Annotated in this window: 46 protein-coding genes and 2 tRNA genes (1 of these 48 only partly in view); 26 read left to right on the plus strand and 22 right to left on the minus strand. The window is 71.5% G+C overall.

Annotated elements, in window-relative coordinates:
• From H180DRAFT_RS06975 to H180DRAFT_RS07000, 6 genes are all read right to left on the minus strand, one after another.
• On the minus strand, window positions 1–425 hold the 5' end (the start) of the coding sequence (locus H180DRAFT_RS06975; RefSeq protein ID WP_055485101.1) for a carbohydrate ABC transporter permease. Its footprint begins 442 nt before the window's first position; 425 of the gene's 867 nt are visible here — the first part of the coding sequence; the start codon lies at window positions 423–425; its stop codon lies beyond the left edge, outside the window.
• On the minus strand, window positions 425–1,453 hold the full coding sequence (locus H180DRAFT_RS06980) for a carbohydrate ABC transporter permease (protein ID WP_079099905.1): 1,029 nt from the start codon (window positions 1,451–1,453) through the stop codon (window positions 425–427). The genes H180DRAFT_RS06975 and H180DRAFT_RS06980 overlap by 1 nt, the downstream gene beginning before the upstream one ends.
• Window positions 1,453–2,736 carry an ABC transporter substrate-binding protein gene (locus H180DRAFT_RS06985; RefSeq protein WP_055485102.1) on the minus strand — a complete coding sequence of 428 codons (1,284 nt, stop codon included), beginning with the start codon at window positions 2,734–2,736 and terminating at the stop codon, window positions 1,453–1,455. The genes H180DRAFT_RS06980 and H180DRAFT_RS06985 overlap by 1 nt, the downstream gene beginning before the upstream one ends.
• Window positions 2,737–2,840: 104 nt before the next feature.
• Window positions 2,841–3,584: a hypothetical protein gene (locus H180DRAFT_RS06990; RefSeq protein WP_055485103.1), complete on the minus strand. Its 744-nt coding sequence runs from the start codon at window positions 3,582–3,584 to the stop codon at window positions 2,841–2,843.
• A gap of 153 nt (window positions 3,585–3,737) precedes the next feature.
• Window positions 3,738–4,688, minus strand: a complete 951-nt coding sequence (locus H180DRAFT_RS06995; protein WP_055485104.1) for a DUF6807 domain-containing protein — start codon at window positions 4,686–4,688, stop codon at window positions 3,738–3,740.
• A gap of 7 nt (window positions 4,689–4,695) precedes the next feature.
• A complete protein-coding gene (locus H180DRAFT_RS07000; protein ID WP_055485105.1) occupies window positions 4,696–5,874 on the minus strand; it encodes a Gfo/Idh/MocA family protein in 1,179 nt (392 codons plus the stop codon).
• A gap of 324 nt (window positions 5,875–6,198) precedes the next feature.
• On the opposite strand from H180DRAFT_RS07000, the gene H180DRAFT_RS07005 reads away from it, so the two are divergent.
• Both H180DRAFT_RS07005 and H180DRAFT_RS07010 read left to right on the plus strand, forming a co-directional pair.
• Window positions 6,199–7,368 (plus strand): LacI family DNA-binding transcriptional regulator, encoded by a 1,170-nt coding sequence (locus H180DRAFT_RS07005; RefSeq protein WP_055485106.1) that lies wholly within the window; start codon window positions 6,199–6,201, stop codon window positions 7,366–7,368.
• 98 nt (window positions 7,369–7,466) lie between these two features.
• A complete protein-coding gene (locus H180DRAFT_RS07010; RefSeq protein WP_055485281.1) occupies window positions 7,467–8,342 on the plus strand; it encodes a sugar phosphate isomerase/epimerase family protein in 876 nt (291 codons plus the stop codon).
• A 250-nt stretch (window positions 8,343–8,592) separates the two neighbouring features.
• Here H180DRAFT_RS07010 and H180DRAFT_RS07015 read toward each other — a convergent pair whose 3' ends face one another.
• Window positions 8,593–10,002, minus strand: a complete 1,410-nt coding sequence (locus H180DRAFT_RS07015; RefSeq protein ID WP_055485107.1) for a S28 family serine protease — start codon at window positions 10,000–10,002, stop codon at window positions 8,593–8,595.
• Between the two features lie 152 nt (window positions 10,003–10,154).
• On the opposite strand from H180DRAFT_RS07015, the gene H180DRAFT_RS07020 reads away from it, so the two are divergent.
• On the plus strand, window positions 10,155–10,658 hold the full coding sequence (locus H180DRAFT_RS07020; protein WP_055485108.1) for an NUDIX hydrolase: 504 nt from the start codon (window positions 10,155–10,157) through the stop codon (window positions 10,656–10,658).
• A gap of 150 nt (window positions 10,659–10,808) precedes the next feature.
• On the opposite strand, the gene H180DRAFT_RS07025 is transcribed toward H180DRAFT_RS07020, so the two are convergent.
• Both H180DRAFT_RS07025 and speB read right to left on the minus strand, forming a co-directional pair.
• Window positions 10,809–14,783 (minus strand): ABC transporter ATP-binding protein, encoded by a 3,975-nt coding sequence (locus H180DRAFT_RS07025; RefSeq protein WP_055485282.1) that lies wholly within the window; start codon window positions 14,781–14,783, stop codon window positions 10,809–10,811.
• An 839-nt stretch (window positions 14,784–15,622) separates the two neighbouring features.
• Window positions 15,623–16,651, minus strand: a complete 1,029-nt coding sequence (gene speB, locus H180DRAFT_RS07030) for an agmatinase (RefSeq protein WP_254665912.1) — start codon at window positions 16,649–16,651, stop codon at window positions 15,623–15,625.
• Window positions 16,652–16,815: 164 nt separating this feature from the next.
• On the opposite strand from speB, the gene H180DRAFT_RS07035 reads away from it, so the two are divergent.
• From H180DRAFT_RS07035 to erm, 3 genes are all read left to right on the plus strand, one after another.
• A complete protein-coding gene (locus H180DRAFT_RS07035; RefSeq protein WP_055485109.1) occupies window positions 16,816–17,619 on the plus strand; it encodes a phosphatase in 804 nt (267 codons plus the stop codon).
• Window positions 17,620–17,716: 97 nt separating this feature from the next.
• A complete protein-coding gene (locus tag H180DRAFT_RS29740; RefSeq protein WP_159033564.1) occupies window positions 17,717–17,878 on the plus strand; it encodes a hypothetical protein in 162 nt (53 codons plus the stop codon).
• A gap of 312 nt (window positions 17,879–18,190) precedes the next feature.
• Entirely contained in the window at window positions 18,191–18,958 is a 768-nt protein-coding gene (gene erm, locus H180DRAFT_RS07045) for an ErmE/ErmH/ErmO/ErmR family 23S rRNA (adenine(2058)-N(6))-methyltransferase (protein WP_055485284.1), read from the plus strand.
• A gap of 87 nt (window positions 18,959–19,045) precedes the next feature.
• Here the strand turns inward: erm and tesB are convergent, their stop codons facing one another.
• The 3 genes from tesB to H180DRAFT_RS07060 all read right to left on the minus strand — a co-directional run bounded on the left by tesB (window position 19,046) and on the right by H180DRAFT_RS07060 (window position 22,015).
• Entirely contained in the window at window positions 19,046–19,936 is an 891-nt protein-coding gene (gene tesB / locus H180DRAFT_RS07050; RefSeq protein WP_055485111.1) for an acyl-CoA thioesterase II, read from the minus strand.
• 106 nt (window positions 19,937–20,042) lie between these two features.
• The gene (locus H180DRAFT_RS07055; protein WP_055485112.1) at window positions 20,043–21,200 is read right to left on the minus strand and encodes an acyl-CoA dehydrogenase family protein; all 1,158 of its coding nucleotides are present in this window, start codon (window positions 21,198–21,200) and stop codon (window positions 20,043–20,045) included.
• Between the two features lie 140 nt (window positions 21,201–21,340).
• Window positions 21,341–22,015 carry an SACE_7040 family transcriptional regulator gene (locus H180DRAFT_RS07060; protein ID WP_079099906.1) on the minus strand — a complete coding sequence of 225 codons (675 nt, stop codon included), beginning with the start codon at window positions 22,013–22,015 and terminating at the stop codon, window positions 21,341–21,343.
• A gap of 377 nt (window positions 22,016–22,392) precedes the next feature.
• Here H180DRAFT_RS07060 and H180DRAFT_RS07065 point away from each other — a divergent pair, with 377 nt between their 5' ends.
• The 5 genes from H180DRAFT_RS07065 to H180DRAFT_RS07085 are packed head-to-tail and all read left to right on the plus strand — an operon-like array spanning window position 22,393 to window position 29,259.
• Window positions 22,393–24,006 carry a carboxyl transferase domain-containing protein gene (locus H180DRAFT_RS07065; protein ID WP_055485285.1) on the plus strand — a complete coding sequence of 538 codons (1,614 nt, stop codon included), beginning with the start codon at window positions 22,393–22,395 and terminating at the stop codon, window positions 24,004–24,006.
• Window positions 24,007–24,037: 31 nt separating this feature from the next.
• Window positions 24,038–26,149: an acetyl/propionyl/methylcrotonyl-CoA carboxylase subunit alpha gene (locus H180DRAFT_RS07070; RefSeq protein WP_055485286.1), complete on the plus strand. Its 2,112-nt coding sequence runs from the start codon at window positions 24,038–24,040 to the stop codon at window positions 26,147–26,149.
• A 14-nt stretch (window positions 26,150–26,163) separates the two neighbouring features.
• A complete protein-coding gene (locus H180DRAFT_RS07075) occupies window positions 26,164–27,123 on the plus strand; it encodes a hydroxymethylglutaryl-CoA lyase (RefSeq protein ID WP_074466683.1) in 960 nt (319 codons plus the stop codon).
• A gap of 5 nt (window positions 27,124–27,128) precedes the next feature.
• The gene (locus tag H180DRAFT_RS07080) at window positions 27,129–28,292 is read left to right on the plus strand and encodes an acyl-CoA dehydrogenase family protein (RefSeq protein WP_055485287.1); all 1,164 of its coding nucleotides are present in this window, start codon (window positions 27,129–27,131) and stop codon (window positions 28,290–28,292) included.
• A 7-nt stretch (window positions 28,293–28,299) separates the two neighbouring features.
• Window positions 28,300–29,259 (plus strand): DUF4429 domain-containing protein, encoded by a 960-nt coding sequence (locus tag H180DRAFT_RS07085; RefSeq protein ID WP_055485114.1) that lies wholly within the window; start codon window positions 28,300–28,302, stop codon window positions 29,257–29,259.
• A 207-nt stretch (window positions 29,260–29,466) separates the two neighbouring features.
• Here the strand turns inward: H180DRAFT_RS07085 and H180DRAFT_RS07090 are convergent, their stop codons facing one another.
• Window positions 29,467–31,083 carry a beta-N-acetylhexosaminidase gene (locus tag H180DRAFT_RS07090; RefSeq protein ID WP_055485115.1) on the minus strand — a complete coding sequence of 539 codons (1,617 nt, stop codon included), beginning with the start codon at window positions 31,081–31,083 and terminating at the stop codon, window positions 29,467–29,469.
• 303 nt (window positions 31,084–31,386) lie between these two features.
• On the opposite strand from H180DRAFT_RS07090, the gene H180DRAFT_RS07095 reads away from it, so the two are divergent.
• Both H180DRAFT_RS07095 and glmS read left to right on the plus strand, forming a co-directional pair.
• Complete coding sequence (locus H180DRAFT_RS07095; protein ID WP_028436244.1) at window positions 31,387–31,665, plus strand: hypothetical protein; 279 nt, start codon at window positions 31,387–31,389, stop codon at window positions 31,663–31,665.
• Between the two features lie 137 nt (window positions 31,666–31,802).
• The gene (glmS, locus tag H180DRAFT_RS07100; protein ID WP_055485116.1) at window positions 31,803–33,629 is read left to right on the plus strand and encodes a glutamine--fructose-6-phosphate transaminase (isomerizing); all 1,827 of its coding nucleotides are present in this window, start codon (window positions 31,803–31,805) and stop codon (window positions 33,627–33,629) included.
• A 453-nt stretch (window positions 33,630–34,082) separates the two neighbouring features.
• Here the strand turns inward: glmS and H180DRAFT_RS07105 are convergent, their stop codons facing one another.
• A complete protein-coding gene (locus H180DRAFT_RS07105; protein ID WP_055485117.1) occupies window positions 34,083–34,604 on the minus strand; it encodes a universal stress protein in 522 nt (173 codons plus the stop codon).
• 332 nt (window positions 34,605–34,936) lie between these two features.
• On the opposite strand from H180DRAFT_RS07105, the gene H180DRAFT_RS07110 reads away from it, so the two are divergent.
• The 4 genes from H180DRAFT_RS07110 to H180DRAFT_RS07125 all read left to right on the plus strand — a co-directional run bounded on the left by H180DRAFT_RS07110 (window position 34,937) and on the right by H180DRAFT_RS07125 (window position 37,933).
• A complete protein-coding gene (locus H180DRAFT_RS07110; protein WP_175437731.1) occupies window positions 34,937–35,356 on the plus strand; it encodes a hypothetical protein in 420 nt (139 codons plus the stop codon).
• A 402-nt stretch (window positions 35,357–35,758) separates the two neighbouring features.
• Window positions 35,759–37,099: a helix-turn-helix domain-containing protein gene (locus H180DRAFT_RS07115; protein WP_055485118.1), complete on the plus strand. Its 1,341-nt coding sequence runs from the start codon at window positions 35,759–35,761 to the stop codon at window positions 37,097–37,099.
• Between the two features lie 24 nt (window positions 37,100–37,123).
• Window positions 37,124–37,726: an oligoribonuclease gene (gene orn / locus H180DRAFT_RS07120; RefSeq protein ID WP_055485119.1), complete on the plus strand. Its 603-nt coding sequence runs from the start codon at window positions 37,124–37,126 to the stop codon at window positions 37,724–37,726.
• Between the two features lie 134 nt (window positions 37,727–37,860).
• Window positions 37,861–37,933: transfer RNA gene (locus tag H180DRAFT_RS07125), tRNA-His, on the plus strand.
• 332 nt (window positions 37,934–38,265) lie between these two features.
• Here the strand turns inward: H180DRAFT_RS07125 and H180DRAFT_RS07130 are convergent.
• A complete protein-coding gene (locus tag H180DRAFT_RS07130; RefSeq protein WP_055485120.1) occupies window positions 38,266–38,697 on the minus strand; it encodes an excalibur calcium-binding domain-containing protein in 432 nt (143 codons plus the stop codon).
• A gap of 545 nt (window positions 38,698–39,242) precedes the next feature.
• Here H180DRAFT_RS07130 and H180DRAFT_RS30055 point away from each other — a divergent pair.
• The gene (locus tag H180DRAFT_RS30055) at window positions 39,243–40,031 is read left to right on the plus strand and encodes a DUF6069 family protein (protein WP_199822474.1); all 789 of its coding nucleotides are present in this window, start codon (window positions 39,243–39,245) and stop codon (window positions 40,029–40,031) included.
• A gap of 142 nt (window positions 40,032–40,173) precedes the next feature.
• Here the strand turns inward: H180DRAFT_RS30055 and H180DRAFT_RS07140 are convergent, their stop codons facing one another.
• The 4 genes from H180DRAFT_RS07140 to H180DRAFT_RS07155 all read right to left on the minus strand — a co-directional run bounded on the left by H180DRAFT_RS07140 (window position 40,174) and on the right by H180DRAFT_RS07155 (window position 44,958).
• On the minus strand, window positions 40,174–40,782 hold the full coding sequence (locus H180DRAFT_RS07140; protein WP_079099909.1) for a M23 family metallopeptidase: 609 nt from the start codon (window positions 40,780–40,782) through the stop codon (window positions 40,174–40,176).
• A gap of 402 nt (window positions 40,783–41,184) precedes the next feature.
• Window positions 41,185–42,240 (minus strand): chitinase, encoded by a 1,056-nt coding sequence (locus tag H180DRAFT_RS07145; protein WP_055485122.1) that lies wholly within the window; start codon window positions 42,238–42,240, stop codon window positions 41,185–41,187.
• Between the two features lie 506 nt (window positions 42,241–42,746).
• Window positions 42,747–44,225, minus strand: a complete 1,479-nt coding sequence (locus tag H180DRAFT_RS07150) for a sensor histidine kinase (RefSeq protein WP_055485123.1) — start codon at window positions 44,223–44,225, stop codon at window positions 42,747–42,749.
• Window positions 44,226–44,241: 16 nt separating this feature from the next.
• Window positions 44,242–44,958: a response regulator transcription factor gene (locus H180DRAFT_RS07155; RefSeq protein ID WP_055485124.1), complete on the minus strand. Its 717-nt coding sequence runs from the start codon at window positions 44,956–44,958 to the stop codon at window positions 44,242–44,244.
• A 59-nt stretch (window positions 44,959–45,017) separates the two neighbouring features.
• On the opposite strand from H180DRAFT_RS07155, the gene H180DRAFT_RS07160 reads away from it, so the two are divergent.
• Entirely contained in the window at window positions 45,018–45,566 is a 549-nt protein-coding gene (locus tag H180DRAFT_RS07160) for a hypothetical protein (protein ID WP_055485125.1), read from the plus strand.
• A 175-nt stretch (window positions 45,567–45,741) separates the two neighbouring features.
• Here the strand turns inward: H180DRAFT_RS07160 and H180DRAFT_RS07165 are convergent, their stop codons facing one another.
• Together H180DRAFT_RS07165 and H180DRAFT_RS07170 are read right to left on the minus strand one after the other, a co-directional pair.
• Window positions 45,742–46,743 (minus strand): spermidine synthase, encoded by a 1,002-nt coding sequence (locus tag H180DRAFT_RS07165; protein ID WP_055485126.1) that lies wholly within the window; start codon window positions 46,741–46,743, stop codon window positions 45,742–45,744.
• Between the two features lie 51 nt (window positions 46,744–46,794).
• Window positions 46,795–47,178, minus strand: a complete 384-nt coding sequence (locus H180DRAFT_RS07170) for a hypothetical protein (RefSeq protein WP_079099910.1) — start codon at window positions 47,176–47,178, stop codon at window positions 46,795–46,797.
• Between the two features lie 179 nt (window positions 47,179–47,357).
• Here H180DRAFT_RS07170 and H180DRAFT_RS07175 point away from each other — a divergent pair, with 179 nt between their 5' ends.
• Window positions 47,358–48,938, plus strand: a complete 1,581-nt coding sequence (locus tag H180DRAFT_RS07175) for an NsdA family TPR-like regulatory protein (RefSeq protein WP_055485128.1) — start codon at window positions 47,358–47,360, stop codon at window positions 48,936–48,938.
• Window positions 48,939–49,172: 234 nt separating this feature from the next.
• Here H180DRAFT_RS07175 and H180DRAFT_RS07180 read toward each other — a convergent pair whose 3' ends face one another.
• Window positions 49,173–49,769 (minus strand): histidine phosphatase family protein, encoded by a 597-nt coding sequence (locus tag H180DRAFT_RS07180; RefSeq protein WP_055485129.1) that lies wholly within the window; start codon window positions 49,767–49,769, stop codon window positions 49,173–49,175.
• Between the two features lie 249 nt (window positions 49,770–50,018).
• Between H180DRAFT_RS07180 and H180DRAFT_RS07185 the strand changes: the two genes are divergently transcribed.
• The 6 genes from H180DRAFT_RS07185 (at window position 50,019) to H180DRAFT_RS07210 (ending at window position 56,123) form a co-directional block, all read left to right on the plus strand.
• Window positions 50,019–51,281 carry a hypothetical protein gene (locus H180DRAFT_RS07185; RefSeq protein WP_055485130.1) on the plus strand — a complete coding sequence of 421 codons (1,263 nt, stop codon included), beginning with the start codon at window positions 50,019–50,021 and terminating at the stop codon, window positions 51,279–51,281.
• A gap of 49 nt (window positions 51,282–51,330) precedes the next feature.
• The gene (locus tag H180DRAFT_RS28980; RefSeq protein WP_175437732.1) at window positions 51,331–53,163 is read left to right on the plus strand and encodes a hypothetical protein; all 1,833 of its coding nucleotides are present in this window, start codon (window positions 51,331–51,333) and stop codon (window positions 53,161–53,163) included.
• A gap of 35 nt (window positions 53,164–53,198) precedes the next feature.
• The gene (locus H180DRAFT_RS07195; RefSeq protein WP_055485289.1) at window positions 53,199–54,566 is read left to right on the plus strand and encodes an AAA family ATPase; all 1,368 of its coding nucleotides are present in this window, start codon (window positions 53,199–53,201) and stop codon (window positions 54,564–54,566) included.
• A 132-nt stretch (window positions 54,567–54,698) separates the two neighbouring features.
• Window positions 54,699–55,061 (plus strand): hypothetical protein, encoded by a 363-nt coding sequence (locus H180DRAFT_RS07200; protein WP_055485131.1) that lies wholly within the window; start codon window positions 54,699–54,701, stop codon window positions 55,059–55,061.
• Window positions 55,062–55,264: 203 nt separating this feature from the next.
• Entirely contained in the window at window positions 55,265–56,059 is a 795-nt protein-coding gene (locus H180DRAFT_RS07205) for a bifunctional DNA primase/polymerase (protein WP_074466669.1), read from the plus strand.
• Window positions 56,050–56,123 (plus strand) — tRNA-Lys (locus H180DRAFT_RS07210). Before H180DRAFT_RS07205 ends, H180DRAFT_RS07210 begins: the two co-directional genes overlap by 10 nt.
• Window positions 56,124–56,191: the final 68 nt, after the last annotated feature.

A 56,191-nucleotide genomic window follows, 5' to 3' on the forward strand; every position in this document is an offset into this window, starting at 1 on the left:
TGGTTGAAGACGATGTACTGCGGGATCAGCACGGCGTGGTGCGGCAGCATGATCGTGGCGATCATGAAGGCGAACAGCGGCCCGCGCATGGTGAACCGCAGCCGCGCGAAGGCGTACGCGGCCAGGGAGCAGCTGAGCACGTTGCCCACGACGGCACCGAGCGAGATCGTCAGCGAGTTCCCGAACAGCTGAAGCAGGGTGACGCCTTCGATGCCCTCGGCCGCGGTGCCGTAGTTCTCCGTGGCCAGCCGGGAGGGCAGCAGGGCGAGGCTGGCGAGGACTTCGTCCGCCGGTTTGAACGAGGTGGCGACCAGCCAGGCCAGCGGGTAGAGCAGCACGACGAGCACGGCCAGGGCACCTCCGTGGAGCGCGACGCGCCGCCAGTCGGTGCGGCGGTGCTGCCCGTGGACAGCGGTGACGGACATCAGGCCGCCTCCTCGTTCGCGTAGAAGACCCAGGACCGGGAGGTGCGGAAGAGCACCGCCGTGACGATGCCGATGGCGAGCAGCAGCATCCAGGCCATCGCCGAGGCGTAGCCCATGTGCGAGGCGGTGAAGCCCCGTTCGTACAGGTAGAGCGTGTAGAAGAGCGTGGAGTCCGCGGGGCCGCCCCGGCCGCTGCTGATCGCGAAGGCGGGAGTGAAGACCTGGAAGGCCTGGATGGTCTGGAGCACCAGGTTGAAGAACAGCACGGGAGAGAGCATCGGCAGGGTGATCGAGGCGAACTGGCGCCACCTGCCCGCCCCGTCCACGGAGGCGGCCTCGTACAGGTCCCGCGGAATCTGCTGGAGCCCGGCGAGGAAGATGACCATGGGCGCGCCGAACTGCCACACGGTCAGCAGCGCCACGGCCAGCAGCGCCCAGCCCGGCCGGTTGACCCAGCCGCCGATGTGGAGGCCGAGGCCGCTCAGCAGGTTGTCGACGGTGCCGCCGTCGTTGAACATCGCCCGCCACACCAGCGCGACGCTCATGGAGGCGCCGAGCAGAGAAGGCGCGTAGAAGGCGGAGCGGTAGAAGTTCCGTCCGCGCCTCATCGACTTCAGCGCGACGGCGACGGCGAGCGCCAGGGCGAGTTGCAGCGGCACGGCGACGAGGACGTAGAGCAGCGTGTTGCCGACGGAGCGGAGCAGCCGCGGGTCCTCGGTGAACATCTGGACGTAGTTGCGCAGGCCGACCCACGACGGAGCATCGAAGAGGTTGTAGTCGGTGAACGACAGGTAGAGCGAGACGGCCATCGGCAGCAGGGTGAGCACGGACGCACCCAGCACCCACGGGGAGAGGAACACCCAGGCCGGGCCCTGCCGTTCGCGCCTGGGCGGGCGGCCGGGGCGGCGCCCGCGCGCACCGGGTGCAGCGGTGGCGGGCGTGCGGGCCCCGGGGAGCGGGGAGCTGCTGCCGGGCGCAGCCGCGGGAGGAGCCGCCCGGGTGCGCGAAGTCGTCGACGGTTCCGCCATCAGTGCCTCAGCTCCGCTCGTGCCTCGGTGAGGAAGTTCTCGGCGGCCTCGCGCGGTGAGAGCTTCTCGAAGGAGACCTGGTCGTAGTCCCGCTGGAAGGTGGACTGGAGTCCGTTGTCACCGCGCGGCGGAGCTGCGGGCGGCGCCTTCAGCTTGCCCTGCAACGACAACTGGAGTTGCGCCACCTGCTTCTGGAAGCCCGTCACCGTGGAGAGCACCCTGCGGCGCTGTGTGCTGTTGACCGGCGTGCCCCGGTCGACGCCGAGAATGTCGGCGGCCTTGTCGGAGTTGAGGAAGAAGTCGATGAACTGGGCGGCCTCGCGGGGGTGTTCGCTGCGGGAGGCGATGCCGAGCAGCATGGAGGGCTTGTAGTACTGCCCGAAGGTGCCGTCCTCGCCGGTGGGCGTCGGGGCGATGGCGAGCCGGTCGCCGTACATCGCCTCGTAACCAGCGGAGGGCGCGTCCCAGTTGAACTCCGCGACGGCCTTCTTGCGTCCCATCGGTGCGTCCTCCACCGAGCCGGACATCTGCGTGGTGTCCGTGGCGGGGCTGACCAGGCCCTCCTTGCGCAGCGCCGAGGTGAAGGTCCACCAGCGTGCCAGGTCGCCCGCGCTGAAGGCGATCCGTCCGTCGTCGGTGTAGAGCTTCTTCCCCCGGCCGCGCAGCCAGATCTCGAACTGGTCCTCCGCGGCGCCCGGGTCCGTCATGGCGTAGGAGCCGCGGTGCTCCTTCACCTTGCGCAGCGCCCGCACCCAGTCCTGCCAACTCCAGCCCGCCTCGGGCGGTTCGGCCCCGGCGTCACGCCAGGCCTTCTTGTCGTATGCGACCGTCTGCGTGCCCACTCCCATCGGCAGGGCGAACTGCGTGCCGCGGACCTGCCCGGTGCGCAGCAGCGCCGGGTCCATCTTGTCCGTGGACAGGTGCCGGCGCTGCCGGGACAGGTCGAGCATCACGTCGGAATCCGCGTACTGGCTGATCTGCCGGTAGTCGAGCTGGATGAGGTCGGGCACGTCGCCGCCCGCCGCCTGGGTGGCGAGCTTCTGCTTGTACGACTCGTACGTGGAGTAGGAGGTCTGGATGTCGACGGACGGATGGGCCCGTTCGAAGGCCGCAACGGCCTTCTCGGTGCGGGCGGCGCGGTCGGCGTTGCCCCACCACGTGAAGCGGAGCGTGACCTTTCCGTCGGCGGCGGCCGAGGGTCCGCCCCCGCAGCCGGCGAGCGTCGCGCACAGGGCGATCGCCACGGCTGCCGCGCAGGACGCCCTCGTCCTGGATGCGGGCATGCGATGAACCTTTCCGGTACGTGCGGGCGGGGGTGGTCGGAGGCGGGCGGTCAGGAGGCAGGGGTGCCTGGATGTCTCGTCACGCGGTGGCCGGGGGCTCCCGGCTATTCGCCGTAGTACGGCAGCGTGGTCCCGGGCAGTTCGTACTCGTCGCGGCGTCCGCACATCCCGTAGCCGCCGCGCCGCGTGGGCCCCGTCGAGCGGGCGCGGGCGCCGGAGAGGTGGGAGGCGTCGCCGCAGGCGAGGGCGGCGAGGTGCTGCCCGGTGAGTTCCGCGGCGGCGAGCGCGCCGTCCCGCCAACGCGGCTGCCAGGCAGCCACCTTGGGGGCGACGAGGCGTGCGGCGGCGCGGTGGAACGCGTGCAGCGGCTCGCTGTCGCCGCTCTTCACCGCGTCCCTGAGGAGGAGGTAGCCGGCGACGGCGAGATCGCGCCGCTCGCGTGCCGCGCGGTCGGCCTCGGGGCCCTCCTTGGCGGGCAGCGCCGCCGCGGCGGCGTACGCCCCGGGATCGGCCAGCACCTCCTGCGGAAAGGTGAACACCGCGTCTCCCGACTCGGGCAGGCCGCTGTTCTGCATCAGCACGGTCACCCGCAGCCCGTCGCCGCCCACCATCCGGTGCACGGTCCCCGGCGTGAACCAGGCGATCACACCGGGCTCCAGCGGGGTCTCGGTGAAGCCGTCCCCGGGCGTGAGCGTCTGCACGGCGCCCTCTCCCCCGGTGACGACGTACGCCTCCGTGCAGGCGAGGTGGATGTGGGGGCTGCCGCCGCACACTCCGTCTGCGGCCTCCCAGTCGTAGGCGGTGATGTGCGACAGGCCGATCCCGCCGGGCAGCGGCGCGTCAAGCACGTTCTCTCTCCTTCAACTCGGCTTTCAGGGTGGGTGGTTCACGGGGCGGTTCACGGGGTGGTTCACGGGGCGGTGCACGGCTCCGTGGGCCCGGGGCGGTCACGGGACCGGGGGTTCACGGCCGGTGGTGCGGCGGCCCCTGGGCCTCGCCCTTCACCAGGGAATCGACTTCAGGTGGCGCTCGATCCCGTCCGCGTCCAGGGCTCCGTCGGCGACGAGCACCCGGTAGCGGTACGCGAAGGAGCCGCCCGGCGGCAGGACGAACTCGTCGAAGAAGGCCCAGGAGAAGGCCACGCTCGGAATGGGTTCGGAGCGTACGAACCAGTGCGAGGCGTGCACGGACTCCTCGTTGCCGGGCGCGTGCGCGAAGACCAGCGTCGAGTGCGCGTCCACGTCGTCGTGTTCGCCGACGAATCCGATCCACGGGTGCTCGGTGGCCGGCTGCCCCATCATCTCCTCGTCGGTGCTCGGCCCGGCGGGTGAGAGGACCTGGCCGCCGGTGAAGTCCCGGGGACCGCGCCACTGAAGTCCGGTGTAGCCGGCCATGTCGCGGCCATGCGTCGTCGGCGAGCCGAACTCCAGTGGTTTGTCACGGGTGTTGGTCAGCTCGATGGCCCAGTCGATCGCGTACGTGCCGCTCCGCGCGTCCACGGAGTGCAGCGCGACACGGCGCCGTTCGCGCGCCCACTCGTCGCCGCCGTTCTCGACCCAGGTCAGCAGCTCGGTAAAGTCCAGCCTGTCGTCGGCCACTTCGAACGCGTCGAAGCCGTCGTGCCGCATGGACCCGACGAGTTCGGGACGCGGCAGATAACCCTCCCCGTGCACATAGCAGTTGCCGCCCCAGAAGTTCTGGCCCGACAGGTGGCTGGCCGTCATCTGCAGGCCCTTGTGCCAGCGGTGGTCGTTGGGCCGGTAGCCCGTGACGGTGCTTCCGGCGAGGGTGCGCAGCGGATGCGCGTACGGCTTGCGCGATTCGAAGGCCACCGGATCGGGGGCGTAGACGTAGGACATCAGTTCCGTGCCGGCGGCTTCGACGCCTATGCGCTCGCCGTGGGTGTGAGTGACGGTGACGGGGAGGTGGTCGCGGGGGACATCTGCGCTCATCGTGCTGTCAGTGCTCCTTCGGGGCCCAGTCCGGGTGTTCGCCGTGCATGGCGCGGTAGAAGGGGTCCTGCGGTGTGATTTCACCTTGCTGCACGGGCTGTGCCGTGAACGCCGACTTGTAGAGCGCGGCGAGGAATTCGAGTGTGCGGCGGGCGTCGGGCCCGCTGCCCGGGGGCCGTTCGCCCTTCTCCATGGCGTCGAGGAAGCCGCCGAGCTGGGCCGCGTGCGAACTGGGCACGTCGGCGGCGGGGGTGCGCCAGTGCGAGGTGCGTTCCGTCCGGCTGCGGGCGTGCGGGGCGGGGGTGTAGGCCCAGTCGTCGTTGCCGTACCCGTACAGGTGCGTCAACTCGACCGTGGCGTCCGCGCAGTCGATGCGTATGCGGCTGACCTCGTCCGGGCTCAGGACGCTGTTGACGACGGTCGCCATGGCGCCGTTCTCGAAGCGGACGAGGGCCGTCGAGACGTCCTCGCTCTCGACGTCGTGCACGAGACGCCCCGCCATGGCCCGTATCTCGCTCCATTCGCCGAGGAGATGCAGCAGCAGGTCCATCTGGTGGATGCCGTGGCCCATTGTCGGACCGCCGCCCTCCGTGGCCCAACGTCCGCGCCAGGGAACGGAGTAGTACTCCGCGTCGCGGTGCCAGGTGGTCTGGCAGTGGGCCACCAGCGGCGCCCCGAGGTCTCCGGAGCGCAGCAGGCCACGGGCGTGCGCCGCTCCGGAGCCGTAGCGGTGCTGGAAGACGACGGAGGCGAACGGGCCCCCGCAGGCGGCCGGTTCGCCGGTGCCCGGCGGGACTCCGGCCTCACCGGCACCCCCGGCCGGCGTCCCCTCTTCCGCCGCGATGGCGTCGTACTCGGCGAGCGAGAGGCACAGCGGCTTCTCGCACAGCACCCACGCCCCGGCGCGCAGCGCCGCGCGCGCCTGCTCGGCGTGGAGGGAGGGCGGCGTCCCGACGAGCACGAGGTCCGGCTCCTCGGCCGCGAGCATCTCCGTCATGCCCGGGTATCCGCTCACACCGTCCCCGGCCTCGCCGAGGAAGTCCGCGAGACGGCTCTCGTCGACGTCGACCGCGCCCACCAGACGCACACGGTCCGCGTGCGCCCGCAGCGCCGGCAGGTGAGCTCCGGTGATGATGCCGCCGGTGCCGACGACCGCGGCGCGTACCGGAGTCTTCTCGAACGCCATACAGCAGTGGCCTCCCCAAGAGTGCAAGCGCTTACTGTGCGAGGACACTAAGGGTGCTTGATATGACAGGACAAGACCCCGTGCACGAGGGGGCCGGAATGTCCCGGCCGGAACCGGCCGGTGATCCGGTTGCAGTCACCAAGGGACACGCGGAGTGAGAACATGGGCGCGCCCGGCCACCGACGAACCCGACTGTGCCGTGTGCGCTGCACCGATGCACATTCGCGCGTCGACCCGCCGCCGCGTCGGAGCACGAGTGCGGGGCCGCCCGGTGAAGGCGCTCCCCGAAGACATGTACGTGGACTGTGGACAACGGAGGACTGGATGGCAGTGACTCTGGCCGATGTGGCGACGCGCGCAGGGGTCTCGGCAGCGACCGTCTCGCGCGTGCTGAGCGGCAACTACCCCGTCGCGGGCGCCACCCGCACACGGGTCATGCGCGCGGTCGAGGAGCTCCAGTACGTCGTCAACGGCCCCGCCAGCGCACTCGCCGCGTCCACATCCGACCTGGTCGGCGTCCTGGTCAACGACATCGCCGACCCGTTCTTCGGCATCATCGCCAGCGCCGTGCAGAGCGAGATGGGCACCGTCGGGCAGAGCGGTGCCGGCGGCCAGAAGCTCGCAGTCGTCTGCAACACCGGCGGATCCACCGAGAGTGAGCTGAGCTATCTCACGCACCTTCAGCGCCAGCGCGCGGCCGCCGTCGTCCTGACCGGCAGCGGCGTGGAGGACGAGAAGCACGGCGCCGCACTCGCGACCCGGCTGCGCCGCCTCGCCTCCGGAGGCACCCGCATCGTGCTGTGCGGCCGGCCCCCTCTCGCCCCCGAGCACCAGGAGCCGGAAGGCGCGGCACGGGAGAAGGCACGAGCGCCGAAGGAGGACGGACAGGGCGGGGAGTCCGTGGGCTCCGGCGCGGACAGCGGGCACGGCATAGTCACGATCGCCTTCGACAACCGCGGCGGCAGCCGAAGGCTCACCGAACACCTCCTCTCCCTCGGGCACCGCAGCATCGGTTACGTGACCGGGCCCTCCGACCGCACCACCACCCGCGACCGCCTGGAGGGCCACCGGCTCGCGCTCCGCGCCGCAGCCCCCGAACTCCTCGCCGACGCCGATCAGTTCACCGTGCACGGCGGCGCCTACGACCGCTCCTCCGGCTACGACGGTGCCCTCGAACTGCTGCGCCGCGTGCCCCGTCTGACCGCCGTCCTCGCCGCGAACGACACCGTGGCCCTCGGCGTCTGCGCCGCGCTGCGCGACCAGGGGCTGCGCATCCCCGAGGACGTCTCCGTCGCGGGCTTCGACGACCTTCCCTTCAGCGCCGACGCCTCGCCGACGCTCACCACCGTCCGCATTCCGCTGCACGACGCGGGCGCCCGCGCCGGGCGGCTCGCCCTCGGCCGCGAGACTCCGCCACCCGGCGGTGTCGCCACCGTCCGCACCGAACTGCTGGCGCGCGGCTCCACCGCCCCGCCGCCCGGGCCCCGCGGCTGAGCTGGGACGCCGCCTCTCACACCCCGGTGCGGGGGCACACGCGATCAGTTGACGCCCGGAGCTTGTACGAGGCCATGGCCATCTGATCCGCTGTGCCCATGCGACTCGCCTTCTCCACCCTCGGCATTCCTTCCGTACCTGTCCCCGAAGCCGTACGCCTCGCGGCCGACTCCGGCTTCGAGGGCCTGGAGCTGCGGGCACACGCGGAGGAGCCCGTCCATCCGGGCCTGACCCTGGCCGAACGTGTCGACGTGGTCGAGGAGTTCAAGCAGGCAGGAGTGGAGGTCCTCTCGCTCGCCGGCTACGCCAAGGTCGCCGCCCCCGGCGACGACGACGCCGTACTGACGGACGTGCAGGAACTCATGGAGCTCGCGAGGGACTTGGGCGCTCCGTTCGTACGGGTCTTCCCCGGCGGCGGCGACAGCAGCCGCGAGGAGAGCGACGCGACCGCCGCCCGGCGGCTCGCGGCGCTGGCGCCGCTCGCCGCGGACCTCGGAGTGCGGCTGCTGCTGGAGACGCACGACTCCCACAGCACCGGCGAGGACGCCGCCCGCGTCCTCGCCGCCGTGGGTCACGCCTCGGCCGGAGCGCTGTGGGACGTCATGCACACCTGGCGCGCGGGCGAGGACCCGGGCGCCAGTCAGCGCCTCCTCGCGCCGTTCCTGGGCTATGTGCAGGTGAAGGACATCGCCTCCGCGGAGGACACCACGCCACTGCCGCCCGGCCGGGGCGTGCTGCCGCTGCGCGAGGTGGTCGGGCTCCTCACGCACGCCGGCGACGCGAAGGACCCCATCGGCGCCGTCGGGACGGACGGAAGCGTGGCCACCGGGCCGCACTCCGACTCGGCCCGCGGCTGGCTGTGCTGGGAGTACGAGAAGCGCTGGTACCCGCAGGTGCCGGACCTGCCCGAGCTCCTGCCGTCGGTACGCGACCACCTGCGGAGCCTGATGACGGGGGACGACGCAGGGAAGTGAAGGCACCCGCGACGCCGGGGGCCCGTGCCGGCGCCCTGCCACGCCCCTGTCGCTGACCTGCCACCGACGCTGACCTGCCGCCGCCCCAGCCGCACGGACGCGGACATGCCTCACGGACGCGGACATGCCTCACGGACGCGGACATGCCGGTGCCCGGCCGGGCCGAACAGGCCCCGGCCGGGCACCGGTTGTCGTGCGTGAACGGGGACGCCCGTCGGACGCCGGCAGGTGCCGGAAGCCGCCGGAAGCCTTACGGCCGCAGCATCCGCTCCTGCTTGACGGGACGGTCCAGGTCCGCGTCGGGCTTCGTCAGACGCTTCGGCGTCGCACCGCTCGCGGGCTCCACCCCGGCCCACTCCAGCAGGGCGGCCGTCGCCGTCTCCTTGTCCTTCTCACTCAGCTTCGCGATGTTCGCACCGTGGTTGGCTCCGGGCGCCTCCAGGACGTACGAGTCCTCGGTGCCCTTGCCGACGCTGAACGCCTCCGCGCTCCACGGGTCGTTCTCACCGTTGACGAAGAGCATCCGGGACGCCTTCGTGCGCACCCACTTGTCGATGTCCTTCATTGCGTTGCGCTCGAACTTCATCGGGATGTCCCGCGGCACGTAGGTGCGGGGCTTGTTGAGACCCGGGTACTTGCGCACGTCGTCCAGGAGCGGCGACTCGTAGTCGGGCGAGCCCAGCTGCGTACCGGCCTGGTAGTAGTACGGCGTGTAGTACTCGATGCCCTGGTCGGTGCCGGCCTCCCAGCCGCCGATCTCGTTGCCCCAGTCCCACAGTTCGTCGCTCGAGGCCTTGGTGGAGGGCACGGCGTCGCACTCCTCCTTCTCGAGGTGGTACTGCCAGAAGCCCCACACGATGTCCTGGGCGACGAGTTCGAAGGCCTTGTCCGCGCTGCCGACCACCTTGAAGGTGTAGCCCTGCTCCTTGGCGAGCTTCTTCAGCCGCTTCACCATCTCGCCCCGGCGGTCGAAGATCTCGTGCTGCGCGGCGTTGAGCCGGTCCCGGCACTCCTTGGAGCCGACCTTCTCGAAGAAGCTGTAGTAGGCCGAATCCTCGTCGTTGTTCACGTCGTTGGGCGCGACGTAGGCGACGGTGCCGTCCATGTCCTTGGGGTAGAAGCGGCGGTAGTACGTCGCCGTCATTCCGCCCTTGCTGCCGCCGGTGGAGATCCAGCGCTCGCCGTAGATCTTGTTCAGCGCCTTGAAGATGCGGTGCTGGTCGCTGGCCGCCTGCCAGATGTCCAGCTTCGACCAGTCGGCGGGGTCGGGCCGGGACGGCGTGAAGAACCGGTACTCCATGGAGACCTGGTTGCCGTCGGTCAGCTGCGTCGGCTCGCTGCGCCTGGGCTCCTCGCTCAGCCCGTAGCCGGAGGTGAAGTAGACGGTGGGCCGGTCCTCGCCCTTGTGCAGCAGGGAGATCCGCTGCTTGAAGGTCCCCTTCCCGGGGTTCCTGTGGTCCACCGGCTGTTCGTAGTTGAGGAGGAAGAAGCGGTAGCCCTCGACCTTCTTCTCCTCGATGAAGCTCATCCCCTTGATCGCGAGGATGCGGTCCTTGATGTCGTTGCCGGCCGCTGTGGCGGCCGTCGCCGACGCTCCCCCGGCGCCGGCGGTGCCTATGAGCACCGCAAGCGACAGCGTCCATCTGAGCGTTCTTCGCATGCGCTCTCCCCTGGATCCCGTCAAAGTTCGCAGTGAACTTACCGGCACGGATGACGTACCGCCAGATCTGTCGCGCCCTGCACGAGATGTCGCATGAGTCACAGCCTCCCGGCGGGGAGGCCCCGGCGAGGGAACCCTCTAGGCTGCGTGGCATGACCGACCACCCGTGTCAGCCGCAGCCCCTGGTGACCGGGCCGCGCAACATGGCGCTGCTCGCCTTCCACGACGCGCGGGAACGGCCGGAGGACGCCGCCTTCGACGACGCACCCATGGGGTACGCGCTGGTCGTGCTCTGGCACGGGGCGAAAGTGCTGATGGTGTACGAGCGGGAACGTGAGTGCTGGGAGCTGCCGGGCGGCGGGATCGAACCCGGGGAGTCCCCGAGGGCGGCGGCCGTACGGGAGTTGCGGGAGGAGACGGGTCAGCTGCTGGAGCCCGGCGAGCTGCGGTTCGTCGGCCACACGCGGACGGCGCTGGGCGCGAGCGGACGGGTCCTGTACGGCGGGGTCTTCACGGCGCGCATCGAGCGGCCGCGCACGTTCGTCCCCAACAACGAGGTGTCGGCGGTGCACTGGCGCGCGGAGGGCGAAGCGCTGCCGGGCGGCGGCATGGTGCAGACGGTGGACGAGTACATCGTGGAGCTGTGCCGGGACTGAGCGGTCTCCGGACGCGGAACAGACCGGGAAGGACACCGCGCAGGACCCCGGGCAGGACACCGCGCAGGACACCGGACAGGACGCGGCGCAGGACCGCGGGCGGCGCGTCCCCGTGAACGCGCCGCCCGTGATCCGGGAGTGCTGCAGCCGTCAGACCTGGGACCGCGAAGGCTCCGCCGCCGGCATCCCGGCCGGTTCCGTGCCCCCGGCGAAGGTGCGCCACAGCCTCGCGTACTTGCCGTCCCGCTCCAGCAGTTCGCCGTGCGTGCCGTCCTCCACGACCCTTCCGTGGTCGAGGACCACGACCCGGTCGGCGCGCGCGGCCGTCGTCAGACGGTGGGCGACGACGAGAGTGGTGCGCCGCCCGGCGAGACGGTCCGTCGCCTGGTTCACCAGCGACTCCGTCGCCAGGTCCAGCGCGGCGGTCGCCTCGTCGAGCAGCAGGATGTCGGGGTCGACCAGCTCGGCCCGCGCCAGCGCGATCAGCTGCCGCTGTCCGGCGGAGAGGTTGCGTCCGCGTTCGGAGACCGGATGCAGATAGCCGCCGGTCAGGGTGGCGATCATGTCGTGGGCCCCCACCGCCCTTGCCGCCGCCTCGACTTGGGCGTCGTCGGCGTCGCTGCGCCCGTACGCGATCGCGTCGCGCACCGTCCCCGGGAAGAGGTACGGCTCCTGCGGGACGACGCCGAGACGGTGCCGGTAGGCGGGCAGGTCGAGAGTGCGCAGGTCCTTGCCGTCGACCAGCACCGCTCCCGTCGTCGGGTCGTAGAAGCGGGCGACCAGCTTGACGAGGGTCGACTTGCCGGCGCCCGTCTCACCGACGAACGCGACGGTCTGCCCTGCCGGAACGGTCAGTTCGACACCGGAGAGCGCCTCTTCCTCGTGCTTGCCGCCCTCGGCCGTCGCGTAGCGGAAGTGCACGTTCTCGAAAGTGATCTCGCCGCGCAGCGAGCCCGGGTCGACCGGCTCCGGGTGGGCCGGGGTCGTGGTCTCCTCACGCAGCAGCTGCTGGATGCGGCCGAGCGCCACCGACGCCTGCTGGTAGCCGTCGAAGACCTGGGAGAGCTGCTGCACCGGCGAGAAGAACAACTCGATGTAGAGGAGGTAGGCGACGAGGGCGCCCGCGGTGAGCGTCCCCTCCTCGATGCGTCCGGCGCCGACGACGAGGACACCGGCCGTCGCGAACGCGGCCAGGAGCTGCACGAACGGGAAGTACACCGAGATCAGCCACTGCCCGCGCACCCGCGCCCGCCGGTACCCGTCGCTGCGCTCGGTGAAGCGGGCCGTGCCGCGCCGCTCGCGGCGGAACGCCTGCACCATGCGCAGCCCCGCGACGGACTCCTGGAGGTCGGCGTTGACGACGCTGACGCGCTCACGCGCCAGTTCGTACGCCTTGACACTGTGACGGCGGAAGTAGACCGTCCCGACGATCAGGAACGGCAGCGTCGCGAAGACCACCAGCGCCAGCTGCACGTCGAGCACGAACAGCGCGACGAGGATGCCGAGGAAGGTGAAGACGGAGACGACGGCGGTGACGAGGCCGGTCTGGAGGAACGTCGAGAGCGCATCCACGTCGGTGGTCATGCGCGTCATGACCGCGCCGGCGAGGTGGCGCTCGTAGTAGTCGAGGCCGAGACGCTGAAGCTGCGCGAAGATCTTCACCCGCAGCGCGTACAGGACGCGTTCACCGGTACGGCCCGTCAGCCGCATCGCGGCGTACTGCGCCACCCACTGCCCGGCCACGACCGCCAGCGCCAGCGCGGAGGCCGTCCAGACCGCGCCGAGCGCCGCCTTCTGGACTCCGTCGTCGATGCCGTTGCGGATCAGCACGGGCAGCGCCAGTCCGAACCCGGCGTCGAAGGCCGCGAAGAGCAGCGCCACCGCGAGGGCGGCGCCGAAGCCGCGCAGCAGGCGGCGCAGCCCGTAGGACTCCTCGGGCCGTTCCGCGTCGGCCTCGTCGACGTCGGGCACGTCCTCGGCGGGCGGCAACGCGGCCACGCGGGCGAGGAGTTCGGGACTGCCCGGTGAGGCGGCCAGCTCGGAGGCGAAGCCTCCGGGGCGGCCGGCCTGGGCTCCGCTCACGTCGGTGCGCCCCGGGCCGGAGTCGCCGTCGGGCGACGAGCCGTCGGCGCGCACCCACAGCTGGGGCGTGATGCCGCCCTCGGCCGGGACGGCGTCCGTTCCGGCCGGTGCGGCACCGGCCGGCACCGCGCCGGGGCCCGCCAGGCCCGCGGGGTCGCGCTCGACCTCGCCCAGCTCGTCGGGGTCGGTCAGCAGCCTGCGGTAGAGCGCGCAGCGCTCCGTCAGCTCCTCGTGCGTTCCGACGTCGGCGAGGCGCCCGCGGTCCAGTACGGCGATCCTGTCGGCGAGGGCGAGCGTGGACTGCCGGTGTGCGATGAGCAGCGTCGTACGGCCCGCCATCACGCTCCGGAGCGCTTCGTGGATCTCGTACTCGACGTGCGCGTCGACGGCGGACGTCGCGTCGTCGAGGAGCAGCAGCCGCGGGTCGGTCAGCACGGCCCGGGCGAGGGCGATGCGCTGGCGCTGGCCGCCGGAGAGAGTCAGCCCCTGCTCGCCGACGGTGGTGTCGTAACCGTCGGGCAGTTCGGCGATGAAACCGTCGGCCTGTGCGATGCGGGCAGCGGCGTGAATCTCCTCGTCGGTCGCATCGGGAGCGCCGTAGGCGATGTTCTCGCGGATGGTGTCGGAGAAGAGAAAGCTGTTCTCCGGGACGAGCCCGATCGCGGACCGCAGCGAGCCGATCGTCAGATCGCGCACGTCGTGCCCGCCGACCCGTACGGCGCCGCTCGTCACGTCGTAGTAGCGGGGCAGCAACATGGCCAGGGTCGACTTGCCGCTGCCGCTGGAGCCGACGACGGCGACGGTCTCCCCGGGCTTCACCCGCAGCCGGAAGCCGTCCAGGACGCGCCCGCGCGGGGCGGGGCCGTGCCCGTCCCGCGCTCCGTGGCCGCCGTCGGCGCCGGTGCCGTGGCCGTCGCCGGTTCCGTTGACGTGACTGTCGCCGGTTCCGGTGCCGTGACTGTCGCCGGTTCCGTCGGCACCGTCCTGCGCAGCGTTGTCCTGGCGCTCGTATCCGAAGGCGACGTCGTCGAACTCCACGGACGCCTCGGCGTCGGCGGGCAGCTCGTGCGCGCCGGGCCGCTCGGTCATCTGGGGCTCGGTGTCGATGAGTTCGTAGACCCGCTCGACGCCGGCACGTGCCTGCTGCCCGACGGTCAGCATCATCGCGAGCATCCTCACGGGCCCGACGAGCTGCGCGAGATAGGTGGAGAAGGCGACGAACGTGCCGAGAGTGATCTCTCCCCGCGTGGCCATCCACCCGCCCAGCGCCAGCATGCCGACCTGCCCCAGCGAGGGCACGCTCTGCAGGGCGGGCGTGTAGCGGGAGTTGAGGCGCACCGTCCGCAGCCGCGCTGCGAACAGTTCGCGGCTGATGCGGCGCAGCTTGCCCTTCTCCTGCTCCTCCTGACCGAACCCCTTCACCACCCGCACGCCCGTGACGGCCCCTTCGACGACGGACGCCACGGCACCTGCCTGCTGCTGCGCGTACCAGGTCGCCGGGAAGAGCCGCGTGCGGCTGAGGTTGGCGATCCACCACAGCGCGGGGAAGACGGCGACCGAGACGAGCGTGAGCACCGGCGAGAGCACGATCATGACGACGAGCGCGACCGCGAAGAGCAGCACGTTCCCGATCATCATCGGCAGCATGAACAGCAGGCTCTGCACGAGCTGCAGATCGCTCGTGCCGCGCCCGACGACCTGGCCGGTCGACAGTTCGTCCTGGCTGCGACCGTCGAGGCGGATGATCGCGCGGTACATCTCGGTCCGCAGATCGTGCTGGACGTCGAGGGCGAGCCGGCCGCCGTAGTAGCGGCGCGCGTAGGTGAGGACGTAGACGGCACCGGCTGCGAGCAGCAGCAACCCGATCCACAGGGCGAGGCCGCCCTCGTGCCCGACGACCACGTCGTCGATGATCACCTTGGTGAGCAGCGGGACGAGCGCCATGACGCCCATGCCGGCGAGCGAGGCACCTACGGCCAGCACGACGGCGCGCCGGTAGCGCCAGCAGTACCCGGCGAGCCGCTTCGCCCAGCCCTGCTGCACCGGCGGCCCGGCGGGCGCCGCCCTCCCGGCTTTCCCGGCCTTGCCCGCCTGCCCGCCCTTCTCCGTCTGCCCGGGTTCACGGCTGCCGGGCTCCTCCGCCCGGCTCCGCGGGCCCCGGCCCTGCCCGTGCTGCGTCTCGTCGGCCGGTTCCGTCCCCGTCGTCACCCTGTGCCTCGCCTTCCCGTTCCCCGCGGTGTGCCTTGCGCGTGGGAGTGGTCCCACGCGCTGTCGCCGAAGGCTGCAACGTCCCGGGGCAGGGGATTCATCCCGCGGCGGCGGCCGGCGGCGAAGTCCCGACTTTCGGCTTAGGTCCTGCCCGGTACCCGGGGACCACCTGCCCGGTACGGGAGGACCAGGGGGAACCGGCCGGACCGGAAGGCGAACCGGGCCCGAACGCAAACCGGGGCGGTCGGGAGAGCGAGGGGCTCTCCGACCGCCCCGGCGGGGACGTCCATGGAATGCTGACAGGTGGCACCCCCCACAGGGCCGACGCTGTCGCCGTCATGTGTCGTCCCCATCCCGCGGGACCGCAGTGGGAAGTCTGTCGGGAACTTTCACGAGATGCACCACCGACCGACCAGATTCAGTAACGTTTTGCGTTGAACCACGTTCGCACAGTTACCGCTTACTGTCTGTGAGTGCAATCACACGCACCGCTTCCACCAGCCATGTTCCAGCGGCCCGTCGGGCCCCCGGTATGCACGGTGTGCGAGCAAGCGCATACAGTCCGTCCCCAAGACGGCTGGAAACCGCCCCATGTGCGTCTCTCGAACCACTTGTCGAACCGGATTCGCACGGCAGAACCGGATTCGCACGGAGCCCGTCAGGCGCTCGTGCCCCTAACGCCCCGCCCGTGCCTCGGCGATCTGCCGTGCCATGACCGTCGTCAGCTCGTAGGCCGTGTGCGAGGCGGCGACGGACGTGATCTCCGCGTGGTCGTAGGCGGGGGCGACCTCCACCAGGTCCGCGGAGACAAGGTGACAGCCCGCGAGACCGCGGATGATCTCCAGCAGCTCGCGTGAGGTCAGTCCACCGGCCTCGGGGGTGCCGGTGCCCGGCGCGTGTGCAGGGTCGAGCACGTCGATGTCCACCGAGATGTAGAGGGGCCGCCCGCCGATGCGCTGCCTCAGCTGGTCCGTCACCTCGTCCACGCCGCGGCGCATCACGTCCGCCGAGGAGACGATGCCGAATCCCATCCTCGCGTCCTCGTCCAGGTCCTTCCGTCCGTAGAGGGGGCCGCGGGTGCCGACGTGGGAGAGGGCCGAGGTGTCCAGCAGCCCCTCCTCGAAGGCCCGCCGGAACGGTGTGCCGTGCGTGTACGCCGCCCCGAAGTAGGTGTCCCAGGTGTCGAGATGGGCGTCGAAGTGGAGGAGGGCGACCGGTCCGTGCTTCCGCACGACCGAACGCAGCAGCGGCAGGGCGATGGTGTGGTCGCCGCCGAGTGTCATCAGCCGGGCGCCGCTGTCGAGCAGACCGTCGGCCGCCTCCTGCACGGTCTCCACGGCCTCGCCGATGTCGAACGGGTTCGCCGGGATGTCACCGGCGTCCGCCACCTGCGCGAGGGCGAACGGCGCGGCCTCCTGCGCCGGGTTGTACGGGCGCAGCAACCGGGAGGCCTCGCGGATCGCGTTGCCGCCGAAGCGCGCGCCGGGCCGGTAGGAGACCCCGGTGTCGAAGGGGACGCCGACGACGGCCACGTCCGCGCTGCCGCCGACCTCGTCCATACGGGGCAGCCGCGCGAATGTCGCCGGCCCCGCGTAGCGGGGCACGCGGGAGCTGTCCACCGGCCCGACGGGCTCCGGCTGCGGCGCGTGCGCGGGCTGCCCGCCGCTCGGCTGGGACTGTCCGTGCTGCTCAGGTGTGCTCATGGGCGCGAGCGTAGACGCAGGGGAAGCGGCCGCTCGTTGGACGTAACCGGAAGCCGCGGGCGCCGACTTGTCCGCCGCGTACATGTGTGCCGGGAACGGGGGGCGCACGGCAGTTCCCGGGGTGCGCGGGACGCGGCCCGCACGGCAAGGGTGACAATGACCGCATGCCCATATTCGCGCCCGCCGTCGCACCGTCCAGGTCCGAGCTCATCGACCACCTCGTACGTACCCGCATCGCCGGCGACGTGGCCACCCCCCGCGAGAACAACCTCTCCCACTACCGCAAGCTCGCAAACGGCGACCGCTACTACTGGCTCGGCCTCGAGCTCGGCGACCGCTGGAGCGACGAACAGGACGTGCTGGCGGTGATGGCGGAGCGCTGCGGCGTCGTCGACGACCCGGACCACCGCGGCGGCCAGGACACCATCGACCCGGAGATGACCGTGGGCGCCCTCGACCGGGCGGCGGCGGAGCTGCGCAAGGCGGCCGAGGGCCGTATGCGCGTGCTCTTCGCGACGGGACACCCCGGCGCGCTGCTCGACATGCACGGAACGCTCGCGCAGTGGCTGCACGCAGAGGGCTGCGAGATCGTCCGCGTACCGCTGGGCACGTACACGGACGACGGTGTGGTGGTGCAGTTCGGCGGCGTCGCGGTGCACGAGCGGGGAGCGTCCCTGTGGCACACCCACTCCCCCGCCCCGATGGCCGCCGTGCTGGACCAGCTCGGGCGGGCCGGGGAAGCTCCGCCGGACCTCGTCGTGGCCGACCACGGCTGGGCGGGATACGCCGGGCAGCAGGGCATCGAGACGGTCGGCTTCGCGGACTGCAACGACCCGGCGCTCTTTCTCGGCGAGGCGGAGAACACCCTCGCGGTCACCGTGCCGCTGGACGACCACGTCACCGATCCGCGCTTCTACGAGCCCCTCACCTCGTACCTGCTGGCGGGTGCGCAGCCCGGTACGGACTGACCGCGGGAGGACGCGGGGAACGGGAGGACGCGGGGAACGGGAGGACGCGGAGAAAACCGTTTGCTCCGCTCCGCCGGACCCGGTTAGCGTCCCCACCATGTCCGCAGCGACTCAGGCGATCATCAACGGCGCGAGCGCCGCCGCGCTGTGGACCTCCCCCATGCCCGCAGGGCCTTGTGGGACCGGCTGGGCCTGCCCCCAGCTCGTCGTCCGCCCGCGCGGCCGGCGCCCGGCCCTGGCCGACCGCCAGGACGCCTGAGGCGCACCCGGCTTCCCGAGCTGCCCGCGCGCGGCCCCGGTCTCTTCCGGCCGTGGCTCCGCCCCGCCGCAGCCGTCGCTGCCGCACCACCGCTTCCACCACGCGTCCCGGCCCGTGCCCAGGGCCTCCGGTGTCCCCATCGACCGGACAGGCCCGGCGGAGCCGTGCCGTACGAGCGCCGTACGGAACTCGGAACTCCTCGCGCATCGCGACCGCGCACACGCACGCACGCTCAACGTGCACACATGCACGCCGCACACGCGCGCACCGGCACGCCGCCGCGCCCGTCCTCACACACCCGAGGACTTCGCCGTGGCACGCCGCCGCAAGACGCTCTCCCAGAACTTCCTCCACGACACCGCCGCCGTACGGCGCGTCATCCGCGCCGGGGCACTCCGCCCGGACGCCCTCGTCGTCGAACCCGGCGCGGGGCAAGGCGCGTTGACGCGCCATCTCGCCACCGGTGACCGCCGCGTCATCGCCTACGAGATCGACCCGCGACTGGCCGCACAGCTCTCCCGCCGCCTCGGCGGCCGGCCCGGTCTGCGCGTGGTCCGGGGGGACTTCCTCCGCTCCCGGGCACCGCGCGAGCCGTTCGCCGTGGTGGGCAACATCCCCTACTCCCGCACGACCGACATCGTCCGCTGGTGCCTGGCCGCGCCGCAGCTGACCTCGGCGACGCTCCTCACGCAGTTCGAGTACGCCGCCAGGTCGACCGGCGGCTGGGGGCGCTGGCCGCTGCTGACCGTGAGCACCTGGCCGCAGTTCGGGTGGCGGCGGCTGGGACGCGTCGGGCGCGAGTCGTTCACACCCGTGCCGCGCACGGACTCGGCGGTGCTGCGGATCGAGCGGCGCGACAGGCCGCTGCTGCCGCCCGGACTCATGCCCGCCTATCGGGACTTCGTCGCTCACGGCTTCACCGGGGTGGGCGGTTCGCTCGCGGCGACGCTGTCGCGGCGGCACCGCACGGCACGTGTCCGCGCGGCTTTCGCCCGGGCGGACGCGGACCCGTCGGCCCCGGTCGGGCTGGTGCCCCCTCAGCAGTGGCTGACGCTCTTCACGGAGCTGGAGACCTGCTGAACTTCCGTTCCGGGCCCTCGCCCGAATTCCCTTGCGGCGCACGGCACATGCCGTGCGCCGCGCGCGGTCGGCCCTGACCGCCGACGGTCAGTCCCGGCCGCGCGGCACCCGGACGACACCCTCCTGGATCACCGACACCGCGAGCCGGCCGTCGCGGGTGAAGATCCGCCCGCTGCCGAGACCGCGTCCGCCCTGGGAGGTCGGGCTGGCCTGGTCGTACAGAAGCCACTCGTCCGCGCGGAAGGGACGGTGGAACCACATCGCGTGGTCCAGGCTCGCCCCGACGACGTCGCCGACCGCCCAGCCACCGCGGCCGTGCGCCAGCAGCACCGAGTCCAGCAGCGTCATGTCGGAGACGTACGTGGCGAGGCAGATGTGCAGCGTCGGGTCGTCGAGCGGGCCGTCCAGCTTCCCGTTCGTACGGAACCAGACCTGCGAACGGGGCTCCCGCGGCTGTCCCGCACTGGCGAACGGGGGTTCGCGCACGTACCGCAGATCGACGGCGGCGCGCGCCTTCATCAGCCGCTGCGGCACGTCCGAGCCGCGGAAGAGCTCGGCGTACCGGGGCATCATGTCCTCGGCCGTCGGCAGAGTTCCGGGATCGGGCGCCTCCGGCATCGGCTCCTGGTGCTCCAGCCCCTCCTCGTACGCCTGGAAAGAACTCGACAGGTGGAAGATCGGCTGCCCGTGCTGGACGGCCACGACCCGGCGGGTGGTGAAGGAGCGTCCGTCCCGGATGCGGTCGACGGTGTAGACGATCGGCGCGCCCGGGTCGCCGGGGCGGAGGAAGTAGGAGTGCAGGGAGTGCGGGAGACGCCCTTCGGGCACGGTCCGGCACGCGGCGACGAGTGCCTGCGCGGCGACCTGCCCGCCGAACACCCGTGGGACGACGGCCGCCCGGCTGTCGCCCCGGTAGATGTCCTGTTCGACCCGCTCCAGATCGAGCAGGTCGATCAGGGACGTCAGTTCATTGCTCATGCCGGCGATTGTGCCTGTCGTGAACTACCTGCGGTTACGGCGCAGATCACAAACCGGAGTGAAGCGTTCCGGATCACATCCGGAACCGTGGCCACCGGACGCACCGTCACAGCCCCATCGACTTGGCCACGATCGAGCGCATGACCTCGCTCGTGCCGCCGTAGATTCGCGAGACCCGGGTGTCGGCGTACAGGCTGGCGATCGGGTACTCGAGCATGTAGCCGTAACCGCCGTGCAGTTGCAGGCACTTGTCGATGACGCGGGCGGCCAGCTCCGTGGTGAACAGCTTCGCCGAAGCGGCGTCCGCGGCCGTCAACTCCTCGGCGTCCAGCGCCTCCAGAGCGCGGTCGCACACGGCCTGCATGGCGTCGACGTCGGCCTTGCAGTCGGCCAGCACGAACTTGGTGTTCTGGAACGAGGCCACCTCACGTCCGAAGACGGTCCGCTCCTTGACGTACTCGTGCGCGAACCGCACAGCGGCCGCTGACATGGCGTACGCGCCGATGGCGATGCCCAGCCGCTCCTGCGGCAGGTTGTGCGTGAGGTAGGTGAAGGCCTTGCCCGGCTCCCCGAGCATGTCCTCGACGGGCACCTTGACGTCGGTGAAGGACAGTTCGGCGGTGTCCGAAGCCCGCAGACCCAGCTTGTCGAGCTTCCTGCCGACCGCGTAGCCCTCGCTCTCGGCGTCCACGACGAGGATGGAGATGCCGCCGCGCCTGTCCTCGGGGTCCGGAGGCGACGTACGGCAGCACACCAGGACGCGGTCGGCCTGGACCCCGCCGGTGATGAAGGTCTTGGCACCGTTGAGCACGTAGTGCTTGCCGTCCTCCGAGAGCCGGGCCGTGGTCTTCATGCCCGCCAGGTCGGAGCCGGTGCCGGGCTCGGTCATGGCGATCGCGGTCATCATGTCGCCGGAGACGAAGGACGGCAGCCAGCGCCGCTTCTGCTCCTCGGAGCCGTACTTGAGTATGTAGGGCAGACACAGCGCGGTGTGGACGCTGGACCCGCCGAAGCTGACGCCGGCCCGCGCGCACTCCTCGGTGACCACCGCGTTGAACTTGAAGCTCCGCTCGCCCGCGCCGCCGTACTCCTCCGGGACCTCGATGCCGAAGACGCCCAGCTCACCGAGCTTCTTGTAGAAGCTCCTCGGGACATAGCCCTGTTCGGCCCATTCCGGATAGTGGGGTACGACCTCGGCCCGGATGAAGTCCCGGATGGTCTGACGGAATGCCTCGTGGTCCTCGCCGAAAACCGTGCGTCGCAATGGCACGCCTCCTCATGTCCCGCTCTCTCGCGCACCGGGCCGAAGAGCCCGCACGGGCAGAAGGCAACGGCAGGATGCGCGCGCGTACGGACCGACTCAGCATGGCTAAGCGCTTGCTCAGCCAACAAGCTACCCGCGGGTCAGCTGCGCTGTCCAGAGGTCGTAGCGGCGGTGGTGCCCGCGGAGCCGGCACGCCCGCGCCCCGATTCCGCTTCGGCCGGGGCGGCGGCGAGGGCACCCCGCGCGAGTCGGTGCAGCAGAGCGGCCGTGGTCTCGCGGTCGGGCAGGGCCGACGAACCGCTCAGGTGCGGGGTGGAGTTGAGCAGGCCGAAGACGGTGTGCACCGCGACGCGCGCCTCGAGCGACGTCAGCTCCGGGTAGATGGCCCGCACCGCGTCCACCCACAGCTCGACGTACTGCCGCTGGAGCTTGCGCACCTGCTTGCGGTCGCTCTCACGAAGCCTGTCCAGCTCACGGTCGTGGAGCGTGATCAGCGACCGGTCGTCGAGCGCGAAGTCGATGTGCCCGGCGATCAGCGCGTCCAGAACCGCCTCCGGGGCGAGACCCGCGGCGGCCGACTCCTCCACGCGCATGCGGCCGCCCTCGTGCAGCCGCTCGCTGATACCGACGAGGAGCTCGGCGAGCATCGCGTCCTTGCCCGCGAAATGACGGTAGAGCCCGGGACCGCTGATCCCGACCGCCGCTCCTATCTCGTCGACGCCGACACCGTGGAAGCCGCGCTCGGCGAAGAGACGGGCAGCCTCCCGCAGGATCTGCTCGCGGCGGGTGGGGGTGGCCTCCGTCTGCGTGCTCATGAATCCATTCTAGACAGGAGGGTTAGCGAGCGTTAACCTTGGGCGCAGTGGTTAATGGACGTTAACCAACGACGTTGACCACTGATGTCGACCATCGACGTTGAGCACAGACGTTGGCCACAAGCCGGGGTTCGGGACCTGCCCCGGCACCGGCCACTGGTACCGGGCACGGAAGGCACACGGCCCCGGGCGCCGAGGCCGGAGACGGACACGGTGACTGCGGACGAGGCGCTCCGACCGGGCTCCGCGAAAGCAGGCGCAGTGTGAGCAGCCGCAGTCATGAGCAGAGGGCGAGGGGGCGCGAGGTGAGGTACGAGCAGCCGCAGCCGGCACCCGGACGGGCAGCTGTCCCGTCGGGCGGAGAGACGGGCCCGGCGCTGGTCAGCAGCATCGACCCGGCTTCGGAGGCCTGCCGGACGAACGAGGCGGCGCACCGCGAGCTGAACTCACAGCTGCGGGAGAAGCTGGCCGCGGCCAGGCTGGGCGGCGGCGAGCGCGCCCGCGCACGGCACACGGAGCGGGGCAAGCTCCTCCCGCGCGACCGGGTGGACGCACTGCTCGACCCGGGCTCCCCCTTCCTCGAGATCGCTCCTCTCGCGGCGGAGGGGATGTACGGCGGTGCGGCACCGGCGGCCGGTGTGATCGCCGGGATCGGAAGGGTCTCGGGGCGCGAGGTGGTCGTCGTCGCCAACGACGCAACCGTCAAGGGCGGCACCTACTACCCGATGACCGTGAAGAAGCACCTGCGCGCCCAGGAGATCGCCCTGGAGAACAGGCTGCCGTGCGTCTACCTCGTCGACTCGGGGGGCGCCTTCCTCCCGATGCAGGACGACGTCTTCCCCGACCGCGAGCACTTCGGCCGGATCTTCTACAACCAGGCGCGCATGTCGGGTGCGGGCATCCCGCAGATCGCAGCGGTGCTCGGCTCGTGCACGGCGGGCGGCGCCTACGTCCCGGCCATGAGCGACGAGGCGGTGATCGTGCGGGGCCAGGGGACGATCTTCCTCGGCGGCCCCCCGCTGGTGAAGGCGGCCACCGGAGAGGTCGTCACCGCGGAGGAGCTGGGCGGCGGCGAGGTGCACAGCCGGGTCTCCGGCGTCACGGACCACCTCGCCGAGGACGACGCCCATGCGCTGCGCATCGTGCGGCGCATCGCGGACACCCTGCCCGAGCGGAGCCCGCTGCCCTGGTCCGTGCGTGCGCCGGAGCCGCCCTCCGTCGACCCTTCGGGGCTCTACAGCGCGGTGCCCGTCGACTCGCGCACGCCCTACGACGTGCGGGAGGTCATCGCGCGTGTGGTCGACGGCTCCCGGTTCCAGGAGTTCAAGGCCGAGTTCGGGACGACGCTGGTCACCGGGTTCGCCCGGATCCACGGCCACCCGGTCGGCATCGTCGCCAACAACGGCATCCTCTTCTCCGAATCGGCCCAGAAGGGCGCCCACTTCATCGAACTGTGCGACCAGCGCGGCATCCCCCTCCTCTTCCTGCAGAACATCTCCGGCTTCATGGTCGGGCGCGACTACGAGGCGGGCGGCATCGCCAAGCACGGCGCGAAGATGGTGACGGCCGTGGCCTGCACGAGGGTGCCGAAGCTGACTGTGGTCATCGGCGGTTCGTACGGCGCGGGCAACTACTCGATGTGCGGGAGGGCCTACAGCCCCCGCTTCCTGTGGATGTGGCCGAACGCGAAGATCTCCGTGATGGGCGGCGAGCAGGCGGCCGCCGTCCTCGCGACCGTCAAGCGGGACCAGATGGAGGCCCGCGGCGAGGAGTGGAGCGCCGAGGAGGAGGCGGACTTCCGCGCGCCCGTGCGCGCCCAGTACGAGGAGCAGGGCAACGCCTACTACGCGACGGCCCGGCTCTGGGACGACGGGGTGATCGACCCGCTGGAGACCCGGACCGTACTGGGTCTCGCGCTCACCGCGTGCGCCAACGCACCTCTGCCGGCGAAGGGGCCCGGGGAGCCGGGCTTCGGCGTCTTCCGTATGTGACGGCTGCATTGTGAGGAATGGGACTGTGACCATGTTCGACACCGTGCTGGTTGCCAACCGCGGGGAGATCGCGGTGCGGGTGATCCGCACTCTGCGGCAGCTGGGCATCACCTCCGTCGCCGTCTGCAGCGACGCGGACGCCGAGGCCCGCCACGTGCGGGAGGCGGACAAGGCGGTGCGCATCGGACCTGCGCAGGCCTCCGCCAGCTATCTGTCGGCCGAGCGGCTGCTGGACGCGGCGAAGCGCAGCGGCGCACAGGCCGTCCACCCCGGCTACGGCTTCCTCGCGGAGAACGCGCCGTTCGCGCAGGCCTGTTCGGATGCCGGGCTGGTCTTCGTCGGCCCGCCCGCGACGGCCATCGACCTGATGGGCGACAAGATCCGCGCCAAGGAGACGGTGCGGGCTGCGGGCGTTCCCGTCGTGCCGGGGTCGTCCGGTTCGGGTCTCGACGACGCCGAACTGGCCGCCGCCGCCCGGGAGATCGGCATGCCGGTGCTGCTGAAGCCGTCCGCGGGCGGCGGCGGCAAGGGCATGCGGCTGGTACGGGACGAGGCGGCGCTGGCGGAAGAGATCGCGGCGGCGCGGCGTGAGGCCCTCGGTTCCTTCGGTGACGACACTCTGCTCGTGGAGCGCTGGATCGACTCGCCGCGTCACATCGAGATCCAGGTCCTCGCCGACGGGCACGGCAACGTGGTGCATCTGGGCGAGCGCGAATGCTCCCTTCAGCGCCGCCACCAGAAAATCATCGAGGAGGCGCCGAGTCCGCTGCTGGACGAGGCGACGCGCACCGCGATGGGCGAGGCCGCGGTTGAGGCCGCCCGCTCCTGTGGTTACCGGGGCGCCGGCACGGTGGAGTTCATCGTCCCGGGCGGCGAGCAGACCCGGACCGGCGGCAGCACCCTGCGCCCCTACTACTTCATGGAGATGAACACACGCCTCCAGGTCGAGCACCCCGTGACGGAAATGATCACGGGTGTGGACCTCGTCGAATGGCAGTTGCGCGTAGCGGCGGGCGAGGAACTGCCCTTCGGCCAGGCCGGCATCGGCCTCAGCGGCCACGCGGTCGAGGCGCGCATCTGCGCCGAGACGGCTCTTCTCCGCCCCGCCTCCGGCTCGGAGGGCGGCAAGGTCGACTTCCTGCCGTCGGCGGGCACGGTGCTGCTGCTCCACGAAGCGGAAGGCCGGGACGTACGCACGGACTCCGGTCTGCTTCCGGGCACCGAGGTCGGCACGACGTACGACCCGATGCTGGCCAAGGTCATCGCCCACGGCCCGGACCGGCCCACCGCGCTGCGCAGGCTGCGCGCCGCGCTCGCGGAGACCACCGTGCTCGGCGTGGAGACCAACACCGGCTTCCTGCGGCGCCTGCTGGGGCACGCCGACGTCGCGGCGGGCAACCTCGACACCGGTCTGGTGGACCGTGCCGCGGCGTCGCTGGTGCCCCGGCGGATTCCCGAAGAGGTCTACGCGGCGGCGGCGTTGCTGCGGCAGGCGGCGCTCGAACCGCGGGCCGCGGAGTCCGGCTGGACCGACCCGTTCTCGACGCCTTCGGGCTGGCGCCTCGGCGGTGAACCGGCCTGGACCGTGCACCACTTGAAGGTGCCCGGTCACGACCCGGTGGCCGTCCGCGTGGCGGGCCGCTCCCCCGCGGAGCGAACCGACCAAGTGCGGGTCCGTGTGGGGGACGGCGAGCCGCGCACGGCACGGCTGCGGGAAGGGGCCGGAGCACACGGTCTGCTCGTGGAGTGGGGCGGGGCCACCTTCCGGCTGGCCCACGCCGCCTCGGAGTCGGGCCACTGGCTGGGCCGCGACGGCGACAGCTGGCACGTACAGGACCACGACCCGGTCGCGGCCGCCCTCCGCGGCGGTGCGGGCACCCACGGCGCCGACGCCCTCACGGCGCCCATGCCCGGCACGGTCACAGTGGTGAAGGCCGCCGAGGGCGACAAGGTCACCTCGGGCCAGAGCCTGCTCGTCGTCGAGGCGATGAAGATGGAGCACGTCATCACCGCCCCCTACGACGGCACGGTCACCGAGCTGGACGTCACGGCGGGAAGCACCGTCGCCATGGATCAGGTACTCGCCGTCGTGGAACCGCACCCCGCGGCGCACGACCCGGCGGAGAAGGAGGCGGAGGCGTGATCGAGGGCCTGCCCATGCGCTTCGGCGACGACGGGCTGCCGGCGAAGGTGCGGATCCACGAGGTGGGCCCGCGGGACGGGTTGCAGAACGAGCAGGCGACTGTCCCCGTCGAGGTGAAGTCCCAGTTCATCCACCGGCTGCGCGAGGCGGGGCTGGAGACCGTCGAGGCGACGAGCTTCGTGCACCCCAAGTGGGTGCCCCAACTCGCCGACGCCGAACAGCTGATGCCCCTGCTCGCCGACATCCCGGACGACGTACGGCTTCCGGTGCTGGTGCCCAACGCACGGGGCCTGGACCGTGCCGTCGCGCACGGCTGCCGCCACATCGCTGTCTTCGCGAGCGCCACCGAGTCCTTCGCCAGGGCCAACCTCAACCGGTCCCTGGAGGAGTCGCTGGCGATGTTCGAGCCGGTGGTCACCCGCGCCAAGGCGGAGGACCAGTGGGTCCGCGGCTACGTCTCGATGTGCTTCGGTGACCCGTGGGAGGGCCCCGTACCGCCTGCTCAGGTGGTCAAGGTGTGCCGCGCGCTGCTCGGCATGGGCTGCGACGAGCTGAGCCTGGGCGACACCATCGGCGTCGCCACACCGGGTCATGTCACGGCGCTGCTCGGCGAGTTGGCAACCGCGGGCGTGTCCGCTGACCGCATCGCCGTCCACTTCCACGACACCTACGGGCAGGCGCTGTCCAACACGCTCACCGCGCTCCGGCACGGGGTGACCACCGTCGACGCCTCCGCAGGCGGTCTCGGCGGCTGCCCGTACGCCAGGAGCGCCACCGGCAATCTCGCCACCGAGGACCTCGTCTGGATGCTCCAGGGCCTGGGCATCGAGACCGGGGTCGATCTCGCCCGCCTGACGGCCACGAGCGGCTGGATGGCGGACCGTCTGGGCCGCCCCAGCCCTTCACGCACCGTGCGAGCGCTCACCGGCGCGGACACCGGCGGCTCCCACCCGAACTCCCACAAGGAGCAGTGACCATCATGTCTCTCGACCACCGCCTCTCCTCCGAGCACGAGGAACTCCGCCGCACCGTCGAGGAGTTCGCCCAGAAGGTTGTCGCCCCAAAAATCGGCGAGTTCTACGAGCGGCACGAGTTCCCGTACGAAATCGTGCGCCAGATGGGCGAGATGGGCCTGTTCGGGCTGCCCTTCCCCGAGGAGTACGGCGGCATGGGCGGCGACTATCTCGCGCTCTGTCTCGCCCTCGAGGAGCTGGCCAGAGTCGACTCCTCGGTGGCCATCACCCTGGAGGCTGCCGTCTCCCTCGGCGCCATGCCCATCTTCCGCTTCGGCTCCGAGGAGCAGAAGCGCGAGTGGCTGCCGCGTCTGTGCTCCGGGGAGATCCTCGGCGCCTTCGGCCTGACAGAACCGGACTTCGGCTCCGACGCCGGCGGCACGCGCACCACCGCCGAGCAGGACGAGGAGACAGGGGACTGGGTGATCAACGGCACGAAGTGCTTCATCACCAACTCCGGTACGGACATCACCGGGCTGGTCACCGTCACCGCCGTCACGGGCCGCAAGGACAACGGGGCGCCTCTCATCTCCAGCTTCATCGTGCCGTCCGGCACCCCCGGGTTCACGGTCGCCGCCCCGTACTCGAAGGTCGGCTGGAACGCCTCGGACACCCGTGAACTCTCCTTCTCCGACGTACGCGTCCCCGCGGCCAACCTGGTCGGCGAAGAGGGCCGCGGCTACGCCCAGTTCCTGCGGATCCTCGACGAGGGGCGCATCGCCATCTCCGCTCTGGCCACGGGCCTCGCGCAGGGCTGCGTCGACGAATCCGTCGCGTACGCCAACAGCCGGCACGCCTTCGGCAAGCCGATCGGCGCCAACCAGGCCATCCAGTTCAAGCTGGCCGACATGGAGATGCGCGCGCACACGGCCCGGGTCGCCTGGCGCGACGCCGCGTCCCGGCTGCTTGTCGGCGAACCGTTCAAGAAGCAGGCGGCTCTGGCGAAGCTCTACTCCTCGGAGATCGCGGTCACCAACGCCCGCGAGGCCACGCAGATCCACGGCGGCTACGGCTTCATGAACGAATACCCGGTGGCCCGCATGTGGCGCGACTCGAAGATCCTCGAGATCGGCGAGGGCACCAGCGAAGTCCAGCGCATGCTGGTGGCCAGGGAGCTCGGCGTCGGATAATTACCGCATGGCGGAGATCATCCAGCGAAGCGGTACCTGGACGTTCGACGGCGAGGCCGTCCGCATCGTCCCTGCGACGGGGAAGCAGGCCTCTCCCCTGCGCAGGTCACTGGGTGAGGTGGTGGTGCCCCTGTTGGCTGTCGCCGGTATCGCATACGAACCGGGGAAGAAGGGCGGCCGGCTCAGGCTGCGCCTTCGCGAAGGCGCGGACCCGCTCGCCCAGGTGGCGAGCGCGCGGCTGCCGGACGCCTCGGATCCGTACCAGCTCACGGTGGAGCGGGACGGAGGCCGCCAGCCACGCGGGGAGCAGCACGTCGTGGGGGACGGGGTCGCGGAGTATTTCGTGGAGGAAGTCCGCCGCGCCCTGCTGCTGGACGAGGTCCCGGACACGCCCTGCGACCGCTATCTGCTGCCGGGGCCCGCGGTTCCGCTGACGGCGGGGGGTACGGATGGCACGGCCTCATTCGACGGCGAACGCGTTCAGCTGGAATGGAACTGGATGGCCAACGAGGCCAAGTCCCATGCAGGTTCGCGCACCCTGCCCCTCAAGGAGCTGGAGCGGGTCGAGTGGACACCGGCAGTCGGCTGGGAGAACGGCTCGCTGCGCTTCCACCCGAAGGGCGAGCACGCCCTTCTCAAGCCGGAGCACGACCCCAACTGCCTGCTGTTGTGGGGCATTCGCCAGGCCCGTGAGACGGGCGGCTCCGTGCTGCTGGCCGCCGCCGTCACCGCTCGGTTGCCGCATCCGGCCTCGCAGCGGCCGGCGGCAGCGGGCGACGAGGCCCGGCCCCCGTCGCTCACAAAGGGTGAGGACCACGTCTCCGCGGGCTCGGCCGGGTCCGCGAGCGCCGAAGACCACGACGGTCTGCTGCGCCGTCTTCGCCAACTCGGCGAGCTGCACCGCGAAGGGGTCCTCACCGACGAGGAGTTCGCCTCGGCCAAGAAGGCGGTCCTCGACCGCTTCTGACAGGATCGCGCCGACGCGGCCCCCACGGCGCGCGGCCCTCCCGGCGCGAGCCTCCCGCCAAGCCATGCCGACGCAGGCCCCTCCGACAGGCAGTTCGGACACAGCCGCCCGTGACGGCCAGGCACCGTCACCCCGCCCCGCGGCCAGGACCGTCACCCGCCGCCGCGGCCGGGCACCCTCCCCCGGCCCGCCAGCCGGCTCCGATACTCAGCGGGCAGGCCACGGCACCTGCGGCGAGCGCCAGTACTCCATCCCCAATCGGTCCCAGCGCGGCCCTTGTTGCGCAAGCCGAACCCGGTAGTCGTCCCAGTCGTGAGCTGAGGCGGGCGACCAGCCCAGCTCGGCGATCCCCGGAAGCCGCGGGAATGCCATGAACTCGATGTGTTCGCTCTTCTCCAGCGTCTCCGACCACAACGGCGCCTCGACCCCCATCACGGCACCGGCGGGCGCGCCCTTGATGTAGCTGCCGGGCTCCCAGTCGTAGGACTGCTCCGTCTCCACGTAACCGGCCCAGTGCAGTCCCAGCGGAGTGTCCTCGTTGTACTGCATGTCGAGGTAGGCGTGGTCGGCCGGGGAGAGGATCAGCCGCGTCCCCTTTTTCGCGGCCTCCACCACTTCGGGCTCGTCGGCCGCTCCGCTCGTCCCCCAGTACTGCGCCACCGCGCCCTCGGCGGGCTCGGCGCCGGTGAGCTGGTGCCAGCCGATCACGGTCTTCCCGTACTTCGCCACGGTCCTCTGTGCACGCTCCATGAATGCGACGTAGTCCTCGTGGCTGGTCGAGTGCGCTTCGTCCCCGCCGATGTGCAGATACGGGCCGGGCGTCATCGCGGCCAGCTCACGCACCACGTCGTCGACGAAGTCGTACGTCACATCGAGCGGTACGCACAGCGAGCTGAAGCCGACCTCTGTGCCGGTGTATCGGGGCGGGGCGACGCCGTCGCAGTTGAGCTCGGCGTACGAGGCGAGCGCCGCGTTGGTGTGCCCGGGCATGTCGATCTCGGGCACGACGGTCATCTCGTGCTCGCCCGCGTACCGCAGGATCTCCCGGTAGTCGGCCTTGGTGTAGTAGCCGCCGGGGCCGCCGCCGACCTCGCTCCCGCCGCCGTAGGTCGCCAGCCGCGGCCAGGAGTCGATGGCTATGCGCCACCCCTGGTCGTCGGAGAGATGCAGATGCAGCTTGTTGATCTTGTACATGGCGAGCTGGTCGATGTAGCGCTTGACCTCGTCGACGCCGAAGAAGTGCCGGGAGACGTCGAGCATCGCGCCCCGGTATGCGTAGCGCGGCCTGTCGCTCACGGTGCCGCCGGCCACCTGCCACGGGCCGGGCTGCCGGGTGCGCGACTCGACCTGCGGCGGCAGCAGTTGACGCAGCGTCTGCATGCCGTGGAAGAGACCCGCACCGGTGGGCGCGGATATCACGGCCGCCCGCGGTGAGATCTGAAGCCGGTAACCCTCGGCGCCCAGTTGGGACTTGTCCGACTTCTTGCCGCCGAGCCGCAGTTGGATGCCGTTGCGCCCGGGTCTCGCAGTGACAGGCAGCCGGTAGCCGGTGGACGGGCGCAGCAGCGCGGCGAGTTGCTCCCCGACGCGGTGCGCTTCACGGGAGGAGGCGGTCACGCGGATCACGGTCCGCTCGGTGACGGTGAAGGGCCCGCCGCCCTCCTTCACCGATTCGGGAGCGGGCACCACCTGGTTCAGCGGCGTGGGCTGCCGGGTGTGACGCCCGGGGTCGTCGTCGGCCGCCGCGGCGGGGGTCGTGAGGGAAGCGGGAAGGACGGTTGCGAGGAGAGCGGCACACAGCAACAGCGGCCGGATTCGTCTCACGAGCGGTCCCTTCGGTGGGCGTCGTGCATGGGGGCGCGCGCAGCGTCGCTGCGTTGCCATGGCTTGTACGTGGAGCAGACGAACGGACACACGTGTATCGCGCCGCTCACCCCGGGTCAAGGTGTAGACCACTCGCCGTCTGCCCTCCCGGCCCCTCCGCTCCCCTCAGCTGCGGCGCTTCATGACGCCGCCCAGAGTTCCGTGATGTGTGGCCAGTGAATCACGCACAGTCATTATGGCGACACGTGCCCGATATCGGGCAGGTTTCTTGCGTTCCTCTCGCCGAGCCCGCAATATCAAAGGGTGCTGGAAGTGCGTACGCCGGTCCACGACGACCTCATCGACCATCTGGTCCGCACGACACCGCTCCACCGCGGTGAAGCGGCCCGGATCGTCATGGACGTCCTGGCGTACTTCGACGAGTCGACCGAGGAGTTCGTACGCCGACGCCACCGCGAGCTGCAGTCCAGAGGTCAGAACAACACGCAGATCTTCGCCCGCATCTCGTCAGAGCTGCCGCACCGAGCGGTGGCACCCCCGGATCTCTCACTGCGGCAGCTGCGCCGCATCGTCTACGGATGACGTACGAAGAGGATCTTCGCCGCACACCGGCGACGGCCGGCGGCTGACGGACGCGACCGGCACCCGGCACAGTCACACAGCAAGCGACGACCAGCCCACCACAAAGTGGAAACCGACGAGGAGAGGCAACAGCCAATATGTGCGGAATCGTGGGATATATCGGCCAACGCGAGGTTGCCCCGCTCCTGCTGGAGGGTCTGCAGAGGCTGGAGTACCGGGGATACGACTCCGCCGGCATCGCCATCCACAGCAGCGGCACGGGCAAGAACGCGGGCCTGAAGACGGCCAAGACCAAGGGACGAGTGCGGGACCTGGAGGAGCGCGTACCGGCCCGGTTCGCCGGCACCACCGGTATCGCGCACACCCGCTGGGCCACGCACGGCGCTCCCAACGACGTCAACGCCCACCCGCACCTCGACGCGGACGAGAAGGTCGCCGTCGTCCACAACGGCATCATCGACAACGCCTCGGAGCTGCGCGCCAAACTCACCGCCGACGGGGTCACATTCGTCTCCGAGACCGACACCGAGGTCCTCTCCCACCTGATCGCCCGCGCACAGGCCGAACGTCTCGAGGCCAAGGTCCAGGAAGCCCTGCGCCTGGTCGAGGGCACCTACGGCATCGCCGTGCTGCACGCCGACTTCCCCGACCGCATCGTGGTGGCGCGCAACGGGTCGCCCGTCGTGCTGGGCATCGGCGAGCACGAGATGTTCGTCGCCTCCGACGTCGCCGCGCTCGTCTCCCACACCCGCCAGGTCGTCACCCTGGACGACGGGGAGATGGCCACGATCAAGGCCGACGACTACCGCACGTACACCACCGAGGGCTCGCGCACCTCGACCTCGCCGGAGACGGTGGAGTGGGCCGCTGAGTCCTACGACATGGGCGGTCACGACACCTACATGCACAAGGAGATCGCGGAGCAGGCCGACGCGGTCGACCGGGTGCTGCGCGGCCGCATCGACGAGCGCTTCGCGACGGTCCACCTCGGCGGCCTCAATCTCGACGCCCGCGAGGCGCGGAGCATGCGCCGGGTGAAGATCCTCGGCTGCGGCTCCGCCTACCACGCGGGCATGATCGGCGCCCAGATGATCGAGGAGCTGGCACGCGTACCCGCGGACGCGGAGCCCGCCAGCGAGTTCCGCTACCGCAACGCGGTCGTCGACCCGGACACCCTCTACATCGCGGTCAGCCAGTCCGGCGAGACCTACGACACGCTCGCCGCCGTGCAGGAGCTCAAGCGCAAGGGCGCCCGGGTGCTGGGCGTGGTCAACGTCGTGGGGTCCGCGATCGCGCGCGAGACGGACGGCGGCGTGTACGTGCACGCCGGGCCGGAGGTCTGCGTCGTGTCGACCAAGTGCTTCACCAACACCGCCGTCGCGTTCGCGCTGCTCGCACTGCACCTGGGCCGCATCCGCGACCTGTCCGTGGCGGACGGCAAGCGGATCATCGAGGGACTGCGCCGTCTGCCCGGGCAGATCGAGGAGATCATGCGCGCGGAAGACGACATCAAGAAGCTGGCGGAGGACTACGCGCAGGCGAAGAGCATGATGTTCGTCGGCCGCGTGCGGGGTTATCCCGTGGCCCGCGAGGCGTCCCTGAAGCTGAAGGAGGTCTCGTACATCCACGCCGAGGCCTACCCGGCCTCCGAGCTCAAGCACGGTCCGCTCGCGTTGATCGAACCCGCCGTGCCGACGGTGGCGATCCTTCCCAACGACGAACTCCTCGACAAGAACCGGGCGACGCTGGAGGAGATCAAGGCCCGCAGCGGCAAGATCCTCGCTGTGGCGCACCAGGAGCAGGAGAAGGCGGACCACACGATCGTCGTGCCGCGCAACGAGGTTGAGCTGGACCCGGTGCTGATGGGCATTCCGCTGCAACTTCTCGCGTATTACACGGCGTTGGCGCTCGGCCGTGACATCGACAAGCCGCGGAACCTGGCGAAGTCCGTCACTGTCGAGTAACGGCGGCGCAGGCACACGACAGCGGTGGGCGGAATCCCGCGCGGGCCACCAACCACGCGGGATTCCGCCTCCCCTAGGCCCTGTCCGGCCGATCTTCTCGGGCCCCCGACGACAGCTACGGCACCTCGCTGCGTTGTCGGAGTCGCCCAAGTACGCCCAGTACGAGGACGATCCTCCATCTTGCGATGCACCGCATCTGACGCCGTGGGCTGATCCTCAAAGATCACCCGGACAGGACCTTGCCGGCGTCGCCCATAACGCCGGCAGGTTGCCGTCCCACGGGACCGTCACCTCCCGTGCGACAGCACGCTGTTGACGCTTGAAGTGGCTCGTGCCCCGTATATGCCCCTCACAAGCGCACAATCCACATGCGAGTTGAGGAAATTCAGCGCCGGACAAACACCAACTCGGCGTGCACAGTGGACGATTGAGGACCCGCGGGCAGCAGAGTCGTCACGGAATCACCACGACGGGACGTTCGGCCCGCCGCGCCAGGCGCCCGGCCACCGAGCCGAAGATCCGTCCCGCGAGGCCGTGCGTCGAACCGACCACGATGGCGTCCGCCTCGTACTCGTGCCCGACCTCTTCCAGTTCGTGGCAGATGTCGCCGCCCCGCTCGACGAGGATCCAGGGAACCTCGGAAAGGTGTTCCGCACAGGCCAGTTCGAGGCCGAGCACCTCCGTGCGGTGGTCCGGCACATCCACGAAGACGGGCGGCTCGCAGCCCGCCCAGACCGTCGTGGGCAGCCTGTTGGCCACATGGACGATGATCAGTCCCGAGCCGGACCGGTAGGCCATCCCGATCGCATAGGCCAGGGCACGTTCGCTCGACATGGACCCGTCGAAGCCTACGACGACCCCGTGCTGGAACGCCGGATCGCACGAGTGGCGTGCTTCTTCCGCCGCTTCATCGGTCGCACTGTGATCGGCGACCTGCTTGCGGTCCGCTGGTTCGGGGATCTCGTGTCCGGCCATCTGTGTCTCGGCGAAGGGAGTCCTCTGTGCGGAGGGAGCGGCGGTTGACTGTGAGCTTCCGTACGGGAAAGGGGCGCTGAACACCCGGAAGGATCCGGCCAGTGATTGGCCCGAAGACCCTCTCTCCAGCCTTCTACCCGTAAGGGTACGACCAGACTCCCCCCTTGCCCAGGGGCGCCGGGAGGCACTGGCCGTAACGGGCTGACCCCGGAGCATGCCTGAGGGAGCAGCATCACGCAACGCCAGGCCCCGGTGCTTACGCACAACAAGCATCCGGACACGTTGAGTTACAAGCTCCAGTTACGTCCGGCCCGGCTCCGCGTTATCCCAGCGTGCCCACTCGGAACCACCGCCAGGGCGGAAGCCGCCGGCTTCCGCCGGACCAGCTCCGCCCCGACTTCCCCGCCTGGCGGCACGACGACGGACGGGATCCTGACGCGGAGCCGGCGGCCCGCACCTCCGCCTCCGCCTCGGGGCTCGTCCGCTGGGGCGCCTTCACCTGCGTCCTGGTTCCGCTGACACTGCTGGTGTGCGGTGTCCGGTTCTTCACGGTCCTGGGCACGGCCGCCGGGCTCACCGTCGTCACGGCAGCGTGCGGAGTGCTGCTGCGTCTGTCCGAGTACGCGCACGCACAGCGCGGTCCCGAACGGTTCGGCGCCGGCGGCCCGGGGTCACACCGGGGCCGCCACAGCCGCACCGGCACGGGGTTGCACAGGGGCGGACGCTACTGGGGGACTCCCGGTCAGTCATAACGGCGAATTCACACCGGCGTACGCCGGTGTATGACGGCGCACGTTTGGGGCGTGTCCGAATCCCACGTGCGGCCCCCGTATTTTTCGGCCAATTTTGTTACTGGCCACGGCAGTTGAGACGACAACTTCACCACCCCTCGCCACCTGCAAGGAAAGGACCGACGGGCACGTGTGGCTCCTATGGCGGCGGGGCAGGGACGGCATGCGCACTTCCCAGTGGCGTCACCGAATGGAACGCTTCGTGATCGAATGCTTCACGCCAAGTTGCCATGTCGACATAGCGGCGAGTGTCGAACTTGTCCCGCCGGCAACGTCCGACACAGTAGATTCGATCTTGGCTTTCGCCGCGGGGGAAACGTGCAGGACCGAGAGGACGCGACGATTGAGGGGGGCTGACTTCCGGTGAGCGTTCCAAAGAGCCATCAGGACTCGACGAACGGCCCGGCGACGACCCGCAAGCTGGCCGCACGGCGGCGCCGAGAGATCGTTTCGGTGCTGCTGTTCAGCGGAGGTCCCATCTTCGAGAGCTCCATACCGCTCTCCGTCTTCGGCATCGACCGCCAGGACGCCGGGGTACCCCGCTATCGGCTTCTGGTGTGTGCGGGGGAGGACGGGCCGCTGCGTACGACCGGCGGGCTCCAACTGAGCGCTCCCTACGGGCTGGACGCACTCTCGCGCGCCGGCACCGTCGTCGTCCCCGCGTGGCGGTCGATCACCCAGCCGCCGCCCGCCGCCGCCCTGGACGCCCTGCGCAGGGCGCACGAGGAAGGAGCACGCCTGGTCGGGCTGTGCACCGGAGCCTTCGTGCTCGCCGCCGCAGGTCTGCTGGACGGACGTCCAGCCACGACCCACTGGATGTACGCGCCGACGCTCGCCAAGCGCTACCCGTCCGTCCACGTCGACCCGCGCGAACTCTTCGTCGACGACGGCGACATCCTCACCTCCGCCGGCACCGCCGCCGGCATCGACCTGTGCCTGCACGTCGTACGCACCGACCACGGCTCGGAAGCGGCCGGTGCCCTCGCCCGGCGGCTCGTGGTGCCTCCGCGCCGCGGCAACGGCGCCGAGAGCGGAGCCGGTTCACGGCATCTGGACCGGTCTTTACCCGAGGAGATGGGTGCCGACCCGCTCGCCGAGGTCGTCGCGTGGGCACTGGAGCACCTTCACGAGCAGTTCGACGTGGAGACGCTGGCCGCGCGCGCCTACATGTCCCGGCGGACCTTCGACCGGCGCTTCCGCTCCCTGACGGGCAGCGCACCCCTGCAATGGCTGATCACGCAGCGCGTCCTCCAGGCGCAGCGGCTGCTGGAGACCTCCGACTACTCGGTCGACGAGGTCGCCGGACGCTGCGGCTTCCGCTCCCCCGTCGCGCTGCGCGGCCACTTCCGGCGGCAGCTCGGCTCGTCGCCGGCCGCGTACCGGGCGGCCTACCGCATCCGGCGGCCCGAGAGCGGCAACGGGGGCAGCGGCCACGGCGGCGACGAAGGAGGAACGGGCAGCGGAGAAGGGGGCGGACGCGGCGCTGCCACGGCGCACCAGAACGACACGGCGGTCCCGGGCGGCATGGGGAACTCGGCGGGCGGCCATCACGGCATGCTCCATGCGGCGAACCACTATGCGGCACGCGATCTGCGCGACGCCTCCCGCGTTCACCGCGACTCCCCGCAGGAGGGCTCGGACCCGGGCAAGCCCGAATCGGACGCCTGGGCCCCCAGGGTGCCCGGGCAGCGGGGCCGTGGCTGACGGTGGGGACGTAGGGTGAAACGCATGAATGACCGCATGGTGTGGATCGACTGCGAGATGACGGGCCTCTCGCTGTCCGACGACGCGCTCGTGGAGGTGGCCGCTTTGGTCACCGACTCCGAGCTGAACGTACTCGGTGAAGGCGTGGACGTCGTCATCCGCCCTCCGGCACAGGCGCTGGCCTCGATGCCGGAGATCGTCCGTGAGATGCACACCGCCTCGGGCCTCCTCGACGAGCTGGACGACGGGACGACCCTTGCCGACGCGGAGGCGCAGGTCCTGGAGTACGTGCGCAAGTACGCGCCGGAGGCGGGCAGGGCCCCGCTGTGCGGCAACTCGGTCGCCACCGACCGCGGCTTCCTCGCCCGCGACATGGCCGATCTGGAGGCCCACCTCCACTACCGCATCGTCGACGTGTCCTCCATAAAGGAGCTGGCACGCCGCTGGTACCCGCGGGCGTACTTCAACAGCCCGCCGAAGAACGGCAACCACCGCGCCCTCGCGGACATCCGCGAGTCGATCGCGGAGCTGCGCTACTACCGGGAGGCGGTCTTCGTACCCCCGCCCGGCCCGGACGCGGACAGCGCGAAGAAGATCGCGGCCAAGCACGTGGTGCCGCCCGTTTAGGGGCGGCGGCACGTCGGCGGCATAAGCGCCGTGCGGTCTCCCGGGGCCGTCGCACCGCCAGGAACCCGTACGCGAGCACCCTGACGCACCCTGTACACTCTTTCTCGGCCGGAGGGAAGAGCGAGCCGGTCGTGGTGGATGTAGCTCAGCTGGTAGAGCACCTGGTTGTGGTCCAGGATGTCGCGGGTTCAAGTCCCGTCATTCACCCTGCAGGATCAAGCCCCTGACCTGGGGAAACTCGGGTCAGGGGCTTTTTCTTCGCCGGGTTCGGTAACACCGGGGGAACCGACCACGGGAGCTTCGCCCTCTTCGGTCGCGGCGGACGGTGCGCGGCGGCAGCGCGCGGAGGGCCGTACGCGCGGGCGCGCGCGAGCAGGGTGGACGCGCGGGCTCCGCCGTACCGGACGGTCCCGGGACAGGACGCATGCGGCGAGGCCCCGCCGGCTTCTGCGGCGAGGCCTCGCTCGTGACTGCGTCGCCGTCAGGCGGCGTACCAAGTCACGTCGGTGACCTGTACGACAACCCCGGAAGGCCTGCGGTCAGCTTTCGGCGCGGCGCCTGCGCGTGGCGACGAGCACCACCGCACCCGCCGCGAGCACCAGCCCGCCCCCGGCGGCGATGTACGGAGTGGCGCTGCTGCCGCCGGTCTCCGCCAGGTCCCCGCCGGTCTTGGCGGGGGTCTCGCCCGCCGCGTCCCCGGTGCCCGTGCCGGACTCGTCGCCCTTGTCGCGGTCCTTGGCGGGCACGAAGCCGGCCGGCGGCTTGTCGCAGCCGATGCCGTCGCCGTCGCGGTCGAGGTGCCTGCCGTAGTGCGAGTCGCCCTCGGCGATGTTCGAGTACCCGGCGTCGTAGGCGGCGGTGCAGTTCTTGAAGGGGTGCCCGCCGTCGTGTGCGAGAGCGGCGGTCGGGGCGAGCGCCATCCCCAGGGCGGCAGCCGTGACGACCGCGGTGGCCGATGTGCGGATCTTCATGATTCTCCGTGTGCGGATCGTGTGTACGGGGGGTGGCGATGATGTGACTCATCACCCTGGTGACTGGTTGTACGGCATCCCGGATGTGTTGCGGGATGTCAGTAATTGGTGACGTCTGTTCAACTCCCCGACGACTGAGGAGGTTTCGGGACCCACGGCCGTCGGCGCCCTCCTGCCCGCTGCGCTTCTCGACGGCGGCCGTGCGGCACGGTTCGCCCTCCTTGACCGAGGTCCTCGCCTCGGAAGCCCGGGCCGGAGCCTTTCGTGCGCGGGGCCGGACCCGGACTCCGCGCGACGGCGCCGAGAACTCCGTCCCGGACGGATGTCCGGCCGAGACGGGTCCGAGGAGAGCCGCGCACGCTCGCGGGGCGCCGTGAGCAGCGAATCCGGCGGTGCGGGGCCGGGTTCGCGTGTGCGGAGCGCGGACGGGTACAGCCGCCTGGGTGAGCGGTGCCGCCGCTGGGGATGCGGTGGCCGCGGGGCGGACCGAGCCTGGTGGGAACGGACTGCGGTCCGGTGCGGCCCAGGGAGAGGACTCGATATCCATGGCAGGTCCACACGACCCGAACGGCCCTCAGGACCCTCGCAGCCCGCACGGCCGGCGCCGCCGGGAAGGGCGGCCCGGCCCGTCGGGGCGGCCCGGCGAGCCCGGACCGTCCGGCCGGCCCGACCGCCCCGACCGCCCCGGGCAGTCCGCGCAGCCTGACCGCGAAGGCCAGGATCAGGAGCCCGGACCGTACACCGGCCGCGGGCAGGACCCCCCTTTCGAGGCCTTCGACCCCACCGGGGGCTACTACGGTCCTGCGGCCCGCTATCCCGACCCGTACCGGGATCCCGGGACGTACGTACCCGAGAAACGGACGAACGGCTTCGACCACGACCGTCCCCCCGGCGGCCGCCGGCGCGTCAGCTTTGTGCGGCTGTGGGCGGGCGGCGTCCTCGTCGCGCTGGTGGCCGCGCTCGCGTCGGCCGTCGCGTTGCTGCTCGTACGCGGTGTGCTGGACATCCCCGTCTTCGCGCCCGAGCAGGACAGCACGATGGAACTGACCTCCACGGGACAGCTCGCACTGGGTGCGGCGCTCGCAGCCCTCGCGGCCACCGCCGTGCTAAATCTGCTGGTGCTCGCGACGCCGCAGCCGGGGCGCTTCCTCGGGTGGATCATCGCGCTGGCCACCGCGGCCGTGATGCTGCTGCCCTTCACTTCCGATGCGAGCTGGGCGGCGAAGGCCGGCACTGCGGGCGTCTATCTGGTGATCGGTGTCGTCATCGGAACACTGCTCTCGACGGTCGCGCGAACCGCCATGGCCAACGGCACCGCCCGCAGCCGCCCATGAGGGAGTGACCGGGGCCGGCGAGCGGCCCTGGGCAGCGAACCGCAGGGGCGCGGGGCATCGAGCCGCTGGAACGTGGCAAGGCCCTCACCGGGACGCTTCTCCGGTGAGGGCCTCATGCTGGCCCGGCGGGACGCCTCGCTGACTAGGCGATACGGACTCCGTGCCGGGCCAGGTAGTTGACGGGGTCCACCTCGGTCCCGTAGCCCCGTTCCTGGCGTACCTCGAAGTGCAGATGAGGGCCGGTCGAGCGGCCGCTGTTGCCGGATTCACCGAGCACGGTGTTCGCGCGGACGACGCGCCCCGGCCGTACGGTGACCTTCGAGAGGTGTGCGAAGAGGACGTGCTTCCCGTCCTTCATGTGAACGATCACGGCTGTGCCGTATGAGCCGGCCTCCCCGGCGAGTTCCACCCTGCCGGTGCCGACGGACCGCACGGGGGTGCCCACGGGGGCGGCGAAGTCGACGCCTGTGTGGTGGCCCGCCGCCCACCCTCCGGGGACTCCCCACCGTGCGGATATGCGGGCGGACTTCGTTATGGGACGTGCATAGGAGTGCGCCGCCCGGCTGAGCTCATGGCGCTCGTGTCCCGGGCTCTCCTTGCGCCCGACGCCGTCGGACGCCGGTGCCAGGTCGTGGGGCCGGCTGTTGACCGACGCCGAACCGGCGAAGCCGCATATGGATACGGCTGCTGCGAGCCCGCCGGTCACTATTCTCCGGACGATTCCCGACTCACGCCGCGTATCAGGTGTCATACCTGGCAGCAAAGGTCACCGGCTGTGCGCCCGCACGCGGGAGTTGTCCGGAGGGGTGACGATCTCGCCGCTCCGTCACCCTTTGGGGCGAGGTCACGGTGGCGGCGGGGATACCCGCGCCCGCGCCGCGGCGAGCGGCTGCCGGCCGGCTCGCCCGCCTCCCGTGACGGCCGCGTCCAGTGACGGTTGCGCCCGCATGACGGCCGCGTCGCGTGACGGCCGCCTTCCCTGACTGCCACGTCCCGTGACGGAAGGGCTCGGTGCCCGGCGGCGGGTGCTGGACCGGGAGAGGCGGGCCCGGCGAAGAAAGGGTGGGGCGCAGCGGGGTGTGGGGGGGGGGAAGGAGCTGCGCCCCACCCTGGTCCGGGGGGCCGGCTGCCGGGGCGGCCGGCCTCTGGGACGTCAGCCGGTGAAGGCCTCGGCGAAGTCGTCCGCGCCCTGCTCGATGCTCGAACAGGTCGGGTCCGCCTGGTCCTTGGGGCCTCCGGGACATGCCTTGTCCCTGGTGGCGGACCACATCGACAGCCAGCCCAGGTTCTTCTCGTCCGCGAACTTCTTCACTTCGACCGCGTCGTCCGGCTTGAAGATCTCGACGTTGACGTCGTTGACGCCGATCATCGGCGTGACGGCGACGGTCTTCCACGCCTCGGCGTCGTCGTCGATGCCCAGCGCCGACTTGATCTGCTTCTGCGTGGCGGTGGCGGCGTCGATGGCGTACTTGCCCATGTCTCCGTCGTAGGACGGTCCGTAGTCCATGGCCATGATGTTGACCGCCGAGACCTTTACGCCGTTCTTCTTGGCGTTCTCGAGCAGGCCGGTGCCGTCCTGTGTCAGCCCCTCGGGGAGCACGGGCAGAGTGAAGGAGACGTCCAGGTCCTTGTGCTTCTTCTGGAGTTGGGCGATCGCCTGGGCGCGCCGGGTGTTGGCTTCGGTGTCGGGGAGCGCCGCACCCTCGATGTCGAAGTCGGCCTTCTTCAGGGCGAACGCCTCGATGACCTTGCCGTAGGCCTCGGCCAGTTCGTCTGCCGAGCCGCAGGCGAGGCCCAGCTCGGAACCGGCCGCACCGCCGAAGGAGACCCGCACGTCTCCGCCCTTGGCCCGGAAGTCCTCGATCTGCTTCGCCACGGCGTTGGAACCGATGTCCTCGGTCCCGCCCCACTTGGGGGTGCAGCCGCCGCCGGAGGTGATGAAGGCCAGGTTGAACTCCTTCACACCCGTCTTCTCCGAGCTCTTGAGGAGGTCGAAGGAGGGCTGGAGCGAGGTGTCGACGTACGGTGCGAAGCCGCCGGCCGCCGAGGGCTTCGCCTTCTTTCCGCCGCCCTGGTGCTCCTCGCCGGCGCTCGCGTTCCCGGCGAACGCGAAGGCCGAGCCGGCGACGGCGGCAGCGGCTGCGACAGCCGCAGCGAGCTTCACTTTCCGGCTGGTCCGAGGGGGCTGTGCCTCATGGTTGTCCGTCATCGTGGGGGTGCCTCGTCTGGGTGGGGGGTGGTGCCGACGAGTAGCAAGCTAGCCGTGCCGAGTCGGACAATTCCCTTGTTACGGACGGGAGTTGAATAACTTAGGGCGCGCTTAAGGGGCGGGAATGGTCCGGTTAGGGAAAGGCCCGGCGCCCCTCGTGCGAAGAGGAGTCTCCGGGCACGGAGCACCCTGCGGAGGCCGCGCCAAGGGCCGCGCACGAGGGCGCCGCGCCGCGCCTGGCGAAGTAAGCGTTTCCTCACATCAGTTGGGACGAAGAGCGGGGATGAAGGGCGGCGGCTGCAGGGGGACGGAGAGGTGGTGTCGGTCGTCACCGGCAGGGCCGTCGACGGAGGCCCACCGGCGCCGAGTTCGCGTGCGGTACGCCGGCCCCGTGCGGCCGCGCACCGGCGGGCGGAATTCACCGTGCGGTGTGCGCCGCACACCGGGCGACGGCACACACCGTGCGGCGGCAGGCAACGCGCACCGTAGAACGCGCCGTGCCGCCCTCAGGCGCGGCGCAGCGGAAAGCGTGAGCGGCGCTCCCGTTCGGAGCGCCGGCGGCCGCGCCCCCGGCGCTCCGCATCGCCGCCGTCCAGCGTCAGCCAGACGCGTATCTCGGTGCCGCCCAGCACGGACGGGCCGACGCGCACATCGCCGCCCGTCGACTCCGCGACCCTCTTCACGATGTCCAGGCCGAGCCCCGTCGACCCGGGCTTGCCGTCGCCGTGGCCACGCCGGAGGGCGGCGTCCGGGTCGGCTATGCCGGGGCCGGCGTCCGAGACGAGCACGATCACCGAGTTGCTCGCGGGGCCGCCGTGGTGAACGTCCACGGAGAACGCCGTGCCGACCGGCGTGTGCCGGAAGACGTTGCCGAGCATCGCGTCGAGCGCCGCGGCGAGTTCGGCCCGGGCGACGGGCACCCGGACCGGACGGTCGACGCCCGCCAGCCGTGCCTCGCGGCCCTCGTCCTCGGCGAGGGCCGACCAGAACGACATGCGCTCACGTATCACTTCTGCCGCGTCGCAGGCCGAGGCCTCCATGTTGCCCGTCGTCTGCGCGCGTTGCTCGCGCTGTTCGCGCGCCGTGCTGATGATGTGGTCGACCTCGCTCTCCAGCTTGGCGACGGCTTCACGCGTGTGTTCGGCGGCGTCGCCGTCGCCGAGCGAGGCGGCGTTGAGGCGCAGCACGGTCAGCGGCGTGCGCAGCCGGTGCGACAGGTCGGCCGCCAGCTCCCTCTCGTTGGCGAGGAGTTGCACAACCTGGTCCGCCATGGCGTTGAACGCGGCGGCCGCGGAGCGCAGTTCGCTCGGCCCGTCCTCCGGTACCCGCACTCCGAGCTTGCCCTCCCCCAGGGAGTGCGCCGCGGCCGCCAGGCGCCCCGCCGGCCGCACCATCAGCGTCCCCAGCCGGTCGGCGACGGCCACCGAGCCGAGGATGAGTGCGATGCCGACGCCCGCGAGGATCAGCCACGATGTGGTGACGTTGTGGGTCACCTCGTCGTTCGGGATGAAGACCTCGACGACGGCGAACTCGCCACTGGCGACGGCCGTGGGCCGCAGCAGCGTGTAGCCGCCCGCCACCTTGACCGTGGAGGCGCGGCCCTGGCGGCGGGCGGTCGCCAGCTGCTCGTCCGTGGCGCGCTGCCGGCCCACCTCGACGGCCGCTGCGGCGCCGGTCCCGCGCCCGGCCTGGGAACTTCCGGACCCCGACGGCCCGGAGGACGCCGACGGCGATCCGGAGGACTGCGGCACATGCACGGCGAGCCGGCCTTCACCGCCGGCTTCCGTGCTGACGACTGCCTTCTCGAGCTGCTGCCGGTCCGTCGTGATCGCCAGTACCGGGCCGACGGTGGCGGCCTGCCGCTCCGCGTTGGAGAACGCCCGGTCCCGCGCGGTCTCCTTCACCACGAGCCCGAGGGGCACGGCGAAGGCGATCACCACCATGACTGTCACGGCGAGGCACACCTTCACAAGCGCCCATCTCATGCCCGTATTTCCCTTCTCATGGCCGCGCCTGCTGCGGCGCCTCCAGCTTCACGCCGACGCCGCGGATGGTGTGCAGATAGCGGGGCCGGGCGGCGGTCTCGCCCAACTTGCGGCGCAGCCAGGACAGATGGACGTCGATGGTCTGGTCGTCCCCGTAGGCCTGCTGCCACACCTCGGCCAGCAGCTCCTTCCGGGCAACGACCACGCCCGGCCTGCCCGCGAGGAAGGCCAGCAGGTCGAACTCCCGCCGCGTCAGGTCCAGCAGCGTCCCGTCCAGCTCCGCCTGCCGCCGCAGGGGATCTATGGCGAGGCCGCCCACCCTCAACACCCGTTCCGTGACGGTGCCTTGGCCTCCTCCCCCGTTGGCGCCGCCCTGCGAGCGGCGCAGCACGGCCGCCATACGGGCCGAAAGATGCTCCACGGAGAAGGGTTTGACCAGGTAGTCGTCGGCTCCGTCGTTGAGCAGCCGGACGATCTCGTTCTCGTTGTCGCGGGCCGTCGCGATGATCACCGGCACGTCCGTGATGCCTCGCAGCATCTTCAGCGCCTCGGCGCCGTCCAGGTCCGGAAGGCCCAAGTCCAGTATCACGACGTCGAATCCGTACTGGGCGACTTCGCGCAGCGCCTCCAGCGCGGTGCCGACGCTGCGCACCACGTGCGAGGCGTGCTTGAGGTGCCGGATGAGGGCGGAGCGTACGAACTGGTCGTCCTCGACCACGAGCACACGGGCCATGGCCGCACGTTAGTCCATACCGGGACGTGGGTGAGCGGGTTGCAGCTATGGTGACAGGGATGGGACGACGAGGACTTGTGCACGCGGCAGCCTGGGCCCTGGCCACGAGCGCGGCAGTGACCCTGTCCTGGTTCGGAGTGCACACGGTCCTGGCCGGCACGGAGTACGACCCGCCGCGGTCGCTGCCCATCGCCGATGGTTCGGCGTCCACGACCGGCCCCGGGCCCTCGCCGCACGAACCCGAACCGACGCCCACGCCCTCGAAGTCCAGGCCGTCACCGCCGAAGACGCAGCAGCCGAGCACTTCGGAGCCCGCTCCCGGCGGCGGCGGGCGTACGACGAGACCGCCGTCCGAACCCTCCAGCCCCGCCCCCTCGTACTCGGGGAAGGTGGGGGGCGCCAGCGTCGCGGGGGGCCGGGCCGTCTTCGACATGCGTGAGGACTACGCGACGCTGGTCTCGGCGACCCCCAACGACGGCTGGGACACGCAGGTCTGGAAGGACACCACCTGGATCCGGGTGACCTTCACCAAGGACGGGCAGTCCTCCTCGGTCTTCTGCCGGTGGGACGGCGGACCGCCCCGCATCGAGTCGTACGACAACGGCTGACCCGCGCACAGCGGGCGGACGTCGGACGGGACCGAGCACGCGGAAGAGGCCACGACCGGCCGCGGACCAGTGCGCGGAGCGACCCGCGGACCAATGCGCCGAGCGATCCGCGGACAACCGGTGAACCGGCAGGCGGGGAGGCCGTCGCGCCACCGGCCGGGGCGGTCCCCTCACGTCAGCGGAAGACGTCGTCCGGCGGGAGCGGCGAAGGCACCGCGGTCGCGTCCGTGACGGGGGCGGCTCCTCCGGCGAACAGGGCCAGTGCGTCCCCGGACTGCACACGCCCCGGATGAGGGTCGCCCGCGGAGCGCCGCGTCAGTTCGGCGACGGGCAACTCCCGGTCGCCGGCGAGGAGTACGGCGTTGCCGAAGCGCTTCCCGCGCAGCACCGAGGGGTCGGCGGTGAGGGCCGTGTAGGCGAACACCTCACGGACGGTGGCGACTTGGGAACGCAGGTGCTCCATCGGGCGGCGCTTCCGTCCCCTCGCCGCGCCGCCGTCGCCGCCTCCCGGCCCGTCCGCGATGTTCGCGGCGTACAGGCCGCCGCCACGCAGCACGCGCCGCACCTCGTGCAGGAACTCGGTGCTCGTGAGATGCGCGGGAGTGCGTGCGCCCGCGAAGACGTCGGCGATGACGAGGTCCGCCCAGCTCTGCGGGAGTCTGCCCAGCACCTCGCGGGCGTCCCCGCCGCGTATGCGTATGCGCCATCCGCGCTCCAGGGGCATCGCGATGCGGATCCAGTCGACGAGCGCCGTGTCGCTCTCGACGACCTGCTGCGTGGACCGGGGCCGGGTGGCCGCGACGTAGCGGGCGAGGGTGAGGGCGCCGCCTCCCAGGTGGAGCACCTGCATCGGACGCCCGGGAGGTGCGGCGAGGTCGATGACGTGACCCAGCCGGCGCTGGTACTCGAAATTCAGGTGGGCCGGGTCGTCCAGGTCGACGTAGGACTGCGGTGCGCCCTCGATCAACAGCGACCAGCCGTGCGCGCGTTCGGGGTCCGGAACGAGTTCCGCGCTGCCGCCGCCGACACGCGCGGTCTGCGTCTCGCGCGCCCGCCGGCCTCTGCCACGCCCGCCGCCGGCACCCGCGCCGCTTCCGGCACTGCCGCCGCCTCGTCCGCCGCCTCGCCCGCGGTCGCTCTTCGCGCCGCCGCTGCGCCGCTGTCCGCCCTTGCCCACACCTCCAGTATCACCGGATCGTCACCGCAGCTCAGCCGCGGCCGTGCCTCACTACTGGCAGCGGTCGACGGCCTCGATGGTGCGCGCGGCCTCTCCCAGTGCCGCCCGCAGCAGCGACGCGTCGGTGGCCACTCCGAACGCCCACTCGGGGGGCACCAGCCAGCCCGTCCCGGCGAGTTGCGGTTCGTGCGCGACGGTTCTGGGCCGCCCGGGGGTCTGGGTGCAGGAGCTGCCCGGCAGATCCCAGCAGGCAGCGGTGCCCGGCGGGACGAGGAACCCGACGGTGTCACCCTCCCCGTCGCACAGCAGAACCGGGCCGAGACCGTCCCGCAGCCGCAGGATGTCCACGGCCTCCAGACCCTGACGGGCGGGGACTGTCACCAGGTCGCAGGGCACACCGCAGGAAACCGTGCCGGCTCCCGGGCCGGTGTCCATAGGGACCCCTCCTCCGAGCTCCTCCGCAATGGTCATGCAGAGTTCAACGCCCGCGACCGTCAACGGCTACGGCAGACCGCGCCACAAAGGATGGCACTTCATGGCAGATGATGGGTGAGATATCCGTTTTGTAGCGGAACTCTGTGTGCCGAGCCTGTCACAGCCGGTACCGTCCGGCCATGGCGTCGTCCTCTTCCGCGTCGCAGAGTCCGCACCGCGCGCCCAACACCGCCTTCCGGCAGCTGCGCGGCACGCTGTCGCCTGCCGAGTTCGCGGCCGCCGTGCGACGGGCCGGGCGCGAGATCGGCGAGCACGTCGCCTGCGACGCCCGCTACATCGGACGAGTGGAGGCCGGCGAGATCCGCTGCCCCAACTATGCCTACGAACGGGTCTTCCTGCACATGTTCCCGGGCCGCACGCTCACCGACATGGGCTTCTCCGCCCGCGAGGCCGTACGGGGCCGCGCCGCCCGGGCCCCCCAACAGGCTTACGGGGGTGACAAATCACCGCCGAATCTGACGTCACGTCACACGGAATCCCGTACGCTCATCGGTCATCACAGCAGCCGCAGAGAGCTCAGCAATCACATAACCCCCAATGACCTCATCGACCCCAGCAGTAACGGTCATGCGGGCGACAACCCCGGCGCCCTGACCCCGCCCGGCCTCAACTCCGTGACCTGCACACTCTGTTCAGACTGTTCCGAGATCCACGAGGGGAGCGACGTGCTACGTCGCGCGTTCATGATCGGCGGCCCGGCAGCCGCCCTGACCGCCATGGCGCCGCTGGGCGCCGTGGCCACGGCAGCGGAGGGCTCCGCCCCGTCCGCACACGCCCACCGGCGCATCGGCGAGGCCGACGCGGAGGCGCTGGAACAAGCGGTACGACGCATCCGGCTGCTGGACGACCGGCACGGCGCCGACGCCCTCTACCAGCGCGCCGGCGACTCCCTGCGCAGCGCGTACGAACTCCTCGACTCGGGCACCCCCAGCCGTCAGACCGTCACCGACCGCCTGCACAACGGTGCGGGTGAACTCGCCATCTCCGTGGGCTGGCTCGCCCACGACTCCGAGCGCTTCGGCGACGCCCGTTCGCACTACGCCGAGGCGCTCGCCACGGCCCGGGTCGCCGGTGACCCGGCGCTGGAGGCCCACGCCTTCTGCAACACCGCCTTCCTCGCCCGCGACGCCGGCCGCCCGCGTGAAGCCGTACGGGCCGCACAGGCCGGGCAGCAGGCGGCCAAACACCTCGGATCCGCACGGCTGTTGTCCCTGCTCAGTCTGCGCGAGGCGGGCGGCTGGGCCGGGCTCGGCGACCGGACCGCCTGCCAGGAAGCGCTGGCCAGGGCGCACGCCCTCTTCGATCGCGGCCCTTCCGACCCCGACCCGCCGTGGATGAGCTTCTTCGGCGAGGCCGAACTGGCGGGCCTGGAGGCGCAGTGCTGGTCGGCGCTGCACGACTGGGAGCGCGCGGCCGCGCAGGCCGGACGCGCAGTGGCGCTCCAGGACCCGCACTTCCTGCGCAACAGGGCCCTCTTCACGGCCGAACTGGCGGGCGACCTGGCCGCGTTGAAGCGCCCCGACGAGGCAGCGGAGGCCGGCGGGAAGGCACTCGCCCTGCTCGGCGACGTGCGGTCCGCACGCATCCGCGGGATGCTCGGCACAGCGGCCCGGAGGCTGCGCCCCTACGCGGGGAACAGCGCCGTCGACGCCTTCCTGGAACAGCAGAGCCGGTGGGTGCCCCGGTCCCGTACGGCATGACAGCAACGTGCCGGCATGGCAGGGCTGTCAGTCATGTCAGCCCGACCGGCGGATGTCGGTGGGTGCGGCCCCGGTCCGGCAGCGCACGGGGGCAGGGTCGGGGGCTGACGGGGACTGACAGGGCCTGACGGGCTCCGACAGCAGCAGCAGCGGGCACGGAGGGGCCGCACGTGCGCTCCACCTGATGCGTGCTCCACATGACACGCGTATTCCGCAACACGGGCCGGCCGGCCCTCAGTCCAGATGTCCGGTGTCGTTCCAGCGGCTGACGGCCGGCTTCCCGTAGGCCCAGCCGAGCACCGACAAGGAAGCCGGGGAAAGGGAGAGACACGCACCGAAGGGCACCTCCTGCCCCAGCCAGCGCGCTCCCAGAACCCGCAGGATGTGGCCGTGCCCGAAGACCAGCACGTCACGGTCGGCCGACCGCGCCCACTCCACGACTACGTCGGCACGTGCGGCCACCTCCCGCATCGTCTCGCCGCCGGCGGCACCGTCACGCCAGATGTACCAGTCGCTGCCCGTCTCCTCGCGGATCTGCTCCGTCGTGAGGCCCTCGTACGCGCCGTAGTCCCACTCCCGCAGGGTGTCCCACTCAGTGGCACGCTCACCGAAGCCCGCGATGTCGCACGTCTCGCGGGCGCGGGAGAGCGGGCTGGTGCGCACCTCGGCGCCGGAAAGCCCGTTCCACGGCTCGCCGCCGAGCCGTTCGCCCAGGAGCCGGGCGTCGCGGCGGCCCGAGTCGAGCAGCGGGACGTCGGTGCGGCTGGTGTGCCGGCCGGTGGTGGACCACTCGGTCCGGCCGTGCCGTACGAGCAGGATGCGCGCTGCCATGAGAACCTCTTCCGCCTTCGGAGGGGTGGCCGACCATGACCGCGCGCACGGCGGCAGCCACGGTCCGGCAGCTGTCTGTCTGCTGCCACCTGCCACCTGCCCGCACTCGGTCATCTCCGCCGTTCCCGCCCCATGTTCGCCCGTGGGGCCGCCGCAGCACGTGACAGGCGCGCGGGCGCCGGTGCGGCGCTTGTCGGTCGCGGATGCCACACTTCGGCAGGTAATGCAGTCTTCCGCGAGGCCACGCCGATGACCCACCCAGACGGCAGTGCCGGCGCGCTGCGACGGCGGCTCGCCGAGCTGCGCGGCGGCGCCGATGTCCCGCCACGGCCGCTGGACGCCCGCGCCCTGGCCGCCCTCGCCGCGAATCCCGGCTGCCGGCGGCGCGCCCTGCTGGACGGTGCGGGCGTCGACAAAGCCGCCGTGGCCCGCACGTTGGGGGCGCCCGCGCCCTTCGGCCAGTCCCAGTTCGCCTTCGCCCGCGGCAATTCCTTCGAGGCGAAGGTGAAGTCGGACGGCGGTGCCGAGCTGATCCGGCTGCTGTGCGCCAGCACCGGTGAGGCTCCGCCCGAGCCTGGCACGGTCGCCCTCCCGGACCTGTCCGCCAACGGCCCGGCGGGCCGTACCGCCCGTACCCGCCTGGCACTTGAGCGGCCGCGGGCCGGGGAGACCGGCGGCGAGAGCGGCACCACGGACGCCGCGGAAGGCGGGTGGGCCCTGCTCTTCCATCCGATGCTGGCGCTGGAGGTCGCCGGTTCGACCGCCTACCTGGAGCCGGACGCGATCGCCGTCCACCCGGACGGCGGCCGCACCGTGGTCGAGATCAAGTCCTTCCCGATCCTGGACGGTTCGGCCGACGCGGCGAAGGTCGGAGCCGCCGCCCGCCAGGCCGCGGTGTACGCCCTCGCCCTCGAGGAGCCCGCCGTGGCGGGGGCGGTGCGCGAGAACGCCCTGCTGGTGTGCCCGAAGGACTTCTCCAACCTCCCCACGGCGCACGGCGTCGACATCCGCAAGCAGGTCGCCACCACGCGGCGCCAACTCGCCCGTCTCACACGGCTCGAGGAGATCGCCGCGGCTCTGCCCGCCGACACGGTCTTCGACCCGTCCCGGCCCGCGCCCGAGCTGGCCGCCGCCGTCGAATCGGTCCCCGCGGCCTACGCCCCCGAATGTCTCTCCATGTGCGAGCTGGCCTTCCACTGCCGCGACCGCGCGCGGGCAGCCGGCGCGGTGGAGTCGCTGGGCCGGTCGGTACGGGGTGAGCTGGGCGGCTTCAAGACGATCGACGCGGTACTGGCGGCGGCCGGCGAACTGCCGCCCGACGGCCCGGAGTCCGGGTCCGGCGGAGGCGGGAGAGCCGAGCTGCGCGGTGCGGAGCCCCGAGGCGGTGCGGAGTCCCCGAGCGGCCCCGGCCCGGGGGCGGCCCGCGGCCCGGAGCCGGAAGAGCCCGCGGCGGCGGCGCTGCGGCGGGCGGCGAGGCTGCGCGCCGAGGCGCTGGGAGGCGCACCGTGCTGACAGCCGCATACGCCTGCGTCACCGGGCGTCCCGACTGCGGGGAGACACCGTGTCGTTGATGTCGGCGCTCGCCCGGATGGAGGCCGCCGCTGCCGGACGGGCACAGCCGCGGGCGACCGTGCGCCACCGGCACCTGGCTGAACGGCCCCTGGTCTTCGTCCCGTTGACGACTGCGGGCGAGGCCGGGGCGCCGCTCGGGGCCATGGTCGGCACCGACCGCGAGGCCCCCGGACTGCTGGTCGTGCCGCAGCCCCGGGACCGGGACCTGCGCTTCGCGTTCCTGGCAGGTCTCGCCGCCGTCATGCTGCCGCATCTGGAGGCGGCTCAGGACGACATCGAGTGGGAGGAGCGCAAGGAGACCGACCCGGAGACCGGCAAGAAGGTGCCGGTCCAGGTCGAACTGTGCGCGGACGCACCGCAGTTGATCGTCCCCAACGGCCCCGGCACCGACTTCGTACGGCTGCTGGGCCGCTCCATGCGCTTCCGGCGCACCGCCGAGGAGGACCCGGAAGCCGGGCACGGGCACCCGGACCTCCAGCCGGTGTCCCGGCGCGAGGGGCCCCCGCAGCCCCGGAAGCCGAAAACGGAACAGGACCAGGCCCGGGAACAGGCCCGGGAACGGGAACAGGAACGGGATGAGCCCCCGGAACAGGCCGGGGACCACGCTCAGGCCCGGGACCAGGCCGCAGCTGCGCTCCAGGACGGGGCCCGGCCCCAGGACGAGGCCCGGTACTTCGTGCCCCCGCGCGTGCCGCTGCTCGGCCGCTGGCTGACCCTGTACGGCGAACGCGCCCGAGTGCCCGGCTCCTCGCTGCTGCTGTCCATGACCGAACTGCTGGCGCGGCACTGGGCCACCGGCCAGAGCGCGCTGGAGGACCAGCACCTGGGTGCGCTGCTGGCGTGGATCGACCCGCCGGACGGTCTGAGCGGCGGCGAAGCGGCGCTCCGCGCAGAGGTGCAGCGCGACCCGTCGGGCCAGTTGCTGTGCCCGCCCGCCGGACCGGCCACCGACCCCGCGTTCGACAACAGACTCCTGTCGCCCGCGATCGACCGCTTCGACGCGGGCGTCCCCGGCGCCGAGGACGAGGTACGCGAGTTGATCGCCTCCCAGCTGCGCCCCGCATGGGACGCCGTGTGGCACGGCATCGATCTGCTGCGGACGCTGCCGGAGGGCGAGCACGTGCCGGAGCGCTTCAAGCGCGACCGCTGGTCCTACACCGCGCACCGCGACCGCGTGCGCGGCGGGGAACCGCCGCAGCCGCGCCGCGACGACGCCGTGACCGCCGCCGCCAAGCTCGCACAGCGCGAACGCGAACAGGCCCGGCTGGAGGCGCAGGAGGCTCTCGACGACCCTCTCGTCATGGCCGAACGGCGGTTCGCGGGCGAGGCGTTCGCCGGCGAGGTCGTCGCGGTGGAGATGGCGTACTCGGAGGGCAAGCGGTCCATGCCGCGTCCCCTCGTCACGCTGCGCACACCGGACCGTCCGCATCTGGGCGACGGCGTCAAGGCGCACCGTGTGATGGACGAAGGCACCCGGCAGAGCGCCGAGTTCGTACGGCAGGACGAACACGAGCCCGGCCTGTTGACGCTGCGGCTGACCGGCGGGATGGGACGCGGCAAGGAACCCGCTCCCGGCACCGTGCCGGAGAAGGGCGATCGGCTGTGCTGGACGCTCTTCGAGCACGCTCCGCGCGGCGGCCCGGAACTGCCGGAGGCGGAAGAGACACCGTGGACGCACGGCGGTCCGCCCGCCGAGGCCGTCTCTGCGGGGCCTGCCGGCGGCACCGTGTCGGCGGTATCAGCCGGCCGTTCCGCCTCGCAGCCGCGACGGTCCGGCCCCGCCCCGGAACCCGATCCCGTGACAAGCGAGGACCTGTTTTGACCGCGCCGCCCCGGCCGCACGGCCTCACCCAGGACGTGACGCCCTCCGGTGAGACGCCGCCCGGCGACGCCGCGTCCCTCGCCACGGCGGCGATCCTGCACGACACCCTGCACGGCTCCCACCGCGGCGTCGTCGTGGACTCTCCTCCCGGCGCGGGCAAGTCGACCCTCGTCGTGCGTGCCGCGCGCGAACTCGCCGCGCAAGGGCGGCCGTTGATCGTGATCGCACAGACCAACGCCCAGGTCGACGACCTCACCGGCCGGCTGGCCGCCGCCGACCCGGAGCTCCCCCTGGGACGGCTGCACAGCAGCGATGCCCGCCCGTACGATCCCGGGCTGGACGAGCATCCGAACGTCGTCACCTCCGCGAAGATCGGCGATCTCTCCTCGCTGCCCGTCGTCCTGTCCACCGCCGCCAAGTGGGCATGGGTGAAGCGGGGCGAGGGCGAGGAACCGTGGGCCCACGCGATCGTGGACGAGGCGTACCAGATGCGCTCCGATGCGCTGCTGGCCGTGGCCGGGCTCTTCGAGAGGGCTCTGTTCGTCGGCGATCCGGGGCAGCTCGACCCGTTCAGCCAGGTCGGCGCCGAGCAGTGGGCGGGCCTCACCCACGACCCGTCGGCCAGCGCCGTGACCACTCTGCTGTCCCACAATCCGGAGCTGCCGCAGCACCGGCTGCCCGTCTCGTGGCGGCTGCCGGCCTCGGCGGCGCCGCTGGTCTCGGACGCCTTCTACCCGTACACGCCCTTCCGCAGCGGCAGCGGTCCCGGGGACAGGCGCCTGGTCTTCGAGGCCCCTCCCGGCGGCTGCGCGGCGGACAGGGTGATCGACGAGGCGGCCGGGTCCGGCTGGGGTCTGCTGGAACTGCCCGCGCGGATGACGCCGCGGACGGACCCGGAGGCGGTCACCGCCGTCGCCCGCGTCGTCGGCCGACTTCTCGCCCGACGCGGCAGCACATGCGACGAACGCTCGCCCGGGCCGGTCCCGCTCACCGCCGGCCGCATCGCCGTCGGCACGGCGCACCGCGACCAGGCCGCGGCTGTGCGTTCCGCGCTGGCCGGGCTCGCACTCCCCGCGGACCTGCACGTCGAAGACGTCACCGTCGACACGGCGAACCGGCTTCAGGGCCGGGAGTTCGACGTGACGGTGGTCCTCCATCCCCTCTCGGGCCGCCCCGACGCGACGGCCTTCCACCTGGAGACGGGGCGGCTGTGCGTGCTGACCTCGCGGCACCGGCATGCGTGCGTCGTCGTCTGCCGTGCGGGCGTCCCCGAACTGCTCGACGACCATCCCGGCACCGAGCCCGTCCAGCTCGGGGTGTCGGTGAAGTTCCCCGACGGCTGGGAGGCCAACCACGCCGTGCTCGCCCACCTGTCGGCGCACACCGTCCCCTGGCGTGAGTGAGCCCTTGGCGGGCCCCGCGTGCGCCCCAGCCCGTGCGGTGAGGCGTGCTCCGGAGCTCTGCGGCCGCCGACCTGCACAGCGAGCGGCCGAAGCGGGACAATGGCCGAGGCCACGACACATGGAGGTAGGCACATGCCCGAGCCGCATCCGGCTCCGGACCCGCGCGGCGGCGCTCCGCGCTTCCGCCGTCCCGCGCCCCTGCTCTTCGAGCCGTCGGACAGCAAGGAGGACTCCGAGCAGTTCTTCGACCTGGACACGATCACGGACCCCCGTGAACTGCTGGAGCGCTCGACCGAGCTGGCCCTGGCCTTCCGTGCCGCGGCCGACCGCGCCGTGGAGTTCCAGGCGATGGCGGCGGCGCAGCTCGCCGACCCCAAGCGCTTCGACCGCCTCTCCGACGCCGCCGTCGCGGAACGCGGCGAGTGGTCGGAGGACTACGCACGGAAGATGATCGAGTTCGGCCGGGAGCTCCTCGAGGACCGCGGGCCGCAGTAGTACGCGGCCGCTGCGCGGCAAATCTCCCGGCGCCCGCGCGGCAGCGTGAGGACGGCCGGAAATCTGCTTGCGTCCCCCAACCGCGACTGCGCCAAGTCATCGGGCATATGCAGCGCGTGCACGATACGCCACTCCACCCCTGCTTGTCCGGTTTTCTGTCCGAAGTCCAAAACGGAAACCCCATGTCCGGTACATCTGTTCTCATGAATGACTGGCCGCGGGGAACCACCCGGACCCCGCACCCCCACCCCGTCGGCATCCCCGACATCTTCGAACTCGTTCCGGACCCGGCGCCGCACCGCACGACCTGCGCCGCCACGCCGGGCGCCTCCTGCGTCACGGCGGCCGGCGCCGACTGGCTCGCCTCCGCCTCCACGCTCCCCGCCAGCGTCCACGCGCTGTGGCGGCACCGTCCCGGCTCCCCCAGCGTCCTCCCGTGCGGCACGGCCTTCGACGTCGTGAGCGCGGCGCCGCTGACCGGTCGGCTGATCCTGGAGCGCCTGTGGTCCAGCGGACCCGGGAGCGGCCCCGTGGCCGTCCACCGTGGCCGCGTTCTCCTCTTCGCCGCCCCGGGCACGGCTCAGCGGCTGCCGGCTCTGCTCAGCTGGGGAGAGTGGAAGACGTGCCACCGGCGGGCGGATGCGGCGCCTGCGGAAACGTTCCCTTCGCTGCTCTGCCTCGGCCCCGGCGACTCCGTGACCATCCCCGCCCTGCACTGCGAACACCGGCCCGGACCGCTCGGGGAACACACTCCCCCGGACGATCCGGCACGAAGGTTCCGCCCGTCCCGCTGGCTGGTGGCGCCGGACGTCCGCCGCCCCTGGCTGCCCGGCCCGGAAGTCCTGCTGCGCGCCTGCGTCCGCCCCCGCCGCGACCGCACCGGAGCCCATCCCCAGACCTCAGTACGTGCAGGTCGGGGGCCCGGAAGCGCCGAACAACCGATTTCCGGAACAGCGGACCGTGATGCTAGGGTCTACGACGTCACCAGGCGCCGCTAGCTCAGTTGGTTAGAGCAGCTGACTCTTAATCAGCGGGTCCGGGGTTCGAGTCCCTGGCGGCGCACGACTGCGAGGGCGAGCTGTGTCCGCGGAAAGCGCGAACCGGGTCGCCCTCGTTGTTTTTGCTCGGCT

The organism is Streptomyces sp. WMMB 322 (genome assembly GCF_900090145.1).
Classification (GTDB): domain Bacteria; phylum Actinomycetota; class Actinomycetes; order Streptomycetales; family Streptomycetaceae; genus Streptomyces.

What these genes read in the sequence shown, in the direction of transcription:
- H180DRAFT_RS07205 (WP_074466669.1), top strand. Translation starts at nt 55,265, where the DNA reads ATGAATGACTGGCCGCGGGGAACCACCCGGACCCCGCACCCCCACCCC.
- H180DRAFT_RS06995 (WP_055485104.1), bottom strand. Translation starts at nt 4,688, where the DNA reads ATGAGCGCAGATGTCCCCCGCGACCACCTCCCCGTCACCGTCACTCAC.
- H180DRAFT_RS07010 (WP_055485281.1), top strand. Translation starts at nt 7,467, where the DNA reads ATGCGACTCGCCTTCTCCACCCTCGGCATTCCTTCCGTACCTGTCCCC.
- H180DRAFT_RS07080 (WP_055485287.1), top strand. Translation starts at nt 27,129, where the DNA reads ATGTCTCTCGACCACCGCCTCTCCTCCGAGCACGAGGAACTCCGCCGC.
- H180DRAFT_RS07200 (WP_055485131.1), top strand. Translation starts at nt 54,699, where the DNA reads ATGCCCGAGCCGCATCCGGCTCCGGACCCGCGCGGCGGCGCTCCGCGC.
- H180DRAFT_RS07060 (WP_079099906.1), bottom strand. Translation starts at nt 22,015, where the DNA reads ATGAGCACGCAGACGGAGGCCACCCCCACCCGCCGCGAGCAGATCCTG.
- H180DRAFT_RS07170 (WP_079099910.1), bottom strand. Translation starts at nt 47,178, where the DNA reads ATGGACACCGGCCCGGGAGCCGGCACGGTTTCCTGCGGTGTGCCCTGC.
- H180DRAFT_RS07180 (WP_055485129.1), bottom strand. Translation starts at nt 49,769, where the DNA reads ATGGCAGCGCGCATCCTGCTCGTACGGCACGGCCGGACCGAGTGGTCC.
- H180DRAFT_RS07130 (WP_055485120.1), bottom strand. Translation starts at nt 38,697, where the DNA reads ATGAAGATCCGCACATCGGCCACCGCGGTCGTCACGGCTGCCGCCCTG.
- H180DRAFT_RS07070 (WP_055485286.1), top strand. Translation starts at nt 24,038, where the DNA reads ATGTTCGACACCGTGCTGGTTGCCAACCGCGGGGAGATCGCGGTGCGG.
- H180DRAFT_RS07150 (WP_055485123.1), bottom strand. Translation starts at nt 44,225, where the DNA reads ATGAGATGGGCGCTTGTGAAGGTGTGCCTCGCCGTGACAGTCATGGTG.
- orn (WP_055485119.1), top strand. Translation starts at nt 37,124, where the DNA reads ATGAATGACCGCATGGTGTGGATCGACTGCGAGATGACGGGCCTCTCG.
- H180DRAFT_RS29740 (WP_159033564.1), top strand. Translation starts at nt 17,717, where the DNA reads ATGTCCGCAGCGACTCAGGCGATCATCAACGGCGCGAGCGCCGCCGCG.
- H180DRAFT_RS07160 (WP_055485125.1), top strand. Translation starts at nt 45,018, where the DNA reads ATGGGACGACGAGGACTTGTGCACGCGGCAGCCTGGGCCCTGGCCACG.
- H180DRAFT_RS07175 (WP_055485128.1), top strand. Translation starts at nt 47,358, where the DNA reads ATGGCGTCGTCCTCTTCCGCGTCGCAGAGTCCGCACCGCGCGCCCAAC.
- H180DRAFT_RS07035 (WP_055485109.1), top strand. Translation starts at nt 16,816, where the DNA reads ATGCCCATATTCGCGCCCGCCGTCGCACCGTCCAGGTCCGAGCTCATC.
- H180DRAFT_RS07140 (WP_079099909.1), bottom strand. Translation starts at nt 40,782, where the DNA reads ATGACACCTGATACGCGGCGTGAGTCGGGAATCGTCCGGAGAATAGTG.
- glmS (WP_055485116.1), top strand. Translation starts at nt 31,803, where the DNA reads ATGTGCGGAATCGTGGGATATATCGGCCAACGCGAGGTTGCCCCGCTC.
- H180DRAFT_RS07185 (WP_055485130.1), top strand. Translation starts at nt 50,019, where the DNA reads ATGACCCACCCAGACGGCAGTGCCGGCGCGCTGCGACGGCGGCTCGCC.
- H180DRAFT_RS07145 (WP_055485122.1), bottom strand. Translation starts at nt 42,240, where the DNA reads ATGACGGACAACCATGAGGCACAGCCCCCTCGGACCAGCCGGAAAGTG.
- H180DRAFT_RS06985 (WP_055485102.1), bottom strand. Translation starts at nt 2,736, where the DNA reads ATGCCCGCATCCAGGACGAGGGCGTCCTGCGCGGCAGCCGTGGCGATC.
- speB (WP_254665912.1), bottom strand. Translation starts at nt 16,651, where the DNA reads ATGAGCACACCTGAGCAGCACGGACAGTCCCAGCCGAGCGGCGGGCAG.
- H180DRAFT_RS07075 (WP_074466683.1), top strand. Translation starts at nt 26,164, where the DNA reads ATGCGCTTCGGCGACGACGGGCTGCCGGCGAAGGTGCGGATCCACGAG.
- H180DRAFT_RS07015 (WP_055485107.1), bottom strand. Translation starts at nt 10,002, where the DNA reads ATGCGAAGAACGCTCAGATGGACGCTGTCGCTTGCGGTGCTCATAGGC.
- H180DRAFT_RS07020 (WP_055485108.1), top strand. Translation starts at nt 10,155, where the DNA reads ATGACCGACCACCCGTGTCAGCCGCAGCCCCTGGTGACCGGGCCGCGC.
- H180DRAFT_RS07105 (WP_055485117.1), bottom strand. Translation starts at nt 34,604, where the DNA reads ATGGCCGGACACGAGATCCCCGAACCAGCGGACCGCAAGCAGGTCGCC.
- H180DRAFT_RS07085 (WP_055485114.1), top strand. Translation starts at nt 28,300, where the DNA reads ATGGCGGAGATCATCCAGCGAAGCGGTACCTGGACGTTCGACGGCGAG.
- H180DRAFT_RS07005 (WP_055485106.1), top strand. Translation starts at nt 6,199, where the DNA reads ATGGCAGTGACTCTGGCCGATGTGGCGACGCGCGCAGGGGTCTCGGCA.
- H180DRAFT_RS07155 (WP_055485124.1), bottom strand. Translation starts at nt 44,958, where the DNA reads ATGGCCCGTGTGCTCGTGGTCGAGGACGACCAGTTCGTACGCTCCGCC.
- H180DRAFT_RS07000 (WP_055485105.1), bottom strand. Translation starts at nt 5,874, where the DNA reads ATGGCGTTCGAGAAGACTCCGGTACGCGCCGCGGTCGTCGGCACCGGC.
- H180DRAFT_RS30055 (WP_199822474.1), top strand. Translation starts at nt 39,243, where the DNA reads ATGGCAGGTCCACACGACCCGAACGGCCCTCAGGACCCTCGCAGCCCG.
- H180DRAFT_RS06980 (WP_079099905.1), bottom strand. Translation starts at nt 1,453, where the DNA reads ATGGCGGAACCGTCGACGACTTCGCGCACCCGGGCGGCTCCTCCCGCG.
- tesB (WP_055485111.1), bottom strand. Translation starts at nt 19,936, where the DNA reads ATGAGCAATGAACTGACGTCCCTGATCGACCTGCTCGATCTGGAGCGG.